Source organism: Pseudomonas syringae, from assembly GCF_000737245.1.
Lineage (GTDB): Bacteria > Pseudomonadota > Gammaproteobacteria > Pseudomonadales > Pseudomonadaceae > Aquipseudomonas > Aquipseudomonas syringae_J.
Map to the genome: position 1 here is coordinate 57,086 of NZ_JPQU01000089.1, position 56,426 is coordinate 113,511.

At 57.8% G+C, this 56,426-nt stretch carries 57 protein-coding genes, 1 tRNA gene and 1 pseudogene (2 of these 59 running past the window's edge); 21 read left to right on the forward strand and 38 right to left on the reverse strand.

Translation table 11 applies throughout. From position 1 onward, the window contains the following. From IV01_RS02300 to IV01_RS02285, 4 genes are all read right to left on the reverse strand, one after another. Window positions 1-403, reverse strand: the 5' portion of a protein-coding gene (locus tag IV01_RS02300; RefSeq protein ID WP_032631406.1) for a GNAT family N-acetyltransferase. It extends 158 nt beyond the left edge of the window; 403 of the gene's 561 nt are visible here — the first part of the coding sequence; the start codon lies at window positions 401-403; its stop codon lies off the left edge, out of view. Window positions 404-552: 149 nt separating this feature from the next. Beyond that, on the reverse strand, window positions 553-1,536 hold the full coding sequence (locus tag IV01_RS02295; protein WP_032631408.1) for a zinc-dependent alcohol dehydrogenase family protein: 984 nt from the start codon (window positions 1,534-1,536) through the stop codon (window positions 553-555). A 46-nt stretch (window positions 1,537-1,582) separates the two neighbouring features. Further along, the gene (gene glgP / locus IV01_RS02290; protein WP_050508015.1) at window positions 1,583-4,060 is read right to left on the reverse strand and encodes an alpha-glucan family phosphorylase; all 2,478 of its coding nucleotides are present in this window, start codon (window positions 4,058-4,060) and stop codon (window positions 1,583-1,585) included. A gap of 66 nt (window positions 4,061-4,126) precedes the next feature. Next, window positions 4,127-5,035, reverse strand: a complete 909-nt coding sequence (locus tag IV01_RS02285) for a universal stress protein (protein ID WP_032631412.1) — start codon at window positions 5,033-5,035, stop codon at window positions 4,127-4,129. Window positions 5,036-5,240: 205 nt separating this feature from the next. Here IV01_RS02285 and IV01_RS02280 point away from each other — a divergent pair, with 205 nt between their 5' ends. From IV01_RS02280 to IV01_RS02270, 3 genes are read left to right on the forward strand one after another with little or no spacing between them, the layout of a single operon-like run. Beyond that, window positions 5,241-6,206 (forward strand): HlyD family secretion protein, encoded by a 966-nt coding sequence (locus tag IV01_RS02280; protein ID WP_032631413.1) that lies wholly within the window; start codon window positions 5,241-5,243, stop codon window positions 6,204-6,206. Beyond that, window positions 6,203-8,935: a ribosome-associated ATPase/putative transporter RbbA gene (gene rbbA / locus IV01_RS02275; protein WP_032631414.1), complete on the forward strand. Its 2,733-nt coding sequence runs from the start codon at window positions 6,203-6,205 to the stop codon at window positions 8,933-8,935. The genes IV01_RS02280 and rbbA overlap by 4 nt, the downstream gene beginning before the upstream one ends. Then, window positions 8,935-10,053, forward strand: coding sequence for an ABC transporter permease (locus tag IV01_RS02270; protein WP_032631415.1), 1,119 nt, complete (start codon window positions 8,935-8,937; stop codon window positions 10,051-10,053). Before rbbA ends, IV01_RS02270 begins: the two co-directional genes overlap by 1 nt. A 28-nt stretch (window positions 10,054-10,081) precedes the next feature. Here the strand turns inward: IV01_RS02270 and IV01_RS0125565 are convergent, their stop codons facing one another. Continuing rightward, complete coding sequence (locus IV01_RS0125565; protein WP_080290406.1) at window positions 10,082-11,764, reverse strand: L,D-transpeptidase family protein; 1,683 nt, start codon at window positions 11,762-11,764, stop codon at window positions 10,082-10,084. 62 nt (window positions 11,765-11,826) lie between these two features. Between IV01_RS0125565 and IV01_RS02265 the strand changes: the two genes are divergently transcribed. Both IV01_RS02265 and IV01_RS02260 read left to right on the forward strand, forming a co-directional pair. Beyond that, window positions 11,827-12,525 (forward strand): murein L,D-transpeptidase catalytic domain family protein, encoded by a 699-nt coding sequence (locus IV01_RS02265; protein WP_032631416.1) that lies wholly within the window; start codon window positions 11,827-11,829, stop codon window positions 12,523-12,525. A 275-nt stretch (window positions 12,526-12,800) separates the two neighbouring features. Then, window positions 12,801-13,475, forward strand: a complete 675-nt coding sequence (locus IV01_RS02260) for a hypothetical protein (protein ID WP_154232276.1) — start codon at window positions 12,801-12,803, stop codon at window positions 13,473-13,475. A 17-nt stretch (window positions 13,476-13,492) separates the two neighbouring features. Here the strand turns inward: IV01_RS02260 and IV01_RS02255 are convergent, their stop codons facing one another. The 3 genes from IV01_RS02255 to groL form a co-directional block, all read right to left on the reverse strand. Continuing rightward, window positions 13,493-14,188, reverse strand: coding sequence for a phosphoribosyltransferase (locus tag IV01_RS02255; RefSeq protein ID WP_032631418.1), 696 nt, complete (start codon window positions 14,186-14,188; stop codon window positions 13,493-13,495). 210 nt (window positions 14,189-14,398) lie between these two features. After that, complete coding sequence (locus IV01_RS02250) at window positions 14,399-14,959, reverse strand: nitroreductase family protein (RefSeq protein WP_032631419.1); 561 nt, start codon at window positions 14,957-14,959, stop codon at window positions 14,399-14,401. 112 nt (window positions 14,960-15,071) lie between these two features. Continuing rightward, on the reverse strand, window positions 15,072-16,691 hold the full coding sequence (groL, locus tag IV01_RS02245) for a chaperonin GroEL (protein ID WP_032631421.1): 1,620 nt from the start codon (window positions 16,689-16,691) through the stop codon (window positions 15,072-15,074). Window positions 16,692-16,939: 248 nt separating this feature from the next. Between groL and IV01_RS02240 the strand changes: the two genes are divergently transcribed. From IV01_RS02240 to IV01_RS02230, 3 genes are all read left to right on the forward strand, one after another. Further along, window positions 16,940-17,596, forward strand: a complete 657-nt coding sequence (locus IV01_RS02240) for a BON domain-containing protein (protein ID WP_032631422.1) — start codon at window positions 16,940-16,942, stop codon at window positions 17,594-17,596. Window positions 17,597-17,842: 246 nt separating this feature from the next. After that, window positions 17,843-20,122, forward strand: coding sequence for a heavy metal translocating P-type ATPase (locus tag IV01_RS02235; protein ID WP_032631424.1), 2,280 nt, complete (start codon window positions 17,843-17,845; stop codon window positions 20,120-20,122). Window positions 20,123-20,291: 169 nt separating this feature from the next. Continuing rightward, complete coding sequence (locus IV01_RS02230) at window positions 20,292-21,224, forward strand: universal stress protein (protein WP_032631425.1); 933 nt, start codon at window positions 20,292-20,294, stop codon at window positions 21,222-21,224. Window positions 21,225-21,264: 40 nt separating this feature from the next. Here IV01_RS02230 and IV01_RS0125570 read toward each other — a convergent pair whose 3' ends face one another. Next, complete coding sequence (locus IV01_RS0125570) at window positions 21,265-24,198, reverse strand: cation-translocating P-type ATPase (RefSeq protein ID WP_154232277.1); 2,934 nt, start codon at window positions 24,196-24,198, stop codon at window positions 21,265-21,267. 192 nt (window positions 24,199-24,390) lie between these two features. On the opposite strand from IV01_RS0125570, the gene IV01_RS02225 reads away from it, so the two are divergent. Next, window positions 24,391-24,981 carry a GNAT family N-acetyltransferase gene (locus tag IV01_RS02225; protein WP_050507988.1) on the forward strand — a complete coding sequence of 197 codons (591 nt, stop codon included), beginning with the start codon at window positions 24,391-24,393 and terminating at the stop codon, window positions 24,979-24,981. Here IV01_RS02225 and chrA read toward each other — a convergent pair. Beyond that, window positions 24,970-26,175, reverse strand: a complete 1,206-nt coding sequence (gene chrA / locus IV01_RS02220; RefSeq protein WP_032631593.1) for a chromate efflux transporter — start codon at window positions 26,173-26,175, stop codon at window positions 24,970-24,972. The two genes, IV01_RS02225 and chrA, sit on opposite strands and share 12 nt — an antisense overlap. Before the next feature lie 169 nt (window positions 26,176-26,344). On the opposite strand from chrA, the gene IV01_RS02215 reads away from it, so the two are divergent. Beyond that, window positions 26,345-26,992 carry a BON domain-containing protein gene (locus tag IV01_RS02215; protein ID WP_032631426.1) on the forward strand — a complete coding sequence of 216 codons (648 nt, stop codon included), beginning with the start codon at window positions 26,345-26,347 and terminating at the stop codon, window positions 26,990-26,992. Between the two features lie 95 nt (window positions 26,993-27,087). Here IV01_RS02215 and IV01_RS02210 read toward each other — a convergent pair. From IV01_RS02210 to thrS, 9 genes are all read right to left on the reverse strand, one after another. Next, a tRNA-Pro gene (locus IV01_RS02210) sits at window positions 27,088-27,164 on the reverse strand. A gap of 86 nt (window positions 27,165-27,250) precedes the next feature. Next, complete coding sequence (locus IV01_RS02205) at window positions 27,251-27,607, reverse strand: MerR family transcriptional regulator (RefSeq protein ID WP_032631427.1); 357 nt, start codon at window positions 27,605-27,607, stop codon at window positions 27,251-27,253. Continuing rightward, window positions 27,588-27,890: an integration host factor subunit alpha gene (ihfA, locus tag IV01_RS02200; protein WP_002553164.1), complete on the reverse strand. Its 303-nt coding sequence runs from the start codon at window positions 27,888-27,890 to the stop codon at window positions 27,588-27,590. Before ihfA ends, IV01_RS02205 begins: the two co-directional genes overlap by 20 nt. Before the next feature lie 3 nt (window positions 27,891-27,893). Continuing rightward, window positions 27,894-30,272, reverse strand: coding sequence for a phenylalanine--tRNA ligase subunit beta (pheT, locus tag IV01_RS02195; protein WP_032631428.1), 2,379 nt, complete (start codon window positions 30,270-30,272; stop codon window positions 27,894-27,896). Window positions 30,273-30,353: 81 nt separating this feature from the next. After that, entirely contained in the window at window positions 30,354-31,370 is a 1,017-nt protein-coding gene (gene pheS / locus IV01_RS02190) for a phenylalanine--tRNA ligase subunit alpha (RefSeq protein ID WP_032631429.1), read from the reverse strand. A 107-nt stretch (window positions 31,371-31,477) separates the two neighbouring features. Further along, window positions 31,478-31,834: a 50S ribosomal protein L20 gene (gene rplT, locus IV01_RS02185; protein WP_007905879.1), complete on the reverse strand. Its 357-nt coding sequence runs from the start codon at window positions 31,832-31,834 to the stop codon at window positions 31,478-31,480. Between the two features lie 28 nt (window positions 31,835-31,862). Continuing rightward, window positions 31,863-32,057, reverse strand: a complete 195-nt coding sequence (gene rpmI / locus IV01_RS02180) for a 50S ribosomal protein L35 (RefSeq protein ID WP_002553160.1) — start codon at window positions 32,055-32,057, stop codon at window positions 31,863-31,865. Between the two features lie 60 nt (window positions 32,058-32,117). Further along, window positions 32,118-32,669 (reverse strand): translation initiation factor IF-3, encoded by a 552-nt coding sequence (gene infC, locus IV01_RS02175; protein ID WP_176469887.1) that lies wholly within the window; start codon window positions 32,667-32,669, stop codon window positions 32,118-32,120. Continuing rightward, entirely contained in the window at window positions 32,669-34,591 is a 1,923-nt protein-coding gene (thrS, locus tag IV01_RS02170; RefSeq protein WP_032631431.1) for a threonine--tRNA ligase, read from the reverse strand. Before thrS ends, infC begins: the two co-directional genes overlap by 1 nt. A gap of 356 nt (window positions 34,592-34,947) precedes the next feature. On the opposite strand from thrS, the gene IV01_RS02165 reads away from it, so the two are divergent. Both IV01_RS02165 and IV01_RS02160 read left to right on the forward strand, forming a co-directional pair. Beyond that, window positions 34,948-35,253, forward strand: coding sequence for a hypothetical protein (locus IV01_RS02165; RefSeq protein ID WP_032631432.1), 306 nt, complete (start codon window positions 34,948-34,950; stop codon window positions 35,251-35,253). Between the two features lie 283 nt (window positions 35,254-35,536). Continuing rightward, entirely contained in the window at window positions 35,537-35,749 is a 213-nt protein-coding gene (locus tag IV01_RS02160; RefSeq protein ID WP_032631434.1) for a cold-shock protein, read from the forward strand. A gap of 65 nt (window positions 35,750-35,814) precedes the next feature. On the opposite strand, the gene IV01_RS02155 is transcribed toward IV01_RS02160, so the two are convergent. Next, complete coding sequence (locus tag IV01_RS02155) at window positions 35,815-36,129, reverse strand: I78 family peptidase inhibitor (RefSeq protein WP_032631435.1); 315 nt, start codon at window positions 36,127-36,129, stop codon at window positions 35,815-35,817. A gap of 313 nt (window positions 36,130-36,442) precedes the next feature. On the opposite strand from IV01_RS02155, the gene IV01_RS02150 reads away from it, so the two are divergent. Next, the gene (locus tag IV01_RS02150; RefSeq protein WP_032631437.1) at window positions 36,443-36,649 is read left to right on the forward strand and encodes a hypothetical protein; all 207 of its coding nucleotides are present in this window, start codon (window positions 36,443-36,445) and stop codon (window positions 36,647-36,649) included. Window positions 36,650-36,672: 23 nt separating this feature from the next. Here the strand turns inward: IV01_RS02150 and IV01_RS02145 are convergent, their stop codons facing one another. The 8 genes from IV01_RS02145 to IV01_RS0125575 all read right to left on the reverse strand — a co-directional run bounded on the left by IV01_RS02145 (window position 36,673) and on the right by IV01_RS0125575 (window position 44,251). Then, on the reverse strand, window positions 36,673-37,698 hold the full coding sequence (locus tag IV01_RS02145; RefSeq protein ID WP_032631439.1) for a nucleoside hydrolase: 1,026 nt from the start codon (window positions 37,696-37,698) through the stop codon (window positions 36,673-36,675). Between the two features lie 46 nt (window positions 37,699-37,744). After that, a complete protein-coding gene (gene rbsD, locus IV01_RS02140) occupies window positions 37,745-38,149 on the reverse strand; it encodes a D-ribose pyranase (protein WP_032631441.1) in 405 nt (134 codons plus the stop codon). Then, a complete protein-coding gene (rbsK, locus tag IV01_RS02135) occupies window positions 38,146-39,066 on the reverse strand; it encodes a ribokinase (protein ID WP_032631594.1) in 921 nt (306 codons plus the stop codon). The genes rbsD and rbsK overlap by 4 nt, the downstream gene beginning before the upstream one ends. Before the next feature lie 37 nt (window positions 39,067-39,103). Then, window positions 39,104-40,126, reverse strand: a complete 1,023-nt coding sequence (locus IV01_RS02130; protein WP_032631442.1) for a LacI family DNA-binding transcriptional regulator — start codon at window positions 40,124-40,126, stop codon at window positions 39,104-39,106. A 1-nt stretch (window position 40,127) separates the two neighbouring features. Beyond that, window positions 40,128-41,120 (reverse strand): ABC transporter permease, encoded by a 993-nt coding sequence (locus IV01_RS02125; protein WP_032631443.1) that lies wholly within the window; start codon window positions 41,118-41,120, stop codon window positions 40,128-40,130. Continuing rightward, complete coding sequence (locus IV01_RS02120) at window positions 41,117-42,670, reverse strand: sugar ABC transporter ATP-binding protein (RefSeq protein ID WP_032631444.1); 1,554 nt, start codon at window positions 42,668-42,670, stop codon at window positions 41,117-41,119. Before IV01_RS02120 ends, IV01_RS02125 begins: the two co-directional genes overlap by 4 nt. 67 nt (window positions 42,671-42,737) lie before the next feature. Then, window positions 42,738-43,718, reverse strand: a complete 981-nt coding sequence (locus IV01_RS02115; protein WP_032631446.1) for a sugar ABC transporter substrate-binding protein — start codon at window positions 43,716-43,718, stop codon at window positions 42,738-42,740. 146 nt (window positions 43,719-43,864) lie between these two features. Further along, window positions 43,865-44,251, reverse strand: coding sequence for a hypothetical protein (locus IV01_RS0125575; protein WP_050507991.1), 387 nt, complete (start codon window positions 44,249-44,251; stop codon window positions 43,865-43,867). Window positions 44,252-44,453: 202 nt separating this feature from the next. On the opposite strand from IV01_RS0125575, the gene IV01_RS02110 reads away from it, so the two are divergent. The 4 genes from IV01_RS02110 (at window position 44,454) to IV01_RS02095 (ending at window position 46,798) form a co-directional block, all read left to right on the forward strand. Continuing rightward, on the forward strand, window positions 44,454-44,702 hold the full coding sequence (locus IV01_RS02110) for a DUF1654 domain-containing protein (protein WP_032631447.1): 249 nt from the start codon (window positions 44,454-44,456) through the stop codon (window positions 44,700-44,702). A gap of 209 nt (window positions 44,703-44,911) precedes the next feature. Next, entirely contained in the window at window positions 44,912-45,877 is a 966-nt protein-coding gene (locus tag IV01_RS02105; protein WP_032631448.1) for an endonuclease, read from the forward strand. 353 nt (window positions 45,878-46,230) lie between these two features. Beyond that, the gene (locus IV01_RS02100) at window positions 46,231-46,473 is read left to right on the forward strand and encodes a DUF6555 family protein (protein WP_032631596.1); all 243 of its coding nucleotides are present in this window, start codon (window positions 46,231-46,233) and stop codon (window positions 46,471-46,473) included. 67 nt (window positions 46,474-46,540) lie between these two features. Beyond that, a complete protein-coding gene (locus IV01_RS02095; protein ID WP_032631450.1) occupies window positions 46,541-46,798 on the forward strand; it encodes a hypothetical protein in 258 nt (85 codons plus the stop codon). 64 nt (window positions 46,799-46,862) lie between these two features. On the opposite strand, the gene map is transcribed toward IV01_RS02095, so the two are convergent. The 3 genes from map to IV01_RS02080 form a co-directional block, all read right to left on the reverse strand. Beyond that, window positions 46,863-47,654, reverse strand: coding sequence for a type I methionyl aminopeptidase (gene map / locus IV01_RS02090; protein ID WP_032631451.1), 792 nt, complete (start codon window positions 47,652-47,654; stop codon window positions 46,863-46,865). After that, window positions 47,651-47,905 (reverse strand): ParD-like family protein, encoded by a 255-nt coding sequence (locus IV01_RS02085; RefSeq protein WP_032631452.1) that lies wholly within the window; start codon window positions 47,903-47,905, stop codon window positions 47,651-47,653. Before IV01_RS02085 ends, map begins: the two co-directional genes overlap by 4 nt. Before the next feature lie 66 nt (window positions 47,906-47,971). After that, window positions 47,972-48,316, reverse strand: a complete 345-nt coding sequence (locus tag IV01_RS02080; RefSeq protein WP_032631598.1) for a helix-turn-helix domain-containing protein — start codon at window positions 48,314-48,316, stop codon at window positions 47,972-47,974. 217 nt (window positions 48,317-48,533) lie between these two features. Between IV01_RS02080 and IV01_RS26770 the strand changes: the two genes are divergently transcribed. Beyond that, a complete protein-coding gene (locus IV01_RS26770; protein ID WP_154232278.1) occupies window positions 48,534-48,740 on the forward strand; it encodes a hypothetical protein in 207 nt (68 codons plus the stop codon). Here IV01_RS26770 and IV01_RS27180 read toward each other — a convergent pair. From IV01_RS27180 to IV01_RS02065, 4 genes and pseudogenes are all read right to left on the reverse strand, one after another. Continuing rightward, window positions 48,685-48,882, reverse strand: a complete 198-nt coding sequence (locus IV01_RS27180) for a hypothetical protein (RefSeq protein WP_032631453.1) — start codon at window positions 48,880-48,882, stop codon at window positions 48,685-48,687. The two genes, IV01_RS26770 and IV01_RS27180, sit on opposite strands and share 56 nt — an antisense overlap. A 237-nt stretch (window positions 48,883-49,119) precedes the next feature. After that, window positions 49,120-49,271: pseudogene (locus tag IV01_RS27185) on the reverse strand (helix-turn-helix domain-containing protein); the annotation flags it as partial. A 66-nt stretch (window positions 49,272-49,337) separates the two neighbouring features. Next, window positions 49,338-50,369 carry an Ldh family oxidoreductase gene (locus IV01_RS02070; protein WP_032631454.1) on the reverse strand — a complete coding sequence of 344 codons (1,032 nt, stop codon included), beginning with the start codon at window positions 50,367-50,369 and terminating at the stop codon, window positions 49,338-49,340. Between the two features lie 59 nt (window positions 50,370-50,428). Further along, window positions 50,429-50,881 (reverse strand): GNAT family N-acetyltransferase, encoded by a 453-nt coding sequence (locus IV01_RS02065; protein ID WP_032631455.1) that lies wholly within the window; start codon window positions 50,879-50,881, stop codon window positions 50,429-50,431. 192 nt (window positions 50,882-51,073) lie between these two features. On the opposite strand from IV01_RS02065, the gene IV01_RS02060 reads away from it, so the two are divergent. Next, the gene (locus IV01_RS02060; protein ID WP_032631456.1) at window positions 51,074-52,102 is read left to right on the forward strand and encodes a FecR family protein; all 1,029 of its coding nucleotides are present in this window, start codon (window positions 51,074-51,076) and stop codon (window positions 52,100-52,102) included. A 251-nt stretch (window positions 52,103-52,353) separates the two neighbouring features. Here the strand turns inward: IV01_RS02060 and IV01_RS02055 are convergent, their stop codons facing one another. Together IV01_RS02055 and IV01_RS26780 are read right to left on the reverse strand one after the other, a co-directional pair. Next, window positions 52,354-54,687: an acylase gene (locus IV01_RS02055; RefSeq protein WP_032631458.1), complete on the reverse strand. Its 2,334-nt coding sequence runs from the start codon at window positions 54,685-54,687 to the stop codon at window positions 52,354-52,356. 173 nt (window positions 54,688-54,860) lie between these two features. Beyond that, entirely contained in the window at window positions 54,861-55,022 is a 162-nt protein-coding gene (locus tag IV01_RS26780; protein WP_154232280.1) for a hypothetical protein, read from the reverse strand. Between the two features lie 353 nt (window positions 55,023-55,375). Here IV01_RS26780 and IV01_RS02050 point away from each other — a divergent pair, with 353 nt between their 5' ends. Further along, a complete protein-coding gene (locus IV01_RS02050) occupies window positions 55,376-55,765 on the forward strand; it encodes a Fe2+/Zn2+ uptake regulation protein (protein ID WP_032631460.1) in 390 nt (129 codons plus the stop codon). Window positions 55,766-55,805: 40 nt separating this feature from the next. Here IV01_RS02050 and IV01_RS02045 read toward each other — a convergent pair whose 3' ends face one another. After that, entirely contained in the window at window positions 55,806-55,994 is a 189-nt protein-coding gene (locus tag IV01_RS02045; protein WP_032631462.1) for a hypothetical protein, read from the reverse strand. Between the two features lie 240 nt (window positions 55,995-56,234). Here IV01_RS02045 and IV01_RS02040 point away from each other — a divergent pair, with 240 nt between their 5' ends. Continuing rightward, window positions 56,235-56,426, forward strand: partial view of a monovalent cation:proton antiporter-2 (CPA2) family protein gene (locus IV01_RS02040; RefSeq protein WP_032631465.1) — the 5' portion only. The gene runs 1,617 nt beyond the window's last position; 192 of the gene's 1,809 nt are visible here — the first part of the coding sequence; the start codon lies at window positions 56,235-56,237; the stop codon falls past the right edge of the window.

Genomic DNA, 56,426 nt, shown 5'->3' on the forward strand with positions numbered 1-56,426 from the left:
GGCCTAGCAATAAACGCCCCAGTTGCTTGCGCTGCCAAGAGTCGGCTACGGCTACCGCGCACTCACAGCAGTCGTGGATGTCCACACTGGCCCTGTAGCGGGTGATGCCGATCACCTGCAGCTCGCCATAGCTATGAATCAGCGCGACGTAACCCACACCCGAGTCGCTCAGCAGCGAGTCGATGAGTCGATCGTCGATAGGTGTGACGGCACCCAGAAACCGGAAACGCAGGGACAGTGGCGATAGCTGATGGAAGAAGCGCAGCAATCGCGAATGATCGTCAGCTGAAATAGGACGAACAAGCACGTGGGTTCCATCGCGCAGTTCATCCAGCCAATGCTCCATGGGTCCTGATTTCTCCAACTCGTTGAGCAGAGCAGCGGTGTGTCGGTTGGCGTACATGGCGTGCCTCCACGCGGATTGGGTTGGATGAAACTGACGTCCTCGGGCAGATGTTTCACACTTGGCCGCCGCACCTGAAACACTGCGGGTTTGGCCGAGCGGGGTTATTGATTAAAGTCACAAAGCTGGCCTGCTACGGCCCGCCAGAATCAAGGGATCAGCACGGCGGCACCCTGAAAGGCGCCGCCGCGCAGGTCGGCCAATGCCTGGTTGGCATCTTGTAATGAATACCGGTGCGTGTGGACGACGATCTCCGTGTCGTTGGCGTGCGCAAAGAAATCCAGACCATCCTGTCGAGTCAGGTTGGCGACCGATAACAGCGACCGTTCTTCCCACAGCAACCGGTAGGCAAAACCGGGGATATCGCTCATATGGATCCCGGCGCAGACCACCTTCGCCCCTTTGCGCACTGCCTTTAACGCCAGTGGAACCAGAGCTCCCACCGGGGCAAAGATTATGGCGGCATCCAGCGGCTCTGGCGGTGCCTCGTCCGAACCGCCGGCCCATACTGCGCCGAGCTGTTTTGCGAAGGTGCAAGCTGCCTGGTCACCGGGGCGGGTAAAGGCGAAAACCTCCCTCCCCTGTCCAATCGCGATCTGGGCGATGATGTGTGCTGCCGCGCCAAAACCGTAAAGGCCCAGGCGCTTCCCGGCACCCGCCATGGACAACGCTCGCCAGCCAATCAAGCCGGCACACATCAAGGGGGCGAGGCTCTCATCGCTGCCTCTTTCACCTAGCGCAAAGACGTAACGGGCATCGGCAACAATCGCAGTAGCAAATCCACCGTCCAGGGTGTACCCGGTGAACTGCGGGTCATCACAGAGGTTTTCCCGCTGTGACGCACAGTAGCTGCAGGTGCCGCAGGTCCGCCCGAGCCAGGGAACGCCAACCCGTTCTCCCAGCCTGAAGCCACTCACACCGGGACCTAGCGCCGAAACGCGACCGACCACTTCATGGCCCGGAATGAGCGGCAGCCGAGGATGGGGTAGCTCACCGTCGACCACATGCAGATCGGTTCGACAGACGCCGCAAGCACTCACCTCAATCAGCACTTGCCCTTCTCCGGGGCTACGGTCAGGCAGTTGGCGATAGACCAGCGGCTCGCCGGGGCGGAGCAAAATCATCGCGTACATAGGCATGCTCCTGACGCTCGACGTGAGTGCAAAGCCAAGACCGCCCTCACTTTTCCCAGAAAATCAGCGGAAGCTCCAAAGGCACGAACAGTTCGGACCGGTCATTGACCATAACCCGCACTGTGTAAGCGCTTTCAGGGCAATCATTGGGCACCTGGCCCTCATACATCGCCAGGCCGTTACGAGGGGAGTCAGCCCGTTGGCTCAAACTCCAAATGCGCGAACAACGATGCTCGTTGCCGGCGCGGTAAAGCTGGACCCGCAGGCATTGGGGCGCGATACCTCCCAAAGCGATATCGAGCTGGATGTGATAAAGGGTCCCGGCACGACGCCAGGTCGAAGCCACAATGCGCAGGTCCGCCCAGCGGCGGGTGATGTCAGTGATCACGTCCACCAGTTCAATCGCCAATGCACTGTGGTGACGGGTGCGGCGCTCATAGCCACGGGCCAGTGGCAGGTAATAGCGCTCGACGTACTCGCGCACGGCCCTGTCCGCTGAATACTGCGCCACCAACTGCGACATGCTGCGGCGCATGCGATTTATCCAGCCCCTTGGCTCTCCCGACGAAGCGCGGTCATAAAAGGCTGGCACCACCTGTTCTTCGAGCAAGGAATAGAGCTGCCGGGCATCGACCTCGTCATGTTCGCTGCCGTACTCTTTACCATCGCCGACCGCCCATCCCACATCATCGGCGAAGGCCTCGGCCCACCAGCCATCGAGTTGCGACAGGTTCAAGCCGCCATTGGCCAGAATCTTCATGCCGCTGGTGCCGCAAGCCTCCCAAGGCCGTCGCGGGGTGTTGACCCAGACATCCACGCCCTGCACCAGATGACGGGCAATGCGCATGTCGTAGTCTTCGATAAAGGCCACTCGCCCTCGGGTTTCAGGGCGAGCGATGAACTCGTGCCACAGCTGGAGCATCTGCTGGCCGACCTCATCCAGGGGATGTGCCTTGCCTGCAATGAGCAACTGCACCGGACGGGTCGGATGATTGAGGATACGCAGCAGTCGTTCAGGATCCTGTAGCAGCAGATTGGGCCGTTTATAGCTCGAGAAACGCCGTGCGAAACCCAGTGTCAGCACGCCCGGATCAAGCCGTGCGCCTGCTGCTGCAACAACCGAAACCGATTCACCGCGAACCGCCTCACTGATTGCCAGTTGCTCACGCACGAACGCCAGCAGCGACGCTCTGGCCCGTTCGCGCATGCTCCAGAGCAGCGCATCGTCAACTTGAGCAAGCATTTGCGCCACGTTTTCGGTTTCCCCGCCGCGCCAGGGTGTCTGACCTCCGTGCAGCTCATGCCAATGTTCCTGGGCCTCCAATGACACCCAGGTCGGCAGATGGATGCCATTGACGACGTGCCCGATGGGCACTTCTTCCGGAGGAAAGCGCCTGAACAGCGGCTCGAAAATTCGTCGACTGGTATGACTATGAAGCTCGCTCACGGCATTGACCCCGCCGCTACCGCGCATGGCCAGATATGCCATGTTGAAAGTGGTTTCAGCGTTGTCACCGGAAGCTTTTCCCAGCGCCATGATCTGATCGAAGCTTTGCTCGAGCTCGTGTTCGATGTAATGCCCCAGATACTTACGGATCAGCTCGGGCTCGAAGCAATCGAACCCCGCACTCACCGGAGTATGGGTGGTGAACAGGTTACCCGCCCGGGTGGCGGTCAGCGCCACGCTGAACGACACATGCTGGGCGCGCATGTAGCTTCGTGCACGCTCCAGAACGGCAAACGCCGCATGGCCGTCGTTGAGGTGACAGACTCGCGGCTGATACCCCGCGGCCTCCAGCATCCGCCAACCGCCAATACCCAGCACAATCTCCTGGCGCAGGCGCATCTCCGTGTCGCCGCCATACAACTGCTCAGTGATCAGGCGCACCGGAACCGGGTTGGCGGGGTCATTGCTGTCAATCAACAACAAGCGATTACGGCCCACCGCGACTTGCCAGCCGCGTAACCAAACGGTCAGGCCCGGCAGTTCGATCGCCAGTCGCAGCAGGCTGCCATCGGGCTGCAACAGAGGCTCGACCGGCATCTGTCGCGTGTCGTTAACCGGAAACAGCGCGTGTTGCACGCCTTGGCTGTCGATCTCCTGGCGAAAATACCCGTGTTGCCACAGCACGCCCACTGCCACCACCGGCACGCCCAGATCGCTGGCCGCCTTCAGCTGGTCCCCGGCAACATTGCCCAGCCCTCCCGAGTAGATCGGCAGCGCTTCGCTGAGCATGTACTCCATGGAGAAATAGACAACCGGCCCGGCCAGTTCGGCTCCGTCCTGGGCACTGAACCAGCTCTGTGCGGCCAACTGCTGCTGATGCTCGTCGGTAATCTGCTGCACCCGAGCAAGAAACCGGACTTCAGCCAGATACTGATCGATCTTTTCCCGGGAGACCGCGTTGAGCACCAGGCAGGGATTGTGGGTCATCTCCCAGACTTCAGCATTCAACTCCCGCCAGATGTCCTCGTTCGCCTGGGACCAGCGGATGCCAAGATCGAACGCCAGACTGCGCAGCATCTCGAAGTGGTCATTGCAGTGTTCATGAGCAGGCACACTCGCCTCCACTGTCGCTGGGCGGATCGATCAAGGCTGCGTCCGGGGGTTGATAGTCAACAGGCTGCTAGACAGGTGATGGGCCACTTGCTCGGTGGTGCTGCCCATCAACTTATGCAGGGTGTTGCGATGCACCGTACCCATCACGACCACATCGATGCCGGTGTTGAGCATGAACGACTCTATGACGCGGGCCGGGTTGCCCGTGATCATGTGCCGACAATCCTTGGGCACACCGAAGCGGTCGGCCAACCGGGTGAAGGCTTCGCTCTCGGTTCGGTACAGCTCGTCCATCACCGTTGCCTCATAGCCGAAACCGCCGTCCAGCGAATAGATGTAAGACAAGTCATAGGCAAACAGCAGGTGCAACTGCGCGTCGCACTGGGTGGCGAGGATTTCAGCAGTTTTGATGATCTTGTCGTTGAACTGCTCAAACTGATCATCGGGATAGAACGGATCGACAGCCGCCAGGATCTTGCGCGGCAGACCATGCTGAATCTTCCCGACCAGATGCAGCGGCGCCGGGCAATCATGCAAGAGGCGCATATCCAGGGTGGTGAACAAGGCGCGCGTCAACCACGACTCATGCTGCAAATCCTTGATGACCATAGACGGCTTCATCTCACGGATGTGGGTCATGATCTCTTCGAAAGGCCGTTGCACCCAAATGACCTCCGTGGTCACCTCGACACCCATGTGCCTGATGCCCGCAGCCTGCTCTTCCAGCCAATCTCGATGAGACTGTAGATAGACCTCGCGCATCTCGTTGATTGCCGTCTCATTGACCAGCCCAGCCGCGGCAATACCGTCCACATAATCAAACGCCACGATATGCAGCGCGGCAGACTTGGCTTTGGCCAATGCTGCGGCGCGATCGAACGCGGGCGTGCGATTGAGTAACGGTGTGGCTATCAGGAGCAACCGCTCGGATTCGGCCATTTCACACCTCCATCAGGTTAAACGGTGCAGAGGGTCATCCCTGCTGCGATTGTGCTGATAAGTGTGGCGAACAGAGGCCTGGCAAACTTGATATAGATCAGGAAGCGGTGGGCAGACGGGATTCAGACGATGAGTTGATAAAGATCAAGGGACGTTTCCCTCAGTGCTGCAAACTGCATCTCCAGTCAGCCACGGGGATGTATACATGCCAGCACAGCGCCGCACACTGATCACCTGGGCGCTGGCGATCCTGATTCTGTCACTCGCGGGCGCCGCTTTCGGTTACTGGCACTGGCGGCAAACCCCGTTGCCAGCGGACTTTGACTGGACTAACGGGCGTCTGGAAGCAACCGAAGTGCAAATCGCCAGCAAGATGCCGGGGCGGCTGGCGCAAGTATTGGTTCAGGAAGGTGACAAGGTGCATGCTGGACAACTCTTGGCGCGCATGGACACGCGCACGCTGGAAGCGCAGTTGCATCAGGCCGAAGCCGGCGTGCTGGGCGCCCGGCAGAACGTGGCGGCGGCGCAGGCTACGGTTCAGCTGCGGCAGAGCGAACAGTTGCTGGCACAACAGGATCTGGTGCGCGTCCGGAAAATGTTCGAGCGCGGTTTCTACAGTGCCCAGGCCATGGACCAGCAACAATCCAGACTCGACACCAGCACCTCCGCAGTCAAGGCCGCCCGGGCTCAGGTCGAAGCGCTACAAGCCTCGATCGGCGCGGCCCTGGCCCAGGCTGCCAGCCTGCAAAGCGAGATCGACGACAACAGCCTGCTCGCGCCTATCGACGGCCTTGTCCAGTTGCGCATGGCCGAGCCCGGCGAAGTGTTGGCGGCTGGCGGACAGGTGTTTCTGCTGATCGACCTCAACGATCAGTACATGAATCTTTATTTCCCGGCGGCCACCGCTGGCAAAGTGACCATTGGCGATGAAGCCAGAATTGTCCTCGACGCCCTTCCCGGCCAAGGCTTACCGGCGCGAATAAGCTTCGTTGAAGACAAATCCCAGTTCACACCCAAGGAAGTCGAGACCCGGGACGAACGACAAAAACTGGTTTTCCGGGTCAAGGCGCGATTGATCAATCCACTGGATACACCCCAGGCCAAACCCGGTATGCCGGGTGTGGGCTATGTCAGAACGACGGCGGCTGATTGGCCGACAACCTTCAAATGAGTGCGCCTGCGCTCAGGATCGAAGGCCTGAATCACGGCTATGGAAAGCAACAGGCGCTGATCGATGTCAACCTTGAGCTGCCCGGCGGGATTCGCTGCGGCCTGATTGGACCGGACGGCGCAGGCAAGTCGACGCTGCTGGCACTGATTGCCGGGGTCAAAACCTTGCAGCGTGGTCAGTTGTCGGTGCTGGGGGATTCAATCGCCAATCCGGCCCACCGCGCCACCTTGTATTCACGGATCGCGTTCATGCCCCAGGGCTTGGGCAACAACCTGTATCCGGACTTGAGCATCAGTGAAAACATTCGCTACTTCGCCGCGTTATTCAGCCTGCCAGCCAAAAACACCGACCGACGGATGCACGAGCTGCTGGCGGCCACAGATCTGGAGCGTTTCAAGGACCGTCCTGCCGGCAAGCTTTCAGGCGGCATGAAGCAGAAACTGGGATTGTGTTGCGCGCTGATTCACGACCCGGACCTGCTGATCCTTGATGAGCCGACCACCGGCGTGGACCCACTTTCTCGCCGGCACTTCTGGGAACTGATTGATCAGGTCCGCCAGCAACGGCCGCAACTGAGCGTTCTGGTGGCGACCGCCTACATGGAAGAAGCCGAGCAATTCGAACATTGCCTGATGCTCGATCAGGGCAAGGTAATAGCGGCCGGCAGCAGCGCAGAACTGGCCGCCAGCACGCCCAGCGGTAAGCTCGACGAAGCCTTCACGCACTTTCAGGGCAGGGCCTCAAAGCCCTGGCAAGGGACGGCGGCGGTCGCCAAAGCAGCGGACAACCCTGCGAAGGTGGCGATAGAAGCCACCGGGCTGACGTTGCGTTTCGGCGATTTCACTGCGGTCGACAACGTCAGCTTTTCAATCGCTCAGGGCGAGATCTTCGGCTTTCTCGGCTCCAACGGCTGCGGCAAGACTTCAACGATGAAAGTCTTGACCGGCCTGATTCCCGCGACCCAAGGCACCGCCATGCTGTTGGGCAAAGCTGTGGATGCCAACGATCTGGAGACACGCAAGCGGGTGGGATTCATGTCCCAGAGCTTTTCGCTCTACGGCGAACTGACGGTGCTGCAGAACATGACCCTGCACGCCCGCCTTTACGACATGCCCAGGCAAGCCAGCGTGGCCCGGATCGACAGCCTGCTGACGCGTTTCGACCTTCATGGTGTGGCCGAACAGCCCTCCGGGGCATTGCCACTTGGCATCCGCCAGCGCCTGTCGCTGGCGGTGGCGGTGTTGCATCAGCCGGAAGTGCTGATTCTCGATGAGCCCACTTCGGGAGTCGATCCCGCCGCCCGGGATGATTTCTGGCGGCTGCTGACAGAGCTGGCAAGGGACCAGGGCGTGACGATCTTTCTGTCCACCCACTTCATGAACGAAGCCCAGCGATGCGACCGGATTTCCTTCATGCACGCAGGCAAGGTCCTCGCCTGCGGCACACCTGCACAGCTCCAGAGCCAGTACTCGGCCAGCACTCTTGAATTGACGTTTATTGCCTGCCTGGAACAGGCTCAGGGTGAGGACCACACCCTGGTTGTCAATGCTGCGGCCATGGGCACCGGGCAACCGGAACTGAACTCGCCTCGTGCGCCGCAGCGGTTTCGGGTGCGCCGCTTGCTGGCGGTGTCGAGCAAGGAGACCCGGGAGTTGCTGCGTGACCGAGTACGGATGGCCTTCGCGCTGATGGGCGCAGTGTTCATGATGATCATTTTTGGCTACGGCATTTCTCTGGACGTGGAAAATCTGGCCTTCGCCTCATTTGACCAAGACCAGTCCCCGCAAAGCCGCGCCTATCTTGAGGCGTTCAGAGGTTCGCGCTATTTCTCCGAGCATGCGCCGATTCATGATCCGGTTGAGTTGCAGCAGCGCCTGCAACGCTCGGAAATCAAGCTGGCACTGGAAATTCCCCCCGGATTTGGTCGCGACCTTTACGCCGGGCGCCAGCCGATCGTTGCCGCATGGCTGGAAGGCGGCATGCCGTTTCGTGCCGAAACCAGCCGCAACTATGTCGAGGCGGTGCACCTGTCGAATCTGCAACAACTGGTCGCGCTGAGTAGTCAGCCCCGGCAACCCGAGCCGATGGCCAACATGCAGATCCGTTTTCGCTACAACCAGGATGTGGTCAGCGTCAACGCCATCGGGCCAGGGGTGATGGCCCTGATTCTTGCGTTCATACCCGCCATGCTCACGGCCTTGGGCATCGTGCGCGAGAAGGAGCTGGGTTCTATCACCAATTTTTTCGCCACTCCCCTCACCCGCCTCGAGTTTCTGCTGGGCAAGCAAATGCCCTACGTCGTGGTCAGCCTGGTCAATCTGTGCCTGCTCACGGCGATGAATCGCTGGCTGTTCCACGTCCCCTTCAAGGGCAGCCTGCTGACTCTGGCGTTGGGCGGCGTGTTGTACTTGCTGGCGACGACAGCGCTGGGCTTGCTGATTTCTGCGTTCACCCGGACGCAGATCGCGGCCATTCTGGGGACGATGATCATCACCAGCCTGCCCACGATTCAGTTCTCGGGGCTGATCGTTCCGCGCTCGTCACTGGAAGGTGCAGCGGCGGTCATGGGCGACCTGTTTCCCGCAGGTTATTTCCTGGACATTGCAGTCGGGACTTTCACCAAGGCGCTGGGTCTTCGACAACTGTGGCCGCAATGCCTGGCGCTGGCAGGCTTTTTCCTGCTGTTCAGCAGCATCAGTCTATTGATGCTCAAAAAGCAGGAGCGCTGATGAACAAGCCTGCCCATGTGTTTTCCATGGCCCTCAAGGAACTCACCAGCCTGCGTCACGACCACGTATTGCTGTTGTTTCTGATGTACGCGTTCAGTGTGGCGATCTATATGCCTGCGGCGGGCTCGGTAATCGGCGTGCACCATGCCAGCGTCGCGGTGGTAGATGAGGACCGCAGTTACCTGTCCCGGCAGATGGTCAGCGCTCTGTTGCCACCGGAATTCAAGCCCGCCGTGGCGCTGCCCTACCATCAGCTCGACGAATCGATGGACAGCGGCCGTTTTACCTTTGTCATTGATATTCCGGCGCAATTTCAGACCGACCTGAACGCCGGTCGCCGCCCCACCATCCAGATCAACGTCGACGCCACCGCCATGAGTCAGGCGTTCATGGGCGCGGGGTATATTTCCCGGATCCTGAATCAGGAACTGTTGAACTATCGCCTGCGTGACCGGCAGGCTGATGGATCGCCGATCCGTTTGGTAACCCGCTCGCTTTTCAACCCGAATCTGGAAGGTGGTTGGTTTCTGGCAGTGATCCAGATCGTCAACAACATCACTATTCTGGCGATCATTCTGACCGGCACGGCGCTGCTGCGTGAACGTGAGCACGGCACCCTCGACCATTTACTGGTTTTGCCGCTGACGCCCTTCGAAATCATGCTGTCGAAAATCGTCGCCAACGCGCTGGTGGTGGTCGGCTGTACCTGGCTGTCACTTGAGGTCGTGGTGAAGTATGCGCTGGGGGTCCCGCTCACGGGATCGACGTTACTGTTTTTGTCGGTCACGGCGCTGTACTTGTTCGCCGCCAACTCATTGGGAATTTTCCTCGCCACCCTGGCACGCTCGACGCCGCAATTCGGGCTGCTGGCGATCCCCGTCATCATCCCCATGCTGTTGCTGTCCGGCGGCAGCACCCCGCTTGAAAGCATGCCGGTGTGGCTGCAATGGGTAATGCAGGTCTCGCCGTCGACTCAGTTCGTCAGCCTGAGCACCGCGATTCTGTTTCGTGATGCCGGTGTCAGCCTGGTCTGGCCGCAACTGCTGGCGCTCACTGTGATCGGCGTGGCATTTTTCAGCATGACGTTAGTGCGCTTTCGTTCAAGCCTGGCGTCATAGCGAATGTAAGCCCGATTATTCAGACGCTTCACCTGCCAAGCGCTTTCAAAAGTTCTTGGTCATAGCCATAGATATCCGGCTTGTAAGTCACCCGCCCATCCTCCCTCAGATCCACCGTCCAGTAGGCCAGCAGAATCGGGACCTTGACCGGCAGATTGATATGGGTTGTTTTGCCGGTGGCCAATTGCGCGGCGATGCCGGCGGTACCCCAGCGCTGTGGGTCGTTGAACAGCAACTCCACCAACTTGAGCGGATTCTCCACTCGAATACATCCAGAACTTGTCGCCCGGCGCTGACCATTGAAGAGTTCCCGGTGTGGCGTGTCGTGCAGGTACACCGAATACGGGTTGGCAAAACGGATGGCCACCTGGCCCAGCGCATTGTCTGGCCCGGCTTGTTGGCGAAGGGTCATTCCAGCGGGATGACGCCAATCGACAGTCATGGGGTCGACGCGCTGTCCAGCCTTGTCGATGACTTCAATACGATGCTCGGCCAGATACCGGGGATTGTTCAAAATTTTCGGTAATAAATCCTCGGTCAGAATTGTCGGTGGAACTGTCCAGGTGGGATTGAACGTCACGTAGTCAATATTGGATTGAAACACCGGCGTACGACGAAACGGCTTGCCCACTTGTACCCGAGATCGCCAGATGGCCCGTCCGTCGCGATACAGGGCGATTTTGTAGCCTGCGATGTCGACTATGACAAACGTGCCTTGCAGTTCCTTGAACAACCATCTGGCACGCTCCATGTTGACCCGCAACTGATCAATACGCGCCTGAATGGGCACGTTCAGCGCCGCCAGTGTCATATTGCCCACCACACCGTCCGGCTCCAGATATTGCTCGGCCTGATACTGCTTTACGGCAGTGAGTAATGCCTCGTCGTAAAACTCAGGGACATCAGTCGGTCGGTTCAGATAGCCGGCGGTATCAAGGCGTTGCCGGAGCTGGAGGACCGCCGCGTCAGCAACGCCCGGCCGCAGTGGCGCAGAGCTGGTGATCAACGGCCACCCGCCGCTGTCGCGGATTTCCAGAAGTCGGAGCATCGCCTGTCGTAACCGGCTATAGAACGGCACCTGCGGTGGCGCCTCGCGAAACCCCCGGGCTATGTCATGGGCTTGCAGCACTTCAAGAAAGCGACGCTCGTCTTCACCGGGTTCCTGGAGGGGTGGAGTGAAATTCCAGCGCAAGTCGAGAGAGGCAGGATCGACCTTGCCCTGGCGTAAATCCACCAGGGCGCTGACATAGGCCGTGGTGGCGGCCACGTCAAAGCGTGCGCGCTCCATCGGTGGCGTCGTTGCGTTCAGTTGCCGCCAGGCCGCAATCAGCTGCGAAAGGTGGTAATCGGCCGGGTTGAGGCCGTCCGCCTTAATACTGGCAACCCCCTGCGCCAGCGCTGCGATGTCGCGGTCAGTCGTCCATAAAGGCGCAAACCGGCGGGACAGATACAAATCCCGCACCCACTGTGCGCTGTTTATACGTCGGTACGCGTTATCAGGCGTCGGCTCCGAGGAAGCCACAGCTGTCCCGGACGCCAGCAGTATTCCCTGGATAGCTTGCGGAATCTGATCAACGTTCCAGGCTGCGGACGAGGTTTCTGCTAATGTATTGCCCGCTACAGGCGCAGTACCGGCGACCGCCGGTTGGCCTGGCACGACCAGAACCAGCAGGGCAAATGTGCCATTTCGCCACAGACACTTCAGTCTCATGAATATCCTCGATAGTTTTTTACCGCACCACACAGCGCTGGCCAGACAAGAGAGCGTTCCGTATGAGCTTTGATCGTATTGCCGTGCTGCTGGCGTTGCTGCTGGGAACTGCTGCGCCGCTGCAGATGGCCTGCGCCGACTCTCTGGCCTCAGCGCTGAGCCGCGCAGCACCAGACGCCGATCCCAAGGTCATCAAGCTTGCCGTGCAGGCGACCCAGTGCCGATCAGCGCAAGAAGGTGATAACGCCGCACGATTGGCAGTCATCGACTACTCGCTGCCCTCTACCAGCAAGCGCTTATGGATATTCGACCTGCGCCGACGTGCTCTGCTGTTTCATGAGTGGGTGGCCCACGGGCGCAACAGCGGCGAAAATCTTGCCCGGCACTTTTCCAATAAGCAGCAGAGCTTGGCCTCAAGCCTGGGGCTGTACGTAACACTGAACACCTACCAAGGACAAAACGGCTATTCCTTGCGAATGGAGGGCCTGGAGAACGGTTTCAATGATCAGGCTTATAACCGGGCGCTGGTCATTCATGGCGCTCCCTACGTCAGCCCCGATCTTGCCCGTGCCAACGGGCGCATCGGTAGAAGCCTGGGTTGCCCCGCCGTGCGCCCCGCTGTTGCCCATCAAGTTATTGACGCGATGAAGGACGGACAGTTGCTGTTCTCCTACTACCCCGATCCGCAATGGCTTGAGGCGTCTGCCTTCATCAACTGCTCCGCAGATCGCGTTGCCAGCGCGTCACCCAAGGGGCACTGATTCCACGCCACCCTGATGCTTAAACACTCCACAAAGCGGTTGAGAGCAAAAGTCGGCTCGGGTTGAGTTTGTGCAATTGCGAGCGGCCAGACCTGATTTAGATCAGAAGTCACGCCCGCAGATCGCTTTAGCATTAAGCATGGGTTCCCCCTAGAGGGTCCGCCAGCCTTATCTTCCAGTCCTGATTTCGCCGTTGCCTGGCGTTTGGCGGGCGATATCCCTTGGCGGATAGCAGTGAGAATGTCACTCGGCTGATGGATGCGAGGCGAAATCCGGTGGATACCATTGATAAAGCGAAACTGACAGCAAGGCTGAGGGCACCTAAAAGCAGTATCGGGATCCTCGCGGGCACCGCGTGTTTCATATTGCTGGTGTCGATCGCGGCATTGTTCGAGGACTTGTTCTCGCTGCTCAAAAGCACGCCTTTGGGGTTGCTGGGTTTCCTGGCGGTCAGCGTCTGCACGGGGATCCTTATTCAACACCGATTTACCCGCAAGATTGACCAGACAATCGTCAGTCCAACCTCGAGAAAATGGCTGCACACCGTCAGGCGACTGTTCCTGTTCGCGAGGGAGTCAAACATCCTGTTGGCAATCATGATCGTCATAGGCGTGGCTTACCCGATCACGATGTTCAGTGCCGCACGTTCCATCCAAACCATCGTTGGTGACTGCAAGCAGGATCTCGACTCCCAGATCCAGCTATATGACGATCAGCGCCCCCCTCTTTCCTTCTCGGGACCGCTCTGCAAGTGCCTGTCGGGTGTTTTCTTGAACAAGAATGGGATCGTGCGGCTTGCTCTGTTCAGGACCGAGCTACTGGATACAACTGCCTATCAGGGTGTAACCGAAGCCGATGAGCGGGCGTGCCTGAACCTGGTGCTCGGCGGCCGTGAGCAATTTCTTTCCACGACCCAAGGGATCAATATCCCGCGGCCTGGATCGCCTTGACGACCACTGCGCTGACCCTACTCAGGGGCCGGGCTGTCGGCGCTGAGCGGCCTTTGCCAGGCCCGTTGCAGCAAACTTATGACCTCTTCATCCGTCGTCTGGGAGAAATTCAGATACCAGTAGCCGATGGATATCATTCTTTCGACACTGATCAGACAGATCACCTCATTGACCACGCCGCGCAGGACTTCCGCCGTTTCCATTGCCGCTACTGGCACGGCCACGACGATTCTCGATGGAGCCTGGAGGCGGACCGACTCGATCGCGGCCATCATCGAGGCGCCGGTGACCAGACCATCATCAATGAGCACCACAATCTGATCCTTGAGCTTCACTGGCGCCCGGTTGCCCCGGTAAACGTGCTCGCGGCGTAAAAGCTCCCGTGTTTCCCGCGCGACGACCGCGTCAAAACTCTGTTTATCAATCGCCCCGCCTTGCAGTGCATCTTCATTGAGAATCTGGATACCGCCACTGGCGATAGCGCCCATGGCGAATTCCGGATGCGACGGCACGCCGAGCTTGCGCACCAATAGCAGGTCCAGACGCACCTCCAGGGCGACGGCGACTTCAAAAGCCACCGGAACACCGCCACGAGGCAAGGCGAGGATGATGACGTCGGGACGACGTGCGTATTTGAGCAATGGCTCCACCAGACTTCGGCCTGCGGCGGAGCGGTCCTGCAAGAGGGTTTGTAACGAGGGACTTTGAGTCATGGATCAGCTCCGCAGGCGATGACAGGAGATGTTCTGCTGTGCTACCCGGCAGCGTCTCCTATCGAGTCCGCGCTGACGTTGATCTTTATCAAGTGCACCCGCTAGAGGCGGATGCGGCCCTGCCAAGGGCCCTGTCAGCTGAAGGTGGACAGTCATCATGACTGCGCATTACCCGCGACAACTTAGCGGGTTGCGATGGAGGCTTGCGGGTCACCCGATCCAGCGGATCTGCGGCGCCTTGTGTACGACGGGCGCGGGTACGGACTTGGGATGACCGACGATGATCGGTGCCACGGGCATCCATTCTGCGGGCAGGCCCAACGCATGCTTGCCCTGAGGCGTATTAAGAAAGCCTTGAGCAAAACCGATCCAGCAAGACCCAAGCCCCTCGGCACAGGCGCAAAGCATCAGGTTCTCGGCAGCCAGGGCACAGTCTTCGACAATCCACTCGCCCAGAGCGTTACCTGAGATAAGCACCAATACCGGCGCGTGGTGGAAAATCTGAAAACTTGGATCGGTGAGCATTGAGTGAAAATAACTGGCGTGCTGCCCTGCGGGCATCCTGGCGAGCATATAGGCCTTCGCTTCGGTCGAGATCCGCTCCAGTAGCGCCTGATCGCGCACGACCGTAAACGTCCACGGTTGCTGGTTGACTGCGCTTGGCGCCTGAACTGCTGCATTGATCAAACGATGAATCACGCTTTCATCAACGGCTGCTGCCGTGTAATCACGTATCGAGCGTCGACCCGCAATTGCTAGATCCAGGTTCATCAGTGCACACCTCAAAAAACGTTCTTACAGCCTGTGTGGCGCATCGAATCTGACCCACCACTCCTTTTACTACACGCGCTCCCACCCCGCGCCGCAACCCTGATCACGGTGGTTATTCAGGGAACGGCGTCGCTTGCGCGGGCGATTCCTTTTCTGGAATGTCAGTAATCGTCGCTTCAGTAAGCAGCAGGATGCTGGCAACTGAAACGGCATTTTCGAGGGCGATGCGCACGACTTTGGTCGGATCAATGATGCCGGCCTCGTACATGTCGACATAACCATTTGTCGATGCGTCGAAGCCAACACTGCCCGGCTCCGCCAGCATGCGCGCGACGACGACGCCGGCATCCACCGCCGAGTTTTCCGCGATCAGCCTCGCTGGCGCTTCCAGCGCCCGGCGCAGGATCTGCAGGCCAGTCCTGAAGTCGCCCTCGTGCCTGGCCTCCTCGGCGGCGATTGTCGGTACCGCTTTGAGCAGCGCGAGACCACCTCCCGGCACGATACCTTCAGTGATCGCAGCCCGGGTTGCCGATATCGCATCATCCAGCGCGTCCTTGCGGGCCTTCATTTCGGCTTCGGACGGCGCACCGACCCGGATCACCGCGACACCGCCGGACAGCCGGGCCAATCGTTCCTGAAGTTTTTCCCGGTCGTAATCGCTAGTGGTAGCGTCCATTTGCCCACGAATCTGCTGCAGGCGCGCCTGGATGGCTTCGCGGCTACCCGCTCCGCCTATCAACGCCGTGCTGTCTTTTTGCACCACGACTCGATGAGCTCGACCCAGTTGGTTCAATTCCACTTGTTCGAGGGTGATGTCCAGTTCATTGGAGACCACCACGGCGCCGGTCAGCACAGCGATGTCCTGGAGCATTTCCTTGCGACGATCACCAAAACCCGGGGCCTTGATCGCAACAGCTCGCAGTACGCCGCGTAGCTGGTTGACGACCAACGTGGTCAGCGCCTCGCCTTCGATGTCATCGGCGATCAGCACCAGTGGCTGCCCGCTTTTGGCAACCAGCTCCAGCAACGGAAGCAAGTCTTTGAGGACAGCGATTTTATGGTCACAGAGCAGCAGATAGGCATCATTGAGTTCGACCTGCATCTTGTCGGTGTCGGTGACGAAATACGGCGAAACATAGCCCCGGTCGAACCGCATCCCTTCCATGACATCAACGACTGTTTCGGTGGTCTTGGACTCCTCGACGCTGACGACGCCTTCTACACCGACCTTCTCCAGCGCATCCGCTACCAGTTGACCGATGACGGCATCGTTATGCGCTGACAGCGTCGCGACCTGGGCTTTTTCTCTGGGCGTGCTGACGGGCCGAGACTGGGCCGCAAGTGACTCCACAACCAGGAGCAAGCCACGATCCAGGCCACGCTTGAGGTCGATGGCGCTCGCCCCGGCGACGACGTTGCGGATGCCATCCGCCAGGATTGCATGAGCCAACACCGTGGACGTACTGGTGCCATCGCCGACGGCATCGCCTGTGCGTTCCGCCGCCTGGCGCAGCATTTGCGCGCCCAGGTTCTCCTCGGGGTCGAGCAGGTCAATGCGTTTGGCGATGGTTACCCCATCGTTGCAAACCGTCGGGTTACCCCACTTGTTCTGAATCAGCACCGATTTGGATTTGGGCCCCAGCGTCACGCGCACCGCATCTGCGAGCTGTGAGGCTCCACTCAAAATTTTCTCGCGTGCAGTCGCGCGAAACACAATCTTACTGTGAGCCATCAGGTTTCACTCCTGCCAGATCTACCAAGGGACGTGCTTGCAGCTTCCGTGAAGTTGCCGAGGCGGCATTGACTTTTATCAGCAATGTCACACCGTCGCCGGCCCGTTTAAAACAGACGTGAGGCTGCGCTCTTTGACAATTCTCAATAAATCGCGGCACGGAGGGCGTAACTATTCATGAAGCGTCCCTTAGAGGGAAAGAATCCGAGGGATAGAACCCGAACACTAGCCTGAACGGAGCAATCGCCATGAGCGATCTAAGCCTGCGCAACAATATATTGGACGAGCTGGATTTCCGTCCCGATATCAACCCAGCCAACATCGGCGTCATGGTGAAGGATGGCGTGGTCACCCTGACCGGACACGTCAGCACCTACGCGGAAAAAATAGCCGCCGAGCGCGCTGTTACCTCAATCAAGGGCGTGCGCGCTATTGCACAGGAAATTGAAGTTCGCCCAGCCGGCCATCAGGGTGTGACCGACGACATGATTGCAGCGCGTGCGGCCAATATCATCAGCTGGACGGCCCACCTGCCTGACGGTGCCATAAAGATCAAAGTCCAGGCGGGTTGGGTCAACCTGGAGGGTCAGGTCGACTGGCAATACGAAAGGGATTCGATCCTGCGGGCCGTTCACAAACTGTCCGGCGTGGTAGGCGTAACCAACATGATCACCCTGCGACCACGACCCAATGCGATAGACATCAAGCAGCGGATTGAAGACGCCCTCAAACGTAGCGCCGAGGTCGATGCCAGACAAATCCGGGTCAAGGTCGAAGGCGATACCGTGAAGCTCGAAGGCAAGATCCATATGCTAGGCGAGCGCACCATCGTTGAGCGCGCCGCCTGGGCCACACCCGGTGTGCGCAGGGTCGAGGATCATTTGATGCTTGATCAGCCGCTCTGAAACTCTCTGGATCAGACTCAAGCAACGGAATGCTGAGGATGCCTGTGTGGCAAAAGGCACCGTTATAAGCCTCAGACAGGGCCTTTACGCACAGGGTCCGAACAGCAGGCACGTACCTCTTCCCTCGCGACTGACTTGTCACTGAACTGAATAGTCGCGGGGGATTTTTTAAACCAATCAAACATCGCTCGTGGCTCCCATCACGCGATCAAGCGACGATGCCTCGCTCGCCCCAGCGGAATGATTATGCACAGAGGCAAACTCGACCCCGCACTCCTGTTGATCTCCCTGGTCTTGCTGGCAGGGGGCATCCTCGCCAACACTTTCGATCACACTGAATTCGCGCACTGGCTGTGGATTTCATCGTCGCTCTTAATGGGCGCGGTGATCGGGATCGAGGTAATCGTCAGCTTGATAAAGCGCCAGATCGGGGTCGATCTGATCGCCCTTTTGTCCATCGCCGCTGCCCTGCAGTTTTCCCAGTTTCTGGTGGCTGCAGTGGTCGCCGTCATGCTCGCCTCGGGCCGCGCGCTGGAGTATTTCACCTCTCAGCGCGCTGAACGTGAACTGAAAAGGCTTATCCAGCGAGCGCCGACGTTCGCCTGGCAGATCGACGGCGACAGCCTGGTTCGTGTTGCTCTGGACGATATTGTTCCCGGCCAACAGATCCTTGTGCACTTGGGCGATGTCATTCCGCTGGACGGCAAACTGATTAAAACCGGGGCGACGATTGATGAATCGGCGCTGACTGGGGAATCGACTCCTGTCGAATATGCCAGCGGCGCGCCGATTAGAAGCGGTGCGGTAAATGTAGGGTCGCCCTTTGCGCTGCAGGTCACCCATAGCGCAAAGGAAAGTACCTACGCCGGCATCGTGAGAATGGCCGAGGCCGCCCGGCGCTCAAGAGCGCCCTTTGTCAGGGCTGCGGATCGCTTCGCACTGTTGCTCATACCGACCACCTTATTGATTGCCGGAGCGGGCTGGATGTGGTCGCAGGACCCCTTGCGAGCGCTGGCCGTGGTGGTAGTGTCCACGCCGTGCCCACTGATCCTCGCCGTACCGATCGCCATTCTTTCGGGCATTTCCCGTTGTGCTCGACGCGGCATCCTGGTCAAGGACGGCGCGACACTCGAAGCGCTGGCTAAAACACGCATCGTCATGCTGGATAAAACCGGCACGTTGACCACAGGCCACGCGTCCATCGACCGCGTGGAAACCACCGGCACCATCAGCCGCGACCAACTGCTTTTTTGGGCCGGGTCGCTGGCCCAAGGCTCGCCCCATCCAGTGTCGATGGCCATCGCTGCTGCCGCCCAACAGCGTTGCCCGGCAAAACTTGCCATCCCGACCGGGATAGTCGAACACGCAGGTGCCGGGCTTGATGGTCAAGTCGATGGACACTGGGTCAAATTGGGCAGCCTGGCATTTGTCAGTGCCGAGGTGGACGCGTGGTCGACAGCCTTGATGTCACGTATCGAATACCAGGGAGTAAGCGCAAGCTTCATTGCCGTCGACGGAAAGTTGTCTGGCGCCGTTTTATTTCGCGACCAGCTACGCAATGAGTCGGCTCAGGCGGTACGCAGTATCAAGCGCCTGGGTGTGGAAAAAGTCACGATGCTGACTGGCGACCGTCTGCAGACCGCGCAGTGGGTAGCGATGTCAGCAGGGATCGACGAGGTGCTCGCCAACCTGCAACCGCAAGACAAAGTCAGCGCTATCCAGGCCGCTTGCGCCCAGGCAACGACGATGATGGTGGGTGACGGAATCAATGACGCCCCGGCGCTGGCTGCGGCTGATATCGGGGTCGCCATGGGCGCGGCTGGGGCCAGTGCGGCCTCGGAAGCGGCCGGCGTGGTTCTACTGGTGGATCGCCTCGACCGCGTCGCCCAGGCCCTGGCCATCGCTCAGCGCTCCTGCAGCATCGCCCGGCAGAGCATGCTGATAGGGATGGGCCTGTCGGTGCTCGCCATGTTGGTGGCGGCTGCGGGCTATTTGCCGCCCTTGGCCGGAGCGGTGCTTCAAGAGGTGATCGATGTGGGCGTTATTTTCAATGCCTTGCGCGCCCTCACCCCCTCCGGTTGGCGAGCATCCCAAGCCCTGGACAATGACCAGCTCGAACTGCTCGGCGCGGATCACCTGAAATTGGTCAAGGTTCTGGAAACCCTCAATGCCCTGGCGTGCGATTTCAGCCGTCTTTCACCAAAACTGATCCCGACCGAACTGCGGTCGCTCATCGAGCTGCTTGAGCAAAAATTGCTGCCCCATGAGCGCGATGACGAAAAACGCTTGTATCCCCTTCTCCGGGCTTATTTGCGAGGGGACGATCCGCTGGCGGCGCTGAGCCATACCCATCGCGAGATATTCCGGCTGATCAGTGTTCTCAAACACCTGAGCAACAAGCTTTCCGTTGATCCGAAGACAGCGGAACTGGATGAAATCCACACCACGCTGATCCGCCTGGACACACTCGTGGCCCTGCACTTTTCCCAGGAAAGCGAGCTTTACAGTGGCCTGGACCAACGGTGACGAGGGGGCATTACGGCAAGTCGATCCAGACCACAGGTCGCAAATACCACTGCACCCCAGCCCGATCTGATCCAGATCAAGCCAATTCACGCCCTGACACCTCACGATCAAACGTACCCGACCGCTGGAACCTGCGGCCTTTCTGCGATTGCTCCATGGGAGTTTTGTCATGTCTGAACAATCACGTTACATGCTCGTCGCCCCACCACTGATGGAGACCAACCCTGCGTTTGACCGGGCAGCAGCGCTGGCCAAAGCTGAAGGGGCGGCATTGCATATCGTCGCATTCGATTACCTGGAAGGCTTGGCGACGGCCAATCTCGTCGATGAGGATGCGCTGGAAGTAATGCGCGTCGGCTACGTCGAGCGTCATCGACAATGGCTCGAAGACCAGGCTCGAATTCTGCGTCAGCAAGAAATTACCGTGACCACGGAAGTCGTCTGGATAGCTGATCCGCTGGAAGAGATATTGATCCATCTGAACGAACAACCCATGAACCTCTTGATCAAGGCGCTGGAACACCATTCGCGGCTGTCGCGGATATTCTTCACGCCGCTGGATATCCAGTTGTTGCGCCAGTGCCCAGTGCCTCTGCACTTCGTCAGGCATGCAAAACGGGCTCTGCCACGCAAAATCATCGCAGCTGTCGACCCGTTCCATGGCAGCGAGCAATACAAAGGCTTCAATGACCGCATCCTGCGCGAGGCAGTGCGATTAGCCACCGTCTGTAATGCCGACCTGGAAGTGGTTTATGCCTACGGTCTGGGATCATTCGATCCTCAGGGGTTTGATTACGACACCAGCAGTTCGTTGTTCTCGTCCGCAGCAGTGAAGACCCTGTTCGACGCTCAGGGCGAGGCGTTCAATGAATTGGCCGAGCGCAACGGCATCCCTGCGGAACAACGCCATATGATCATGGGAGACCCGGCAAAGGTGTTGTGCAGCTACGCAGAAGCTTCCGACATCGACATCATCGTGATGGGCCGGGTCGGTCATCCCGGGCCGGGGCGATTTGTCGGAAGTACCGTGGAGCAGTTGCTGTACACAATGCCCTGCAGTGCGTGGATCGTGTCCCCTCAGGTCATTGAGCTGCATGTCTGAATCCCGCGGACCTGAGCGCTTCGATAATGTCTGGCCCTGATCACACGGCGCGAGGACCGCTGGTTTTGTGTCTTGCTGCACCGACGGTCGCCCACTTGGTCAATTCGACCAGGGCGATCGGTGCAAAGGCGAAGGCAACCACCACTGCCCACTCGTAAGCGTCTAAAAGCACGGTGCCGAGAACGAAACGCATGTAGGGGACATACACAGCGGCCAGCTGCAGCACGATGCAAACTGCGATGGCCGCCCAAAGCCATGAATTGGTGAACAGCCGCCTGGTCAGCGCAGATCGGTGCTGAGAGCGCGTATTGAATGCATGCAGCGCCTGGACCAAGCCGAGGGTCACGAACGCCATCGTGACGGCGTGTTCTGTGCCCTCATGCCTCTGTAGCCCAATATAGAAAGCCCCGAGGGTTGCCAGCGCAAGCAGCAGGCCCTGCCATGCTATGAGCCACATGAGGTTCGGGCTCAACAGCGCAGCATCAGGCTCACGAGGCTTGCGCAGCATGACATCCGGTGCGGAGGGCTCCAGCGCCAGGGCCAATGCCGGAAGTACATCAGTGACCATGTTCAACCAGAGTATTTGTAACGGGAGTAGAGGCAACGGCCAGCCGAACATGAGCGCAATGAACACCGTCAGCAGTTCCGCCAGGTTACAGGACAGCAAATAGTGGACGAAGTGAATGATGTTGGCGTAGATCACCCGCCCCTGCTCGACGGCTTTTACGATGGTGGCGAAGTTATCATCCGTGAGGATCATGTCCGCAGTCTGCTTGGCGACGTCTGTACCGGTACGACCCATTGCAATACCAATATCAGCCTGTTTCAACGCGGCAGCGTCGTTAACGCCGTCGCCGGTCATCGCGACAACGTGTCCGATATCCTGCAGGGCCTCAACAATCTGCAGCTTGTGCCGGGGCTCTGCACGGGCGAACACGGCTGTCTGTGCCACCAGGATGCGCAGTTGTTCGGGGCTCGCTTCGTTCAAGGTCCTGGCGTGGATTGTCTTGAGTGATTCACCTTGCCGGCCTTGGTCGATGCCCAATCGGCGGGCAATGACTTGTGCAGTGGCAACCTGATCGCCAGTGATCATGACGGTGGCGATACCGGCCTTGCGACACAGGGCGATTGAGGAACCAGCCTCGTCCCGCAGCGGGTCGATGATCCCCACCAGCCCTAAAAAAACCCAGGGTTCTGATGTCTCCTGGGGATGTTCACCAGCGAGACTGGGCGATGGTGTTTGCCGCCAGGCCAACCCCAGCACCCGCAACGCTTTATTTGCCAGCATGGTGTTTGTGCTTTGCCACCAATCTCGGCGCTCTGACGTCATGGGCCGGTTCGCGTCGCCCCACGCTTCGAACTCGCATAACTCCAGCATTCTCGACGGGGCGCCCTTGGCGCACTCCAGCCTTGAATCATCCTGAAGACGATGCTCGGTCAGCATCCACTTGGCTTCAGTCGAAAAAGGTATTTCTGCGGTTCGACGGTATTGAGCCTGGACGGTCGCAGGATCCAGTCCGGCTTTCTCCGCCAGGACGATCAGAGCGGCCTCTGTGGGGTCACCTTGCACGCTGATCTCCCCTGCCACTCGCGACACCTTGGCGTCGTTACAGAGCACACCCACTCGCAGCAGGTTGGCGACCGGCCCCTCATCCAGAACAGCGCCAGCGCCACTTTCATCCAGAAATTCGCCGCTTGCCTCATAGCCAGTACCGGTGATGGTGTAGATCTGGTCGCCGGCGACGACAGTTTCCACTGTCATCCGGTTTTGGGTGAGCGTGCCGGTTTTATCCGTGCAAATAATCGTGGTTGAGCCCAGGGTTTCGACAGACGCCAGAGTACGAGTCAACGCCCCCATTTTGGCGATTCTCTGCATGCCGATGGCCAGCGTCATGGTCGAAACCGCCAGCAGCCCCTCAGGGACCGCCGCTATCGCCAGCGAGATGGCGACCTGAAGCATCTGCACGCCGGGCACGCCCCGAAGCCAGCCAGCGACGATCATAATCGCGCACAACACCACGACGATGATGACCAATACATTTCCCAACTGCCTGATCTTCCGAGTCATGGGACTGGGCCGTTTACTGGCCTCATCTATCAATTTCCCGAGCCTGCCCAGTTGAGTGTTGACGCCAGTCTCTGTCACCAGCATGCGGCCGTGTCCGCTGTTGACGAATGTCCCCATGAAACCCATGTTGCTCATCTCACTCAGAGTCGGTGCGATGTTTTCCAAAACACCCGAGTCCTTCTCCACCGCTGCCGATTCTCCCGTCATCGACGACTCGTCAATCTGCAATCCATAACCTTCGACGATTCGGCCGTCAGCGGGTATGCGATTGCCGGCGCACAGCCCCACCAGATCGCCCGGAACAAGGTCAATGGCAGCAAGCTGTTGCGACTTACCCTCTCGGATGACCTCACATAAGCGCGTCTCGCGCCCCTGAAGGTTCAACAAGGCCTGCCGTGCTTTCCATTCAGTGCAAAAGCCAATCACGGCATTCAAGAGCACGACGATCAGGATGAAGTTGCCCTCAACCACATCCTTCATGAGGTAGGCCAAGACAGCGGCGACCACCAGCAAGACGACGATGACGCTTTTGAACTGGTCTCGGGCGATTTTGAAGGCTGATCGCTCAGGTCTGGACGCTAAGGTGTTGGATCCGGATTCCAGCCTTCGCGCCGTCAGTTGGTCGTCACGCAAGCCTTGGCAAGGGTCGGATTTCAACAGCTGGGCAGTCTGCTGAACCGAGAGCGCCGTCCATTGAGGAGAAGAGGCGGTGTCGCGGCGCGGCTTTGCAATGCGAGGAGTCCTGGACTTCGGCGCAAACCACCTGAACATACGTGCGTCCCCCGCTGCATAACAATGATACGAACGGGTAAGCAGTACGCTCACAACGCTGTCTTCAACGCGGCGCCGTACCCCATCCCTTGGCCCGCCGCCGACAACAGCCCAGGGACCGGCTGGATAACCCACTCTCCCCGACCACAATCACTTGCGCTTGATCTTTGTCAGACAGTCACGCAAACAACGGCTGGACTTAACCGGTTATCCGCTTGAAGTTCTGGAAACAGCGACTGTTGATCTGGATCAGAAAACATCATCTGTTATGAAGGTAACTAAGCACCAATACAGCCTGTTCCCCTGCTCACTCCACAGGAGACTGAAATGGTCAGTTTGCCAGCAACGCCCGCACCGAAACTTGAACTGAACAAAGACGACATCAGCACGACCTACTGGATAGAGCCGTTGAAGACAGGCGTCCAGATCATGATCCGGCCTCTGGAATCGAAGGACCGTGAACGCGAATTTGCTTTCATCAAGGCCCTTTCTCCTGAGTCGCGGCATTTCCGCTTTCTCTGCACGATGAATGAGCCTAGCGAAGGATTGCTCAATCAGCTGTTGGACCTGGACTACGCCAAACGTATGGCGTACGTGGCGCTCACCGTGGAAGAAGGCCAACTGTGCGAGATTGGCGTCGCACGCTATGCCGCATTGGACCCCGGAAATATATGCGAGTCAGCCGTCGTGGTTGCGGATAAGTGGCAGCGCCAAGGCCTGGCAAAAAAACTCATGGGCCATTTGATTGATGCTGCAAGGGTCAATGGATTCGAGCAAATGATCTCCATCGATAGCGCAACCAACTCCCACATGCATCGTCTCGCCGAAGCGCTGGGCTTTGAATGTGAGGCCGATCCGCTGGATGCCACTCAGGTTGTCTATCGACTCAACCTGAGTGAGGGAGTGTCAGAGAAATAGGCTTAACAACCCGCCTGTAACACTGCTACCGGCCACCACCAGCCAGGGAGGAAGCTTCCAGAACATCAGGGCAATCAGTGCCAACAAGGCCATGCCGAAGTCCAATGGTGTGTGTATCGTACTCGTCCATACCGGCTGATACAGAGCCGCCAGCAGCACACCGACCACGGCCGCATTGATGCCAAACATTGCAGCTTGCATGCGCAGGTTGTGACGCAGCTGTTCCCAGAATGGCAAAGTGCCCATGACCAGCAGGAACGACGGCGCGAAGATGGCCAGCAAGCAGACCAGCCCACCCAGCCAGCCGGTCGGGGGCTGGGTCATCGAAGCTCCCAGAAACGCCGCGAACGTGAACAGCGGCCCAGGGACAGCCTGGGCCGCGCCGTACCCGGCGAGAAATACATCATTGCTGACCCATCCCGGATCCACGACCTGAGTTTGCAGCAGTGGCAAGACAACATGTCCACCGCCGAAGACCATCGAACCGACCCGGAAAAAACTGTCCACCATCGACAGGGTCTGACTTGGAACCAGCTCCGCCAACACAGGCAAGCCAATCAGCAGAGCCACCAGCAGCATCAGCCATAACAGACCAGTGCGGCGCCGGATGGCGATCGACAGTGAGTCATCCGCTGGCATCGGTTGAGGCTTGAAGATCCACAAGCCGACAATCCCTGCGAGGGCAATCGCCCCCACCTGCCCCCAGGCTGAAGGCACCAGCAACACCAGGCATGTCGCGCCAGCCATGAGAGTGATGCGGGGGCCGTCTGGACAAAGGCTGCGCGCCATTCCCCATACCGCCTGCGCGACCACCGCCACAGCAACGCATTTCAAACCCTGCAACGCGCCAGCTGATACCCCATCGTGAAAGCTGGAAAGGCCCATTGCAAAAAGCATCAGGGCGATCGCAGATGGCAATGTGAACCCCATCCACGCAGCCACTGCCCCGGCATAGCCGCAACGCGACAGGCCGAGCGCGATCCCGACCTGACTGCTCGCAGGACCTGGCAAAAACTGGCAGAGGGCGACCAGGTCGGCATAACTGCGCTCACTGAGCCACAGCCGACGCACGACAAACTCATCTCGAAAATACCCCAGATGGGCGATCGGTCCTCCGAAAGAGGTCAGACCCAGCCGCAGAAAGATCAGGAAAACAGCCCATGGGCTTCGGTCAATCGTGAGGGTATTGGCCATCGTCGTCGCAGGTCTCTCGGGATGCAGATGGGAAGTTTGAGCCAGGCGCGGCGCAAGCACCATCTCTCTTATCAAACCCTGATAAAGCTCAAGCTTGTGCCCCTGAACAAGCGTCCAATAGGGCTATTGATTCCATGCAAGCCATCAACCTAGGTATCAGGAGCCGGACATGACCGATTTAGAGCTGCGCCGCGCCATTCTCGACGAACTTGAGTTCCAACCCCATATTGATGCGCGCTCCATTGGCGTTGCCATCAAGGACGGAGTGGTCTGTCTCACCGGTCATGTCAGCACCTATGCCGAGAAATTCGCAGCCGAACGGGCCGTCAAGAACGTCAAAGGGGTAAAGGCGCTGGCAGAAGAAATTGAAGTTAGGGTGCCCGGTGAGCTGGACGTCGGAGATGAAGTGATCGCAGCTCGTTGCGTGGACGTTCTTCACTGGAATAGCGCGGTCCCTGATGAGCGTATCCAGATCGAGGTTCAGCAGGGTTGGGTAACCCTTGAGGGCGAAGTTGACTGGCAGTACCAGAAAGAAGCCGCAGAAAGCACGGTGCGAAAACTGACCGGCGTCGTGGGTATCAATAATTTTCTGGTGGTGAGACCTAAAACCAGTGCCGCAGACATCAAGGCTAAAGTCGAGGCGGCTTTCAGTCGAAATGCACAACTGAACGCTCGACAAATCCGCGTCAGCGTCGAGGGAAACCACGTCAAACTCGAAGGCCATGTTCACTTCTGGGTGGAGCGCAAGGCGGCTGAAACTGCGGCCTGGGCAGTGCCGGGTGTCAGTCGGGTCGACAACCATCTCCTCATCGCTTGAAGCACGTCGCTCATCAAGGTATCCAGAAGCCCCGAAAATCTTCCGAACATGAAAAAGCCCAACTTGCGAAAGTTGGGCTAAGTCATTGAATTAAATGGTCGGGACGGAGTGATTCGAACACTCGACCCCTTGCACCCCATGCAAGTGCGCTACCGGGCTGCGCTACGCCCCGACTAGGCGTGTATCAGCTTCGCTACATGCGAAAACTTCGAGGAATATAACCTAAGCTTTTGAATTATGGAAGTATCTGACCGACTTCTATTTGGCCAAAACTACCAGAACATCTTCAAGCTCGACGATCATTTCCCGAAGCAACTGCTTGTACTCGTGGGTTTCATCCTTGGGTTCGCCAGCCGTCATGCGCAACCGCGCGCCGCCGATGGTGAAGCCCTGTTCGTAGAGCAAGCCACGGATCTGCCGGATCATCAGTACGTCTTCACGCTGATAATACCTACGATTGCCGCGGCGCTTTACGGGGTTGAGTTGAGGAAACTCCTGCTCCCAATAGCGCAGAACGTGCGGTTTTACCGCGCAGAGCTCACTGACCTCACCAATGGTGAAGTAGCGTTTGCCAGGAATCGGCGGGAGCTCATCGTTATGACTTGGTTCCAGCATATGCCTCAACTCGGGCTTTCAACTTCTGCCCTGGACGGAACGTGACTACGCGGCGAGCCGTGATAGGAATCTCTTCCCCGGTCTTCGGGTTTCTACCTGGACGCTGGCGTTTATCTCGCAGGTCGAAATTGCCGAATCCGGACAATTTGACCTGCTCGTTATCTTCCAGAGCGTGCCTGATTTCCTCGAAGAACAGCTCCACCAATTCCTTGGCTTCTCGTTTATTCAGGCCCAGCTCTTCGTACAGACGTTCGGCCATCTCAGCTTTCGTCAGAGCCCCCATACGCTACTTCCTTAACGTGGCGTTTAACCTTTCCTCGAGTGAGGTGAGGATTTTATGCGTCGCCGCATTGACCTCATCGTCGTTAAGAGTGCGCGATGGATGCTGCCAGGTCAAGCCAACTGCAAGGCTTTTTCTATGCGGATCAATGCCTTTACCTTGATAGACGTCAAATAGCCTGAGGTCTGTGAGCCATTCGCCTGCATTTTCTCGAATAACTTCAAGCATTGCAGTGGCGGCGACGCCTTCATCTGCGATCAGCGCCAGGTCACGTCGGACTTCAGGAAAGCGCGACAACTCTTGGAATTTCGGCATTTTACCCAGTGCAACTTCAGCCAGTAACAGCTCGAAAACGAACACTGGACGGTCCAGCCCGAGAGTTTTCGACAGCTCAGGGTGAATGGCGCCAACATAGCCGACTTCCCGGCCATCGCGTTCGATGCGGGCAGTCTGACCCGGATGCAACGCGGGGTGTTTGCCCGGCACGAATGTGAAGGCATTCAGCGCGCCGGCGAAACCCAACACTGCTTCCACATCAGCTTTGACGTCGAAGAAATCGACTACATCGCGACCTTGTGCCCATCCTTCTGGCAGACGGCTACCGCATACCACACCCGCCAGCATTGGCTCTTGTTTCAGGCCGTCCAGCTGACCGACGAAACGCAAACCACTTTCGAACAGGCGAACACGATCCTGCTGACGATTGAGGTTGTGTTGCAGAGACTTGACCAGACCCGGCCACAATGAAGCACGCATAGCGGCCATGTCATTGGAGATCGGGTTTGCCAGCAGCAGCGGCTGAGCGCCAGGACTGAAAAGCTCGAACTGTTTAGGGTCAATGAAGCTATACGTAATAGCTTCCTGGTAACCGCGAGCCACCAGCAAACGGCGGAGTTCGGGCAAGTCACTGCGGGCTTCCGCCTTGGCTTGAGGGGCGAGACGCGCCTGCGGGTAACGAACCGGCAGACGGTTATAGCCATAGAGACGAGCCAGTTCTTCAATCAGATCAACTTCAAGGCTGATATCGAAACGATGGCTTGGCACTTCAACGCGCCACTGCCCTACGGCTTCGGAGGATACGATCAAGCCAAGGCCAGTCAACAACCCCTCGACTTCAGCAGGGTCCATTTTCAGACCCAGCATCTGCTCTATGCGCTCGGCACGCAGAATGACCGGGGCAATCGCAGGCAAGTCTTTTTCGCTGACCGTTTCAATCACGGGGCCTGCTTCGCCGCCGGTGATCTCCAGCAGCAGGCCAGTAGCTCGTTCCATCGCCTTGCGGGCCAACTGCCAGTCGACACCGCGCTCATAGCGATGCGAGGCGTCGGTATGCAGCCCGTAAGAGCGTGCTTTGCCAGCAACGGCGATTTGGTCGAAAAAGGCGCTTTCAAGGAATACGTCACGGGTTTCGCTGGAAACGCCGCTGTGCTCACCACCCATCACTCCGGCGATAGCCAAAGCGCGCTGGTGATCAGCAATAACCAGAGTGTCCGCCCGCAGGGTGACTTCCTGACCATCCAGCAGAACAAGTTTTTCACCCTCCTCTGCCATGCGTACTCGGATACCACCGTTGATCTCTTTCAGATCAAACGCATGCAGCGGTTGCCCCAGTTCGATCATCACATAGTTGGTGATATCGACAACGGCATCAATGCTACGAATATCGGAACGGCGCAGACGCTCAACCATCCACAGTGGCGTTGGTCGCGACAGGTCGACATTGCGAATCACGCGCCCCAGATAACGGGGGCAGGCAGCGCTGGCCAACACTTCAACTGAACGCACTTCATCGTGAGTGACTGGCACTGCGGCGACAGCCGGGACGGTCACTTCAGCTGCATACAGGGCGCCGACTTCACGGGCCAGGCCCGCCAGCGACAGGCAGTCGCCACGGTTTGGCGTCAGGTCGACTTCGATGCTGGCATCATCCAGCTCAAGGTACACACGGAAGTCCTGACCCACCGGCGCATCGGCAGGCAGTTCCATCAGGCCGTCATTGCCCTCGCCCACTTGCAGCTCAGACTGGGAGCAAAGCATGCCGTTGGATTCAACGCCACGCAGTTTGGCTTTCTTGATCTTGAAGTCGCCCGGCAGCTCGGCACCAATCATGGCGAACGGGATCTTCAGGCCTGGACGCACGTTCGGCGCACCGCAGACAACCTGGAAGGTTTCCGAGCCATTGCTGACCTGACAGACGCGCAGCTTATCGGCATCCGGATGTTGCTCGGTGCTCAGCACTTCGCCGACGATCACGCCGCTGAACTCACCAGCAGCCAAAGTGACGCTATCGACTTCAAGCCCGGCCATGGACAGACGAGCAACCAGCTCGTCCCGGGAGACTTGCGGGCTTACCCAGCCGCGCAACCATTGTTCACTGAATTTCATCCTGCTCTCCAAAAAAGTTCGTTACGGGCGACCCCGGTGCTCTGCGATAGCGGCCTCGTTGGCTGACCATCGCCAAGCGCCTCAGCGAAATTGCGCGAGGAACCGCAAGTCGTTGTCGAAGAACAGACGCAGGTCGTTCACGCCGTAACGCAGCATGGCAAGACGTTCCACGCCCATGCCGAAGGCAAAGCCCGAGAACTCTTCCGGATCGATGCCGGACATACGCAACACATTCGGGTGAACCATGCCGCAGCCCATGACTTCCAGCCATCCGGTCTGCTTGCAGACACGGCAGCCTTTACCGCTGCACATCACGCATTCCATGTCGACTTCGGCGGACGGCTCGGTGAACGGGAAGTACGAAGGACGGAAACGCACGGCCAGTTCTTTCTCGAAGAACACCCGCAGGAACTCTTCGATGGTGCCTTTGAGGTCGGCGAAGTTGATATCGCGATCAACCAGCAGGCCTTCGACCTGGTGGAACATCGGCGAGTGAGTAATATCGGAGTCGCTACGGTACACACGGCCTGGGCAGACAATGCGGATCGGCGGCCGTTGCGATTCCATGGTGCGGACCTGTACCGGAGAGGTATGGGTGCGCAACAGCATGTTCGCATTGAAATAGAAGGTGTCGTGCATCGACCGGGCCGGGTGATGGCCTGGGATGTTGAGCGCTTCAAAGTTGTGGTAGTCGTCTTCCACCTCAGGACCTTCGGCAATGCCGTAGCCAATGTGGGTGAAGAACTGTTCGATGCGTTCCAGAGTACGGGTAACCGGATGCAGGCCGCCTGAGGTCTGACCGCGACCAGGCAGGGTTACATCAATGGACTCGGCGACAAGCTTCGCGGCCAGATCTGCGCCTTCGAACAACGCTTTGCGGGCATTGAGAACCTCTGTGACACGCTCCTTGGCGACGTTGATAAGGGCGCCAACTTGTGGCCGCTCTTCTGCCGGCAAATTCCCCAGGGTCTTCATCACCTGAGTCAACTCGCCTTTCTTGCCAAGGTATTGAACCCGGATTTGCTCCAGGGCATTGATATCTTCAGCGCTCTGCACAGCCTCAAGAGCTTGCGAGACCAGCGCGTCCAGGTTTTCCATGTACAGACTCCAGATACGAAATAGGGGAAGAGCTTTAAGGCTCTTCCCCTATTTATGACGTTTAACACCGGGCTCAGAAAAACTGAGACCCGGTGATTGTCGGGGACTTAGGCCAAAGTGGCTTTAGCTTTCTCGACAATCGCAGCAAACGCCGCTTTTTCGTTCACTGCCAGATCAGCCAGAACCTTACGGTCGATCTCGATGGAAGCTTTTTTCAGGCCGGCGATGAAACGGCTGTAGGACAGACCGTTGATACGAGCACCAGCGTTGATACGAGCGATCCACAGAGCGCGGAACTGACGTTTTTTCTGACGACGGTCACGGTAGGCGTATTGGCCTGCCTTGATTACCGCTTGCTTGGCAACACGGAATACGCGTGAACGCGCGCCGTAGTAGCCTTTAGCAAGTTTCAGAATTTTTTTGTGACGCTTACGGGCAATGACGCCACGCTTTACACGAGCCATGAGTTACTTCCTCTATTCTTGATCAAAATTAACGAAGGCGCAGCATGCGCTCGACTTTTGCCACGTCAGACGGATGCAGCAAGCTGCTACCGCGCAGTTGACGCTTACGCTTAGTCGACATTTTGGTCAGAATGTGGCTCTTGAAAGCGTGTTTGTGCTTGATGCCGTTAGCGGTTTTCAAAAACCGCTTAGCTGCACCACTTTTAGTCTTCATCTTTGGCATGTTCGGATACTCCGCATTCAGTTGATAAACATAACCGCAAGGCCTGCCGTGCCCTGGTGGTCATTTCTTCTTTTTCGGGGCGATGACCATAATCAGCTGGCGTCCTTCCATCTTAGGATGCTGCTCAACGGAACCGTATTCGAGCAGGTCACCTTCAACCCGCTTCAACAGTTCCATGCCCAGCTCCTGGTGGGCCATCTCACGACCGCGGAATCTCAACGATACCTTGGCCCTGTCCCCGTCACTCAGGAAACGTACCAGGTTGCGTAGTTTTACCTGGTAATCCCCTTCCTCCGTCCCTGGACGAAACTTGATTTCTTTAACCTGGATCTGCTTCTGATTTTTCTTGGCAGCGGCAACCTGTTTCTTCTTCTCGAAGATCGATTTGCCGTAGTCCATCAGCTTGCAGACAGGGGGTACTGCATCGGCAGAAATCTCTACCAGATCCAGTTTGGCCTCTTCAGCCTTAAGAAGCGCGTCTTCAATTGACACAATCCCAAGCTGCTCACCCTCAGCTCCAATTAACCGAACCTCGCGTGCCGAGATATTCTCGTTGATCGGGGCTTTCGGTGCAGCTCGTTTATCTTGTCTCATTTCACGCTTAATAGTAATTACTCCGAATCTTGGCGACCACGCCGGGAAACCGCTTGTGCGAGGAATTCAGCGAATTGGGCGACCGGCATGGAGCCAAGGTCTGCACCTTCACGTGTACGCACAGCGACAGTTTGCATTTCAACTTCCCGATCCCCGATAACAAGGAGATAAGGGACCTTGAGCAAAGTATGCTCGCGGATTTTAAAGCCGATCTTTTCATTTCTCAAGTCGGACTTGGCACGAAACCCGCTTTCGGCGAGAATTTTTTCCACTTCAAGGGCAAAATCTGCCTGTTTATCAGTGATATTCATGATCACTGCTTGAGTGGGCGCCAGCCAGGCCGGGAATGCACCTTCGTAGTGCTCGATCAAAATTCCGATGAAACGCTCGAAGGAACCGAGAATTGCACGGTGCAACATCACCGGATGCTTACGACTGTTATCTTCAGAGACGTATTCGGCGCTCAAACGGATCGGCAGGTTGAAATCGAGCTGCAAGGTACCACACTGCCAGACACGACCCAGGCAATCTTTGAGCGAGAACTCGATTTTCGGACCGTAGAACGCGCCTTCACCCGGCTGTAGATCGTAAGGCAGACCTGCACTGTCGAGTGCAGATGCCAGTGCGCTTTCTGCACGATCCCACAATTCATCGGAACCTACGCGCTTCTCGGGACGAGTCGAAAGCTTGAGCTCGATGTCCTTGAAGCCGAAATCGGCGTAAACAGCCAGAGTGAGCTTGATGAAGGCGGCGGATTCGGCCTGCATCTGATCTTCGGTACAGAAGATATGTGCGTCATCCTGGGTGAAGCCACGCACACGCATGATGCCGTGCAGCGCACCCGATGGCTCGTTGCGATGGCAGGCACCAAACTCGGCCAGACGCATCGGCAGTTCGCGGTAGCTTTTCAGGCCCTGATTGAACACCTGCACGTGGCAAGGGCAGTTCATCGGCTTGATCGCATAATCGCGACTTTCCGATTCAGTCGTGAACATGTTGTCCGCGTAGTTGGCCCAGTGACCGGATTTCTCCCACAGGGAGCGGTCGACCACTTGCGGGGTCTTGATCTCGAGGTAGCCGTTCTCGTGCTGAACCTTGCGCATGTATTGCTCCAGCACCTGATACAGGGTCCAGCCCTGTGGATGCCAGAACACCATGCCTGGTGCTTCTTCCTGGGTATGGAACAGGCCCAGACGCTTGCCGATCTTACGGTGATCGCGCTTTTCAGCTTCTTCGATCCGCTGGATATAGGCAGCCAGTTGTTTCTTGTCGGCCCAAGCGGTGCCGTAGACACGCTGCAGCTGCTCGTTCTTGGCATCGCCACGCCAGTAGGCGCCGGAAAGCTTGGTCAGCTTGAACGATTTCAGGAAACGAGTGTTCGGCACGTGCGGGCCGCGGCACATGTCGACGTATTCTTCGTGATAGTACAGACCCATGGTCTGTTGCTCTGGCATGTCTTCAACCAGACGCAGCTTGTAGTCTTCGTTACGCGCAGTAAAGACATCGATGACCTCGGCGCGCGGGGTGACCTTCTTGATGACGTCGTAATCTTTTTCGATCAACTGCTGCATGCGCTGCTCGATCGCCGCCATATCGTCTGGCGTGAAAGGGCGCTCGTAGGCGATATCGTAATAGAAGCCATCATCGATGACCGGCCCGATAACCATTTTCGCAGTCGGGTATAACTGCTTGACGGCATGACCCACAAGGTGAGCGCACGAATGGCGGATGATCTCCAGCCCTTCCTGGTCCTTCGGGGTAATGATCTGCAGGCTTGCATCTTTTTCGATCAGATCACTGGCGTCGACCAGTTGGCCGTCTACTTTGCCAGCCACGGTCGCCTTGGCCAGACCCGCACCAATGGAAAGCGCGACCTCGGCTACGGAAACCGGATGATCGAATGAACGTTGACTGCCGTCGGGAAGAGTAATGGTGGGCATGGCGCCTCCTCTCCTAGTGGTGACCCCTACCAAAGGTCACGTGGGTTGGGATGAGCCAGTACATGATCCGGTGGCGTACCTGCCTCACAGTGGCAGGAGCCTTGCGGCCAACCTTGAACCGAACCAGATGACTGGATTGAACGAAACATTGATTCGCCCGAAGCTGGCAGATATTGACTGCCAACCACGCACGAATATAAAGGACGCGCATCCTAACACAGCTGGCCCTGTGACACGCACATTGGCGCCACTCAATTACGCGTATTTGACTGAGCACTGAACTGGTGCGACTTACAGCCGTCAGATTGTTCTGCAATCCACGGCAAAATCTGCTGCTTCCTATAAAGGAGAAAGTCATGAAGCTTCTACGTGCACTTGCACTGCTCGCCCCTGTCGCCCTGGCAGTGCCATTCAGCGCCCACGCAGCCATGAGCGAAACCAACAAAGCGAAGTTCATCACCGAATGCACCGCAACTGCTGGACAAAGCCTGAAAGCCGATGCAGCGAAAGCTCATTGCGAATGCGGCGCCGAGCAGGTGAACAAGAATTTCAGCGATAAAGAAATTGCCGAACTCAACAGCACCAACCCGCCGCCAACCACCGCGCTGACGCAAAAATTGCAAAAAGTCGTCGCTGAGCACTGTGTGCAGACAAAAAAATAACAGACTGAACCCTGTTATTCGCAGAGGGCGGAACGGCCGCCCTCTTTCCGGGGAAAGTCCGTGAAGACCTTAGATTACGTGGCCTACAGCCAGACGACCGAACCTGTGCAAGCCTGTCAAAACGGTCATCTGCGGGCGTTATAAGGATTTGAACTACACAAGATGCTCAAACTTCTTACTGAAATGGCTCTACATTCCCACATTTCGACTATGATAGGCCGGTGTGCCCAGTTGGCCTGAGCAACACGTACTACTGAAAAAATTATGTTCTTGGAGATTCACCATGTCTAATCGCCAATCCGGCACCGTAAAATGGTTCAACGATGAAAAAGGCTTCGGCTTTATCACTCCACAGGGCGGCGGTGACGACCTGTTCGTACACTTCAAAGCTATCGAAAGCGACGGTTTCAAAAGCCTGAAAGAAGGCCAGACCGTGTCGTTCGTGGCAGAGAAAGGCCAAAAGGGCATGCAAGCTGCTCAGGTTCGCCCGGAGTAATCCAAGCGAGCTAAAAAAAACCCCGTCATCGACGGGGTTTTTTTATGCACGAAAATCAGTACCACTCAGCCGCAATTAACTCGCACAACCTTGCCGTTCGCATCTGTGTTCAGATTGACCCGATCGGAACGGTACTCAAGGGTAAGCACGTCGTTCGGGCTGATGAAGCGGGCATCCTGCGCTCCAGCTTTGCTGCGCGCCTGTGCCAACAAAGCGGCCGACGCCTGCTGGCCGACAGCAAACTGTGCACCTGCGGCTTCACAGCGACCCGACATTGCCTGGGGCTGCGACTCTTGAGCCGGGGATTCAGGCGTGCTGCTGCACCCTGCCAGCAGTGACACGACGACAACAAACCCAACTGAAGATAATTTCCACGGCATATAGCCTCCTCGACCAAAAACAAAAACAGAACACTTGCGACAGCGTCAAAACCCAATCGTTGCAAAACGAGGGCTGATCACACCCGTCAGATCAGGCAGCGCAGAAGTCTGCCCTACCTCGCTTAAAGCAGGTGAGCGCAATCGTCACAAAACGTGAGTAGATGTGACCAGCCCGTAGATCACTCGGCGCGCCCGGAGTCAAAACCGCTGCGATAGTCGAGTGCCAAATGCGTCTACAAAGTGGTTTACTCGACCATACGGCTGCCGCGTCAGCCGGTAACGTGAAATTCAACTTCACAGAGACGAGACACCCATGGCAGTCGTATCCATCGATGCAGATATCAAGGCCAAATGGCACCAGGGTCATTCATCCCACAGCCCTGGAAACCCGGAAGAACTGGCGATCATCGCCGTAGACTTGCTGGTTAAGGAACTGGGCACCGAGGGCGCGCTGGTCTTTATTACGCAAGTGCTGGCCCGGTACCCGACCGACATCAAAGAAGCTCCCGCTGTCAAATGACGGCGTCGGGATGACTGCTGCGGTCATTTCAGTCGGGAAAGCCGCTCGGTCAACAGATCGAAAAAGCCCTGCGCATCGCCGCTTTCGACCCAGAACACATTCTTGGGCTGGTCGAGGGTGCCGTACCAGTCCGCGACCGTCTGTCCGAAGCCGATACCCTCTCGACTATCAATAGCCACGTTAATCTGACGGCCCGAGAACAGCTCAGGCTTGAGCATCCAGGCGATAACACTCGCATCGTGCACCGGCCCCCCAGGCAACCCGTAATGGACCATATCAAGCTTCACGTATTCATTCAGAATGCTGCCCACCAGTTTGCCCGCCTGGTTGTTCAGCGCGGCTATCTGCGCGAGACGTGGCTCACTGGTGAGTATTTTGTGAGTCACGTCCAACGGTAGATACGTTAGTTTCACACCACTGGCCAGTACCACCTGCGCTGCATGCGGGTCAGCAAACAGGTTGAATTCGGCCACCGGGGTAATATTGCCGCCATTGAAGTGCGCCCCGCCCATGACCACGACTTCCTTGATGCCCTGGATAATTCCAGGGTCTTGGGTCAGAGCCAGCGCCAGGTTGGTCTGCGGCCCGAGCATGGCGATGGTAATGCTATGGGGCTTGGCCTGGCGGAGCGTGTCAATCAGGTATTGCACCGCGTTGCCGCTGGCCAGCCCCTGTTTAGGCTCGAACACCGGGACGCCCGGCAAACCTTCTTGCCCATGGATGTTTTCAGCGTAGATCGGGGTGCGCACCAGAGGCCGGGGAGCGCCGGCATATACGGGCACGTCCTCACGCCCTGCCCACTCCCGAGCCAGCCGGGCATTGCGCGAGGTTTTGTCGATTCGCACGTTGCCTGCCACGGTAGTGATTGCCAGCACGTTGAGCTCATCTGGGGAGGCCAGTGCAAGCAACAGTGCCACCACGTCATCAGCGCCGGGATCAGTATCAATGATCAGATCACGTCGTTCGACGGCCTGTGCGGCGCTGGCGCTGATAAAGGACAAAAGCAGTAGGCTCCGAAGTAGCTGTTTGAAGAGGTTGATGCATCGCATATGAAACTCCCTGTTTCAGTCAAAAAATTCCGTGAAATAACGCCGATCAGAAGACCACACCGGCGATCAGCGCGATATTGCTGTAAGGCTCACACTCGCCGGTCCGCACAATCGCCCGAGCGTTTTTGCTCAATGCCTTCAAGGCTTCATGACTCAGCAGGCGCTGTTCGCCCAGCTCACCATCCAGGCTCAAGCCTTCGATGATGCTCAACGCAGGCGGCTTCCTGAACATCATTTCCTCCGCCAGTACATGGCTCTCGACCTGCATTTCAGTGAGCACGGTGTCCAGCACGCTGACGAAATCGGGAACGCCGCGGGTCAGTGCAAGGTCGATAAGCTCGACACCAGGTGGGATCGGCATGCCTGCGTCGACGATCATCAGAATGTCGCCGTGCCCCAGGGACGCAATGACCCGCGATAGCGCGATGTTGAGCAAAGGTGTTTTTTTCATGCCGGGTCGATGTCCTTCACTTCAGCGAGGATGGGAATTGATGGCTGCGCACCACGGCGGGTGACCGACAAGGCCGCGGCCGCCTGGGCAAAACGAATCGCCTGGATTTCACTGCGCCCCTCAGCCAGGGCAGCTGCGAATCCACCGACGAAGGTATCACCAGCAGCGGTAGTGTCCAGCGCTGTAACCTTCGGGGCCGGGAAGTGCACCACGCCTTTGGCCGAAGCAAACAATGCGCCCTGCTCACCCAGGGTAACGATGACCTTCCTGACCCCGGCTGTCAGCAAGGCCTTAGCGGCGGTTTCCGCGGAGGCCAGCGAATCAACTGCAAGCCCGGTAAGCATCGCCGCTTCGCTTTCATTGGGGATCAGGTAGTCGACCATCGAATACCACGCGCTCGGCAATGGAGCCGCTGCAGGTGCTGGATTGAGGATGACCGTCTTGCCCAGTTCGCGCGCCCTGCACAAGACATGGGCGACGCTTTCCATCGGCACCTCCAGCTGGCAGATGACCACATCGGCGCGCACCAGTAAGGCGTCAAAACGCTTCACCACCTCGGGGGTCAAGTGGCCATTGCCGCCAGCGACAATGACGATGGCGTTCTGACCATTGGCATCGACCATGATTGACGCAATGCCGGTGGAGACGCCGGCCACCGCAGTAACCCCCTGACAATCGATCTGCTCATCCAGCAAAGCCTTGCGCAATTGCTCGCCGTAGGCGTCATCCCCGACGCAACCGATCATGGCCACACCCGCCCCAAGACGTGCGGCCGCTACGGCCTGATTGGCACCCTTGCCACCAGGAACCGTGACGAACGAATCGCCGACGAGCGTTTCGCCGGGTGCGGGCATGCGTGGCGCCCGGGTCACCAGGTCCATGTTCAAACTACCGATCACTACTACGTTGGCTTGCATATCGTTGGCACTCTTGCTCGAGGTCATCTTGTGTTGCTTAGCGGGATTCATTGAATAAACGGGTCGGCGCTGCAGTGGATTCGCGCACTATGATGGCCGGAGTGATCACCACCTGCTGAGGCGCTCCTGCAAACGACCCGGCGATTCGGCGTAACAGCATTTGAGCAGCGGTTTCACCCAGCTGCAGGATTGACTGCCCTACCGTAGTCAGCGCCGGGTACACGAATCGGCTCATCTGGATATCGTCGAAACCAATCACTGAAAGCTGCTGCGGGACCAGGATATTGCGCTCCGCCGCCGCTCGCAGCACGCCGAAACCGATCATGTCATTGCCCGCAAAAATGGCGGTTGGCGGGTCGCTGGCCAGCAATTTTGCAGCGGCCTGATAACCACCGGGGCTGGTGAAGTCGGCGGCGATCACCCAATGTGGCTGAACCTCGATCTGCGCTTGCTGCATGGCACGCTGATAACCGCGAAACCGCAGCCGGGCAACGCTGGTTTGCTCCGGACCTCGAATGCAGGCGATGTGACGATGGCCCAGTTCCAGAAGATGACGGGTCGCCAGATAGGCACCCAATTCATGATCGATGCAGACCAGATCCGCCGCGACGTCTTCCAGTTCGCGATCGACCACCACCATCGGGGTCCGTACGGCAGCGAAGCCTCCCGCCTGCCCCTCATCGCCTCCGACAGACGATACGATCAAGCCGTCGACGCGCTTTTCCAGCAATACACGCAAATAGCTGCGCTGCTTCTGCGGGTTGTCGTCGGAGTTGCAAAGAATCACGCAGAAGCCGTTGCGCTCACAGTAATCCTCGATACCCCTTGCCAACTCGGCGAAATATGGATTGATCCCATTGGGAATCAGCAGGCCGATGGTCGAGGTGGATTTGGCTTTGAGTGACCGGGCCACGGCGCTAGGCACATAGTCCAGTTGCACAATGGCCGCCTCGACCTTGAGCCGGACCTCATCGCTGACCGGGCGGCTCTTGTTCAACACGTGGGAGACGGTTGTGTAGGAAATCCCTGCCAGCGCCGCTACATCTTTGATTGTTGCCATTTCAGATCTGACGCCTTGCGCGATGACTGCGGTAAGTATCCAGTACAACTGCGATGACGATCACCGCACCGGTGATAATACGTTTGGTGGGTTCGGTGGCACCGATCTGCGCAAGGCCAGCCGCCAGCACCGAAATGATCAGAACGCCAAAAAAAGTACTGATGATCGAACCACGGCCACCCATGAGGCTGGTGCCACCGATCACCACAGCGGCAATCACCTGCAACTCCAGACCCGAACCTGCGTTGGGGTCGGCGGCTTCCAGACGTGAGATCTGAAACAGCGCGGCAAGGCCCGCCAACAGCCCCATCAGGGAAAACACCAGAATCTTGTACGGCTTGGGATTGATCCCTGCCAGACGCACCGCTTCTTCATTGGTGCCAATGCCAATCAGGTAACGACCGAACACCGTGCGGGTCAACACCGCTTGAGCGACAACGATCACCACCAGGGCAATGATGAACGAAGGGGCGATACCCACGGCAATGGGGTCAGATAACCAGGCAAATGCATCACCGATATAAGCGGTGCGTGAATCAGTCATCTGATACGCCACACCACGGGCCATCTCCAGCACCCCTAGCGACACAATGAAGGACGGAATGCGCCAGGCCACTGTGATCGACCCGGTAATGGTGCCCGCCAGAGCGGCGCACGCCATGCCCAGTATCGCCGCCGGAAACACGTTCCAGCCCCAGCTGATGATCGCCACACTGACCGCCGAGGCAGCCAGCGCCAACACCGAGCCGACTGACAGGTCGATTCCACCGATAATCAGGACAAAGGTCATGCCCACCGCGAGCACCATCAGGTCCGGGATCTGGTTGGCCAGGGTGCTGAAGGTGCTGTATGACAGGAAGTGATCACTGAGCAGGGAAAAAAGCACAATCATCACCAGCAGTGCACCGGCCAGACCCAGATAGGTGCCCAGGCCTAACCAGGTGCCACTGCGTTTGCTGACTGAAGGCAAGACTTGAGGCGGGGCGGTTTTCATCGGTCGATCCTTGGCGCCGCTTCACCGAGCAGCGCGTCGCGTTTTTGATAGCCGGCAAATGCGGCAGCGAGTAATTCATCCTGGCTCCAGCTGGCGCGGTCGAAGGTGTCGATCAGACGCCCAGCCGACAGAACGCCGATCCGGTCGCAGATCAGCATCAATTCCCGCAGATCACTGGAGACCACCACCAGCGCCCTGCCCTGACGCGTCAATTCGCCGAACAGGCCATAGATATCGAATTTGGCACCGACGTCGATGCCACGGGTGGGTTCGTCGAACAACATGACCGCGCATTCACGCTCAAGCCAGCGCCCAATCACGACTTTCTGTTGATTACCACCGGACAGCTGCGAGACCAGTTGGCCCGGCCCCGAGGTGCGGATGCGCATGGCGTCGATCTGTCTCTGGGCCAGGTTCATCTCATCCCGGGCATTGACCAGACCGCCTGATGACACGCTGCCCATATTGCCTAAAGCGATGTTCGCGCCGATGGTCTGGGTCAGCAGCAGGCCTTCACCCTTGCGGTCCTCGGTGATCAATGCGATCCCTTCACGTACCGCATCCATGGGGGAGCGAATCGAGACCTGCCTGGCTGGACTTCCCAGTTCAAGGGTCCCCGTGTCAGCCGTATCCGCCCCGTATATCAAGCGCAACAGTTCAGTCCGCCCGGCACCGATAAGTCCGGAAATACCGAATATCTCGCCGCTGCGCACCTGAAACGAGACATCCCGGACTTTATCCCCTCGCCCCAGGCCTTTGACACTCAGGGCCACATCGCCAATTTGCCGAACACCGAGGTCAATCTTGTCCCCCAGCTCGCGACCGACCATCAAGGTCACCAGTTGCTCGCTGTTGTAGTTGGCGATGGCGTCGACACATACCAGCTTGCCGTCACGTAACACGGCAATGCGCTGGGCGACCCGAGCCAGCTCTTCCAGGCGATGAGAGATATAAATGATCGAAACGCCGCGCTGCTGCAGGCGTGTGATCTGCTCAAACAGCATTTCGACTTCCCGAGCGGTCAGCATCGCCGTGGGCTCATCAAGGATCAGCACATGGCAGTCACCGATAAGATTGCGGGCAATTTCCACCATCTGCTGATGGCCGATGCCCAGCTCGCTGACCGGGGTATCCGGATCGATGGCCTCGAGGCCGACCTGAGCCATCGCCTGTATGGCTTCTTCGCGCAGGCGCTTGCGATTGATCCAGCCTGCGCGTTGCGGCAGGTTGTCCAGGTAGAGGTTTTCAGCAACTGAAAGGGTTGGCAGCAGGTTGAGCTCCTGCATGACCATGCGCACGCCGAGCCTTTCAGCCTGCCTGCGGCTGCCCGGTTGATAGGCTTTACCCTGAAATTGCATCTGGCCGGTGGTGGCTTGTTCAAGGCCGCCAATGATTTTCGACAGGGTACTTTTACCCGCGCCGTTCTCGCCGGTCAGGGCCAGGACCTCACCGGGCATCAACGTCAGGTCAATGTCGCCGAGTACCGGTTGGGCGTAGGTTTTGCCAATCCCGCTGATAGACAGCACGGCAGTTTGAGCAGAAGCCGGCATAGCATTCTCCGTGCATCTGCCCCGCTCTGTTCAGAACGGGTGCAAATGCAGACATACGTCGAAGGAATTACGGATTGGTGACCGGGGTGTCCTTGGTGATCAGCGTCACCGGGGTTTCAATCACCCCGTTAACGCTATCGACGTTCTTTCCCTGGAGAAGCTTCAACGCCGCCTCAATGCCAAACGCGGCCTGCTTGGCAGCGAACTGGTCGGCAGTCGCCAGAATGCGACCGTCCTTGAGCATCGGCTTGATTGCGTTGATGTTGTCGTAGCCAACCACTTTGACCTTGCCAGCCTTGCCGGCCGCCCGTACCGCAGACACAGCGCCCAGGGCCATGCTGTCGTTGCCAGCCAGCAGCGCTTTCAGGTTCGGGTACTCATTGAGCATCGCCGAAGCCACCGCGTTACCCTTGTCGATCTCCCAGTTGCCAGACTGCGTGGAGACGATTTTCATCTTGGCCGCCTGCATGGCGTCCTTGAAACCCGCCGTACGCTGTTGCGCATTGGTGGTGGTCGACACCCCTTCGATGATGCCGACCTCGTCACCAGGATTGAGATCCCGCGCCAGGTATTCACCCACCAGGCGCGCGCCTTTACGGTTATCAGGTCCAACAAAAGGCACGCTCAGGTTCTTGCTTTTCAGTACGTCCGGGTCGAGCTGATTATCGATGTTCACCACAGTGATACCGGCATCCATGGCTTTCTTGATGACCGGAACCAGCGCCTTGGAATCAGCCGGAGCAATGACGAGCGCGTTGACCTTCGAAACGATCATCTGCTCGACAATACGTATCTGACTGGCGGTATCCGATTCATCCTTGATGCCGTTGGAAATCAGATCGAACTTGTCTGGATTGGCTTTCTGGTAATTCTCAGCACCTGTCTGCATGGTCAGGAAGAACTCGTTGGCCAAGGACTTCATGACCAGGGCGACCTTCGGTTTGGCGGGGGTATCAGCGGAGAATGCAGGTAGGGAAATCGTCGCGGCAGCGGCGGCAGCGGTGAAACAGGCGATGGCAAGAGCGCGTCCAGCAAAGGGCAGCTTCATGGGTTTCACTCCGATCTTATGATTATTGTGTGTCGGGCAACGAATACGCAGATGAATCTTACTTGTCGCGCAAACGTTTGCGAGGAACAGATCATGAGAACCGCAGGGCTGATTGTCAACCGTTCAAACCACTGGTGTCGAATATTTCACGCCGTGATATTCAGGCCCATGCTTCTATCCAGCTCCTTGAACAATGCTGCAGACATAAGCAAGACGGAGCCCGTAATCGCGGCGATCTGGCCCTGAAAACTCGCAACTACGGCGTTTTTCGCAGCAAGGTTTGAATACGCGGCGTTCTCCGCTGCCTGCAACCTGTGCCGGATGTCGCGCAACTGGTCCTGGAGCTGGGCCAGACGCTTTAGCATCTGCTTGGCAAACGGGCTGAGATTGTCTGAAATATCGCCGCTGGCCTGTTGAGCTTCGACCTGACGACTGGGTATGTCGTCATCCGTATCAACAGAGGCGTAAACGTTGGCAGCCGTTGTTTTGAGAGTCAGTCCGTAAATCGGCAAACCGAGAGAAGCAATGGTCATGGTGTCGTCCTTGAAAACGGAGTTCTGACTAAAACCATCGACCCGGGAACGGTATTCTTTAGGCGATGAAGGTGGAAGCACGATTAGCCTACACACAAGAGCGAGATGGCTGACCGCGGCAAGCATTTGATCCTACAAGTGAGTTGCGAAACTTCCGACACTGAAATACTGTATGCCCGTACAGCTAACCAGGAACCTTCCCGTGGCAAAACAATCAGCAGCTCCTGCACTCCCAAGCTCCTATGAACGCATGGGCGTTCGGGTGCAAAAGATCATCAACTCGCCCACCGCTCAAAAAGCCAAAGCGGCTTTGATATTTCGTCTGCCTGACGAAGTAGAAGATGAATGGAGCCAGTTGCTGGAAGAAATCGCGGAGAACGACAACGTCACCCTGGCCTGGCGAGACGATGGTGGCGTGCAGATATTCTGGACAGTCCCGAAAGAAGACTGACGGTATAAGGGTGCGATTTCTTGGCAGGCCGCGTATGCGTCGCGCCTTGCGCCGGGCAACTCGAACGGCGTGACGACCACGACGCTACGGTTCCTGCTTTCGCCTCGATCCAACTGGCTGATTCTGAACATGATTCCTCTCCCAACGAGAGGGGTCATGCGTACAATGCCGCCCCCGCCACTTCAGTAAAGAATTGAATACCTGCCCTCATGAAAAAACTGTTTTACGTCCTCACGCTGCTTTTCTCGATCATCAATCCCGCTTTCTCAAACCCTCCCGCCACCTTCAGCGAAGCCAAGGTCATCGCCCGGCAGAAGGTCTATCTCGACCAGGCTGGCAGCGCCCAGGGCGACCTGTATTGCGGCTGCAAATGGACATGGGTGGGGAAATCGGGCGGGCGTATCGACGCCGCGTCCTGCGGCCTGAAAGCCAGAAAGCAAGAGAACCGCGCACAGCGAACCGAGTGGGAGCACATCGTTCCAGCCTGGACATTTGGCCATCAGCGCCAATGCTGGCAAAAAGGCGGTCGCGAGTATTGTGTCGACGAAGATCCGGTGTTCCGGGCGATGGAAGCTGATCTGTTCAACCTGTATCCGTCCGTGGGCGAGGTGAATGGCGACCGCAGCAACTTCAACTATGGAATGGCTTCAGCCGTATCTCCTCAGTACGGGCAATGCAAGACCAAGGTCGATTTTGATCAGCGTACGGCCGAGCCTCGGGATGAAGTCAAAGGGCTGGTAGCGCGCACCACCTTCTATATGTTCGATCGATACAAACTGAGCATGTCACGCCAACAGCAACAGTTGCTGATGGCCTGGGACAAACAATTTCCAGTGACGCCTTGGGAAAAGGAACGCGATCGACGCATAGCCACCGTCATGGGACATTCCAACCCCTTCGTGACCCGCCAACGGACTTGGACACCAGGCTACAAGGCGACTGGGGACGGTGTAGGCAGAGTTTTACCAGACCGCGCTTCTCGATCAGCCACGCCGCCCCCCTCGGCAAGCTCTTCTTCTGCGGGAGCCATCATCGGAAACCGCAGCAGTCAGGTGTATCACCTGCCGGAAGGTTGCCCCAGTTACCTCAAGGTATCGGCCAAAAACAGGGTCGCTTTTGCCTCTGAGTCCGCCGCCCGCGCCGAAGGTTATCGCAAAGCGGGAAATTGCCGGTAAGCACCGTTACAGCGGCGTTCATACACCCTCCCCTCACGCGTCAACGGTAATGATTCTGTGGGGGGTCGGGCCGGATTCCACCCCTCAAACGACGTGCCTTTGTCGGCATTTGAATGGCACATAACCGCTCATCGGAGATGTGTTCAAATATGTCAGAATCAGTGTAATTCTCCATCTCCCTTTTTATTAAAAGGACGCTTCACGCACCCCCCGCAGCATCCAGAGCAGCAGTACGATTAACGGCCGCTTGAAGTCTTTGCAAGCCTGTATCGATCTCGAAATGAACCGGCAGTCTTAAGGTGTCGGGTACCAGGGAAGTACACATTTTCGGAACACTCACGGGCAGGGCAATGATGAACGATCAGATGGATTTTGAAATTCATTATCAATTTCGCGGTGAACCCCGACATTTCTGCCATCAGGCTCTCCAGCTATGCGAGAGCGACGCGCTGCACTTCGCGACGCTGCACGCGGGAGTCTGGCAGTTGAATGATACGGTTGCGGCACGCCCTATCAGACTGGCGATTCTGCAGGCTGAAGGCCTTGGTGTTACTCAAGTGCATTGGAAAAAGACTCCTCTGGCAGAGAAAGTCTAAACAAAACCGTTTTACGAGGGTCCCACTTACCAAGCAGCGCTCATCAAACCAGCAACGCGAGGTAAGTATGACCATCGATACCGATCTTGAAAAAGAAGTCCTGATCCGGCTACTCCACGCTCACCCCACCGGCCTCGGCAAAGAGGTCCTCGATAATTATCGAGGGGAAAATGCGGTGGCAGATACCCTGGAGCACCTGCAACAAAAAGGCCTGATTCATGCCCGGAGCGTCGATGCCGCTGCTGGCAAAACGGCCCGGTCGTTAAACTACCCTATCAAGCTCAGCTCAGCAGGTGTGGATGCAGCCAAAGGCTACGAGATGTAGACAACCTTTTCGCTATAAAAAAGCCCGACCTGTAACCAGGTCGGGCTTTTTAATAGGCTGAATATCAGATTGCCGGATACTCACCAGTACCTTCCGGCCATGGCGTCAACAATTCGAAACCGTCGTCAGTGACTGCCACCATGTGTTCCCACTGAGCCGATAGTGACAGGTCCCGGGTCAGCACCGTCCAGCCGTCTGGCAGCACTTTGGTGCCTGGTTTGCCGGCGTTGATCATCGGCTCGATGGTGAAAACCATGCCTTTTTTGAGCCGCATCCCCTTGCCCTGTGCACCGTAGTGCAGGACCTGAGGGTCCTCATGGTAATTGCGTCCGATACCGTGCCCGCAATACTCGCGCACGACACTGAAGCCTTCCCGATGCGCAACCGCCTGGATCGCATGACCGATGTCGCCCAGTGTTGCCCCCGGGCGGACAGCGTGGATACCTGCTCGCGTTGCCTCATACGTCGTGTGCACCAGACGCTTGGCCAACGGGCTGACCTCGCCTACGAAATACATGCGGCTGGTGTCGCCAAACCAGCCATCTTTGATGACGGCCACGTCAATGTTGATGATATCGCCGTCTTTGAGGATATCGGACGCTGACGGTATGCCATGACACACCACTGCGTTCGGAGAAATGCAGGTGGTTTTGGTGAAGCCGTGATAACCGACGTTGGCCGGGATCACTTTCAATTCCTTGACGATGTAATCGTTACAGATGTCGTCCAGCGCTTCAGTGCTGACGCCCGCTTTCACATGCGGTTTGATCATTGCCAGCACATCAGCGGCCAACCGTCCGGCAATCCGCAACTGGACCAGATCCTCTTCGGTCTTGAAGCTGATAGCGCCACTCATCGGGAGGCCACCTGCGCATGTAACTGAGGAGCCGAAATATCGTAGGTTTGCGCGCTGAGTATGGTGCCCCCGGCGTTTTCGGAGCGAATCAACATTTGGCAGATTTCGCTGTAATCCAGCGTGGGATGCAGTTCAGCGAGCATGCCAACGCGCATCCAGTGCTCAGCCTGCGCGTTGATCGAGCGGCTTAGGGCTGCGCTTGCGGCGCGAATATTGGCGTGCATATGTTCAGAAATCTTGACCAGACCCATGGTTCACCTCGGATGGAATATATGAAGCATATACGTTTCATATATTCACAATCAACCGCGGTTGAGCTAGTCGCAGTGAAAAGGACTGGGCAGGCACTCGGAAAGAGAAAGCGTCAGTTGGCCAATGGCCGCCTGATCGACCACCGTCAGGCTGCGCAAGCGCACGATTACTGCGCGTTCAGTTTCACTTAAAGATGCCAATTCCATAGGCGTTCTGCGGCCCGACAACAGGTAAAGCACATCTACCCCGCTACTATCCAGGGCAGTCAGATAGTTGGAGCGAGGCGTCCGTTGACCATTCTCGTATTTACCCTGCGCATTGGCCTCCACGCCGCCAATGGCGGCGAAGTCCTGCTGGGAGAGTCCGAGCGCCTTCCTCTCTTCTTTCAATCTAGAGCCGAGACCATTCATTGGGATGCGTCCGATGCTGAGCGTCATCCATAACCATACTCCCCATTCCTTTGAGCCATGGCGCTATTTCTGGGAATGTACCGACGATGTCACGCTAAGCCTGCTCAAGAGGCGGCGGCAATGATATAACGCCGGTTAACTTTGGCTTTCAAGGTCCGAGACAGCCGGTTTACCAGACCGGGCGCTGTCTCAGGCGTCGTTTGGAGATTCTGTAGTCATGAAGATTCTGCTCGGCTGGTGCCTGATCTCACTGATCGGCACGCTTGTGGCTTTACGCCTGATCCGCAACGGCAAGAACCATTGCCACCCCGATCAGCTGGAAGAAACGCAATGCTGCGACCAAAACCAGCCCGCCATTGCTCCGCACCCTATTCAGCGGCAACAGCCGAATATCGTTCACCACCAGACTGAGCATTTGCGATAGCCATGCAAACCTGAGGCTCGTACGCATTGAATTGGCGCAAAGCGGCTGCCAGGGCAAGGAAATCTTCACGCTGCATTTCATTCATGCCAGCAATTCTGGCGGTGTGATCAGACTGGAAATTTGTTACGCGCTCAAAGGACATGTGGACCGCCTTCTATTCAGATACTGTTTAAACATACAGTATTTGGATAAGGCGCTTAACGCAAGCCTGCTGACGACGAGCGGTCATCTCATGACGGGTTGTCGGCGGCGAAGCATTCCCCAACCCCGAGCCACAAAAAACCGTACCCGCGCCGAGATATGCCGATTATATGGATACAACACCGATACCGGCATGGAAGGCGGCGGATACTGGGGCAGGATGAACTGCAGAACGCCTCTTGACCCACCGAGTGCTGCGCTCGAGCAAGCGAGTCCCAGCCAGGCCGCAAGCTTGTTCAGGCTATGAGTCAACGTCGCGCGGGGCATGCCAGGATCTTCGGCCGCTTGCGTGAAGCTGCTGCGTTCGCAGATGCGCAGGAACATCTTCATGCCCCTGACTTGATCCGTAACTACATCACCCACAAGGTTCGTCGTAATCGCACCACCGGCACAACCTCAGGCACTTGCCAGCGCCTGCAACTGCTTCCAGTCCGCAATTGAGATCTCGATGCCGTTGGCCAGCGACTCTGCCCGTTGCAGATAACGCCGATCTCCCGGCATGCGCTCCTGGCCTACCCCATGCATTTGCCTGACCAGCTCTTCACTGCGTAGCGCGAAGCTCTGGCCGCTGCCTCTGTCCGGGTCGATCACAATCAATAACTGCCCTGTCCAGGGCGTTTGCGCACCGGGATGAGCTGACCAGTCGAACTCGAACGAAAAGTTACCGCCAGTCAGTCCCGCCGCCAGCAGTTCGACCATCATCGATAGGGCAGAGCCTTTGTAGCCACCAAACGGCAGCAACGCACCACCATCGAGAATCGCTTTCGGGTCTTCGGTCGGGTGGCCGGAGCGATCAACGCCCATGCCAGCCGGTAACATGCGCCCTTCTCGCGCTGCGATCTGCACGTCACCATTGGCGATGGCGCTGGTGGCAAGGTCAAACACGATAGGTTGGCCACCGGCACGCGGTGCGGCAAAAGCGATCGGGTTGGTGCCGAACAACGGCTTGCGGGCGCCGTGGGGTACGACGCACGTCATGCTGTTGACCACGCTTAATGCCACCAGACCTTGTTCGGCGAACGGCTCCACATCAGGCCATAACGCCGCAAAATGGTGGGAGCTGCGGATGGCCAAAATCGCGATACCTGCGCTTTTCACCTTTTCAATCAACAATTCCCGGGCCGCCGCCAAGGCGGGTTGCGCAAAGCCATTGGCCGCATCCACACGAATGAACGCCGGACTCACATCTTCAACCACTGGCACGGCCTTGCCGTCGACCCAGCCGCTGGCCAGCGATGAAAGATAACCGGGAATGCGAAAAATGCCGTGACTGTGAGAGCCATCCCGTTGGGCGCTGGCGCAGTTGTGCGACAAGACCTGCGCAACCTTTTCTGAAGTGCCATGACGCAGAAATATCTGGCGCAGCAGCTCAGTCAGCTCGACGAATTCAAGGGTGTGATTCTGAGTGTTGTCGCGGTTTGCAGACATCTGAACGCTCCGATCTGGCTAATGAGGAAACAACCCGGCCCTGAGATTACTGAGCGCCATCAGGCAGGTAAACCACCATCGAGGTCCTGAGCGAGACGCTTTTGAAAGAAGTGGCGCCGATGGCCTGGCGGGTAATCGTTCACTTGGCCGAACTCGCTGAAGCCCAGGCTTCGATAGAACTCAGGGGCCTGAAAGTCAAAGGTGTCGAGCCAGATCCCCACGCAGTTTTTCTCATTGGCCAGGGTTTCCGCCATGGCCATCAACCGCGAACCCAACCCTTGCCCACGAGCCTGCTCCGGCACGGCCAGCAGCTCGATGAACATCCAGCGGTAGAGCAAACTGCCATAAAGGCCGCCGAGGACCTCGTCACTATGTTCATCGCGAATCAGCAGGGCGAATTTCTCTGCGCCAGCATCACCCGCCCGGGAGACGTTGAAAGCACGCAAAGGAGTGAGAATACCCAGATAATCCTCATCTGTCGGGTTAGCTGTTGTTTCAATGCGCACGCTCATCCATAACCTCGCGAAACGTTTATAAGGACGCCAGTTTAATACTGAATGGCAATCCCAAACTCACTACGGAGGAGCGTTAACGCGAATGGACCGCTATTACAGAAAAATATCTGCCTGTATTGATATTCATTAGCCATACCTGTTCTCCCCGCCTGACGTGCGCAGTAGAATGTTCCTACAACCGGAGAGCCAATGAGCGACCCTATCCTCAGCGAAGCAGAACACGACGCCGTCACCGATGCCGCAGCACATTGGTGCATGCGCCTGCACGCCAGTGACTGCACGACTGAAGAACGCAAGGCGTTCGAACGGTGGCACAACGGACATCCCCTGCACGCTTTCGAATTCGAGGCGATGCTGGAAATCTGGGATACTGCGGAACAGATCGTTCCGGTGAACCCGGCGCCGGCGCATCACGCTGCCACCCCAGATGCCACCATCGAATACACACCGCCTTCCAGTCGTTGGCGCAGCTATGCCGCTGCGGCGGCAGTTGCGCTTCTGGCGTTCCCGATTGCGGGTTATGTGGGCTGGAACCAAGGCTGGATACCCAACAGTTATGACACTTACGAGGCCGGGGACGCCACACGCTTGGTGACCATGGCCGATGGCAGCCGCGTGGAACTCAACCTGGGTACCGCGCTGAGCTTCGCCAATTACAAAGACCGACGCAGCGTTGTTCTGAATAAAGGTGAGGCGTTCTTCGAGGTCAGCCATGACAGTCAGCATCCCTTTGTGGTGGATGCAGGCAAAGGCCAGATCAAAGTGACCGGCACCAAGTTCAACGTCTGGATGTATCAGGATCAGGTCAAAGTGATGCTGGTGGAAGGTTCTGTGAAAGTGGTCAGCGACACCGCTACGCCCAGCCGCGGCTATCGGCTGGAACCCGGCATGCAGGCCAGTTACAAGACCGGTGACGTCGAACCACAGGTCAGCGAAACCTACTCCAATGACAGCAGCCTGACCTGGCGCAACGGCAAGCTTGTGATCAATGATCTGCCGCTGACTCAGGCGTTACCGCTGATCAACCGCTACCTGCCGCAGCCGATACTGTTAGCCGATAAAGCCACCGGCGCGATGCGTCTGGGCGGCAGCTACAACACCCGGGACATGGCTGGTCTGCTTGCCTCACTACCCAAAGTGCTGCCAGTGACCGTGACCCGAAATCAGGACGGCAACCCGGTTATCAACAGACGCCCGGGTAGTGCGCCGAAGGGGTAAAAATCCTCGAGAATGATGTATAAGCTGCCGAAGGCTGAAAATCGCCACCTGCCTAACATCGCCTTCGCAACCTTCGTAACCTCGGTCAGCTCCTAGAGGATCGCGGTGTGCTTGAAGTCGTGTATTGCCTGTTGGAGCTGCCGAAGGCTGCGAATGGCGTCGTGTCCAATAAACCGCTTTCGTCGCCGCCGTCACCTCCGACAACTCCTGCAAGACCTGGGCATGTCCGGACCGGTAGATACCATAACGTGCTACTCCTGCCCCTCCCGGATCGTCTGTACCCTGTACGCCGGATCAGCCTCAATCTGTTGCTGGGTAAAAGGCAGTACCGCCCATTGCTTGGCAGAGAACGCCTGAGTCTGGTCACGGCGATAAGGCGAGCCGGGCTCCGAAGATTCCGAAGGGGCCAACAACCCCAGGGCCTGTGGACCTTGCGGTTCGAAACTCACCACTTGCAGATAGCTCGTGCCGCTCACCACTTCACGTTTGCCATCGCCCCGGGGTACCACTTGCATGGCGTTATACACGCCCAATGAGCCCGGTCCGCCATGGATGGGCGTCTGCTGGGCACCGGTGCTCGACACCTGGATATCCCCCCAGTGGGCTGATTCAGCAAGCCCGGCATTGTTCAGCTGTTCCGCCGAGACCAGCAACGCCGAGTGCAAAGCCCTGGCCACCTCAGGTTGGCGCACATTCAGCCCTCGCGGCGTATGAATGGGGTTGGCAGGGTCGAACTCTACGCGCCACGCGCCCGGGACTTTCTGCAATGCAGTGGCGATATTCTGAAAATGCACAAAGCCCAGGCCAGCATCCAGGTTGGCGGTCCTGTCCCACTGGCTCATGCTGTGGCAGACGCTTTTGATCGTCGCGGCATCGTCCCCCGAATACCCGGCGCAGTACTGCAACAGGTCATCCAGCAGGCCGCCGGCTTCAGCCAGATACACCCGGTTATCCATGACCATGGCTTGCAGGTCGGCAACTCCCGTTTTGCCCGACCGTTGCAGGCTACCAATTCGGTCCAGGGCAAACCGCGCCCGCGGACTGAGAGATAGCCCCTCACGGCTGATCAACGGCGAGAACCCGGTCAATGGTTGCGAAGGGTTGGTCATCCATGCGGAGTCATTGGAGTTCTGTATATAGTCGGTACGCGCCAGACTGGGCAAGGCAGACGCCGGGTAAATGCCCGCTTGCGCTGCTGACGTGTCAGTGTCCCACGCGCACGCCATGCGCGATCCATCGAGTACGATCAGCTCCTGTCCCGCCGCCGGATCGCTGCACTGCGCAAGTTTGGCAGTGCTGACATTCGGCACCACCGAATAATTCATATACAGAGCCTGCCCTTTGTCATCCACCGCAAGGGTGTTGACCCAAGGGATGCCCTGAACTTTCTGCAAAGCGCTTTTCAACGCAGACAGGCTCTCGGCGCGGTTCATGGAGTACCACTGCTGCCAGACCCGGTCGTTACTCAGATTCGCGTCACGCAAGCTGTAGGCGTATTCGCGACTCCAGTCCAGCTTGCCCGGCCACTGCACCACCGGGCCGAACACCGAGCTATAAACGTCGCGAGATTGCGTCTGCAATTGACCATCTTTGCCAGTAGTGGTGACCGATACTGTGGTTTTCTCAAGAGGTCGCGAGCGGCCATCAAGCAGGTAACGGGTCGGGTCCCTAGGGTCGAGCTGCAAGCGAAACAACGTGAAATGCTTCGAGGTATCGACGGTGTGGGTCCAGGCCAGGTGCTGACTGAAACCGATGTTGACCATCGGCAATCCGGGCAGCGCGGCCCCCATGACGTCGAGCTTGCCGGGGATAGTCAGGTGCATTTGATAAAAGCGCATGCCGCCCACCCATGGAAAGTGCGGGTTGGCGAGCAGCATCCCCCGACCGTTGACTGATTGATCACGACCGATGGCCACGGCATTGCTGCCGCGCTCCAGAGCGAAGCTTTCCATGCGCGCCGCCGCCATCTCGAAAGATGGCGCCTGCGAGTGATCAACAGACGAGCTCTGCATAGGCGGCCTGGCACCCGCCAGCGCTTCGGCAAACTGGCCGACGCCGCCTTCGGCCAGCAAGCGACGCGTCAACTTGATCAAATCGTCGGTGGTAATCGGCCTCAGCCACGGGGCTTGCAGGCATTGCGCTGTGCCTGGCGCCTCACGGGACTCCGTCAATGACCGGTTGAAGCCTGCCACATAGCCCTCGACCAACTGACGAACCTGTGGCGTCTGTGCCTGCCAGAATTCAGCGACAGCTTCCGGCGTGTTCAACCAACTGAAAAACAGGTCGCTGGTCAGGTTGCTGCGCTGCTCGATGGTCTTCTGCTCTGCCCCGAAATAACGTGAGCGCTGACCATTAACGGTGACGATTTCATTGGCCAGCAGGCAAAGATTATCCTGGGCATACGCAAAGCCGATGCCATAACCCAGCCCCCGCTCGTCCTGGGCGCGAATGTGCGGTACGCCAAAGGTGGTCCGCCGTATCTCAGCACTGGCCGGCTGTGACGGCGTTTGCGCATGGGCGACAACACTAAGGCCACCTAACAGCCCCGCAAAACAAAACTCCGGCACGCGCTTGAACTTGATCACTCTGACTCCTGATGGCTTGCCTGAATGGCTGTGAGGGTTTTCGCTCACCATAAGACGAAGGCCACGTCGGAAATTTAGCGATGCAGTCGCGATCCAGCCCCATCGAAAATTCTATGTTTGCTCGCATGCGGATGTGACGACGTGGGACCGGCTTTAGCCGGGAAGGCGGCATTTCAGGCAATACCTATCGGGTGGATGTACTGGCCTCTTCCCGGCTGAAGCCGGTCCCACGTCGTCACGCCAATATTGAGATCAGTCCTGTGTGAGCGAGGCTTGCCGGCGATATAGGCGACCCGGTCCGCCAGCCATACCGTGTTATCGCTGATGGCGAGCAAGCGAGCTCCTTGCCGACCACCGAACCTGTGGGAGCGGTGCTTGCCCGCGATGCAGGCGACCCGGTTTAACGTCCATCGCGAGCAAGCTCGGCTCCTACAGATGATCACCGAGCCTGTTGGAGCGAGGCTTGCCCGCGATAGAGGCGACCCGGTCCGCCAGCCATACCGTGTTATCGCTGATGGCGAGCAAGCGAGCTCCGACTGGGATGGATTCCGGTCTTGGGGTTCGGATTCCAGGGCCCCTAGACAATGCCCGATGGAAATTTTTTCGTTTAACGTTGAGGATTTCCGGCGCTCATACGTCTTAATAAGTGAGGCAAGTATTTTCAAGAGGCCTGAAAAGGAAGTTGCGCATGTTCAATCGCCAAGCCACCACTACTCGAACGATGCTGCGCCAGTCAGCCATTGCAGCTCAGGCGCAGTCTCCCGCGGCAGATACGGAGCGCCAGGGCAATGAGCCGATCCGGAAACTGCTGAAGAGTTTCGGCCTGAGGACCAGCCTGGTTCGCCTGAAAGTTCTGGATGCGCTGGTCACTGCCAGCCACGAGGGGCAACCTCTGGGTGTGCGCGGCGTACACAGCCATTTGCTCAAGCTGGACACCCCGCTATCTTTTCTCAGCGTGCGCGAAGTGCTGAAACGCCTGTGTGATGAGGGTGTAATTGCGTTGAATGCGGACAAGAGCTACAGCCTGCACCCACAGGCCATGCAAAAGCTGAACGAGCCGGACGAATCAGCAAATTGATCGCCCGGCGCCGCTCACGGGACGTCAGAGTCGCAAGCCTTTAGCGCTTGACCTTGCGTCGCATGATGCCGTTGATGATCACCACCAGAACGGCCACGGCAATGGCAATATATTGAAAAGTCTTCTCGGTGATCACGCCGCTGTTCTGCAAGTGCGACAGACCCAGCATGATCGCTAACACCGCCAAGGCAATCAGGAGCGAGTAGATCAAACGTTGTTTATTGGTCATTAAGGTTTTCCTGAATTCTTCGTCGACAGCATTCATTGCTCACAAATGCGCGCCTATCTTACGCTGATGCGCGGCAACTGACAGCCGCACGCGAATAGCGACTGGCCATACCCCTCTCTTTTTTGCCGCGCTAATTGTCCTGCGAGCACATCCAGACAACGCCCGCTAAAGCCCTCATGGTTTAATGTCAGCCTTTAAACGTCGCTGATGCGATGCTTTGCGCTTAACAAGGAGTCAGTCATGCCCGGTGAAGGCAGCCTGTTACAGGCCGCAGTCGTATTTTTGTTCGCCGCCGTTTTGGCCGTGCCATTGGCCAAGCGCCTGCAGCTGGGCGCGGTGATCGGTTATCTGATTGCCGGGGTCCTGATCGGTCCCTCGGTACTGGGGCTGATCGGCAACCCGGAAAGCGTCAGCCACATTTCCGAGCTTGGC

Coding starts and splice junctions, on each gene's coding strand:
- IV01_RS02240 (WP_032631422.1), top strand. CDS start 16,940: ATGAGCGATCTAAGCCTGCGCAACAATATATTGGACGAGCTGGATTTC.
- IV01_RS02270 (WP_032631415.1), top strand. CDS start 8,935: ATGAACAAGCCTGCCCATGTGTTTTCCATGGCCCTCAAGGAACTCACC.
- pheT (WP_032631428.1), bottom strand. CDS start 30,272: ATGAAATTCAGTGAACAATGGTTGCGCGGCTGGGTAAGCCCGCAAGTC.
- IV01_RS26770 (WP_154232278.1), top strand. CDS start 48,534: ATGAAGATTCTGCTCGGCTGGTGCCTGATCTCACTGATCGGCACGCTT.
- IV01_RS02115 (WP_032631446.1), bottom strand. CDS start 43,718: ATGAAGCTGCCCTTTGCTGGACGCGCTCTTGCCATCGCCTGTTTCACC.
- IV01_RS02235 (WP_032631424.1), top strand. CDS start 17,843: ATGCACAGAGGCAAACTCGACCCCGCACTCCTGTTGATCTCCCTGGTC.
- IV01_RS02230 (WP_032631425.1), top strand. CDS start 20,292: ATGTCTGAACAATCACGTTACATGCTCGTCGCCCCACCACTGATGGAG.
- glgP (WP_050508015.1), bottom strand. CDS start 4,060: ATGCTGCGCAGTCTGGCGTTCGATCTTGGCATCCGCTGGTCCCAGGCG.
- pheS (WP_032631429.1), bottom strand. CDS start 31,370: ATGGAAAACCTGGACGCGCTGGTCTCGCAAGCTCTTGAGGCTGTGCAG.
- IV01_RS02060 (WP_032631456.1), top strand. CDS start 51,074: ATGAGCGACCCTATCCTCAGCGAAGCAGAACACGACGCCGTCACCGAT.
- IV01_RS0125565 (WP_080290406.1), bottom strand. CDS start 11,764: ATGAGACTGAAGTGTCTGTGGCGAAATGGCACATTTGCCCTGCTGGTT.
- IV01_RS02145 (WP_032631439.1), bottom strand. CDS start 37,698: ATGCGATGCATCAACCTCTTCAAACAGCTACTTCGGAGCCTACTGCTT.
- IV01_RS02150 (WP_032631437.1), top strand. CDS start 36,443: ATGGCAGTCGTATCCATCGATGCAGATATCAAGGCCAAATGGCACCAG.
- IV01_RS0125575 (WP_050507991.1), bottom strand. CDS start 44,251: ATGACCATTGCTTCTCTCGGTTTGCCGATTTACGGACTGACTCTCAAA.
- IV01_RS02120 (WP_032631444.1), bottom strand. CDS start 42,670: ATGCCGGCTTCTGCTCAAACTGCCGTGCTGTCTATCAGCGGGATTGGC.
- IV01_RS02070 (WP_032631454.1), bottom strand. CDS start 50,369: ATGTCTGCAAACCGCGACAACACTCAGAATCACACCCTTGAATTCGTC.
- IV01_RS02125 (WP_032631443.1), bottom strand. CDS start 41,120: ATGAAAACCGCCCCGCCTCAAGTCTTGCCTTCAGTCAGCAAACGCAGT.
- IV01_RS02080 (WP_032631598.1), bottom strand. CDS start 48,316: ATGAATGGTCTCGGCTCTAGATTGAAAGAAGAGAGGAAGGCGCTCGGA.
- rbbA (WP_032631414.1), top strand. CDS start 6,203: ATGAGTGCGCCTGCGCTCAGGATCGAAGGCCTGAATCACGGCTATGGA.
- groL (WP_032631421.1), bottom strand. CDS start 16,691: ATGGCTCACAGTAAGATTGTGTTTCGCGCGACTGCACGCGAGAAAATT.
- IV01_RS02165 (WP_032631432.1), top strand. CDS start 34,948: ATGAAGCTTCTACGTGCACTTGCACTGCTCGCCCCTGTCGCCCTGGCA.
- IV01_RS02160 (WP_032631434.1), top strand. CDS start 35,537: ATGTCTAATCGCCAATCCGGCACCGTAAAATGGTTCAACGATGAAAAA.
- IV01_RS02295 (WP_032631408.1), bottom strand. CDS start 1,536: ATGTACGCGATGATTTTGCTCCGCCCCGGCGAGCCGCTGGTCTATCGC.
- IV01_RS02130 (WP_032631442.1), bottom strand. CDS start 40,126: ATGGCAACAATCAAAGATGTAGCGGCGCTGGCAGGGATTTCCTACACA.
- rplT (WP_007905879.1), bottom strand. CDS start 31,834: ATGGCTCGTGTAAAGCGTGGCGTCATTGCCCGTAAGCGTCACAAAAAA.
- IV01_RS02215 (WP_032631426.1), top strand. CDS start 26,345: ATGACCGATTTAGAGCTGCGCCGCGCCATTCTCGACGAACTTGAGTTC.
- IV01_RS02205 (WP_032631427.1), bottom strand. CDS start 27,607: ATGCTGGAACCAAGTCATAACGATGAGCTCCCGCCGATTCCTGGCAAA.
- IV01_RS02265 (WP_032631416.1), top strand. CDS start 11,827: ATGAGCTTTGATCGTATTGCCGTGCTGCTGGCGTTGCTGCTGGGAACT.
- IV01_RS02065 (WP_032631455.1), bottom strand. CDS start 50,881: ATGAGCGTGCGCATTGAAACAACAGCTAACCCGACAGATGAGGATTAT.
- rpmI (WP_002553160.1), bottom strand. CDS start 32,057: ATGCCAAAGATGAAGACTAAAAGTGGTGCAGCTAAGCGGTTTTTGAAA.
- IV01_RS02045 (WP_032631462.1), bottom strand. CDS start 55,994: ATGACCAATAAACAACGTTTGATCTACTCGCTCCTGATTGCCTTGGCG.
- IV01_RS02105 (WP_032631448.1), top strand. CDS start 44,912: ATGAAAAAACTGTTTTACGTCCTCACGCTGCTTTTCTCGATCATCAAT.
- IV01_RS02225 (WP_050507988.1), top strand. CDS start 24,391: ATGGTCAGTTTGCCAGCAACGCCCGCACCGAAACTTGAACTGAACAAA.
- IV01_RS02155 (WP_032631435.1), bottom strand. CDS start 36,129: ATGCCGTGGAAATTATCTTCAGTTGGGTTTGTTGTCGTCGTGTCACTG.
- IV01_RS02100 (WP_032631596.1), top strand. CDS start 46,231: ATGAACGATCAGATGGATTTTGAAATTCATTATCAATTTCGCGGTGAA.
- IV01_RS02255 (WP_032631418.1), bottom strand. CDS start 14,188: ATGACTCAAAGTCCCTCGTTACAAACCCTCTTGCAGGACCGCTCCGCC.
- chrA (WP_032631593.1), bottom strand. CDS start 26,175: ATGGCCAATACCCTCACGATTGACCGAAGCCCATGGGCTGTTTTCCTG.
- rbsD (WP_032631441.1), bottom strand. CDS start 38,149: ATGAAAAAAACACCTTTGCTCAACATCGCGCTATCGCGGGTCATTGCG.
- IV01_RS02285 (WP_032631412.1), bottom strand. CDS start 5,035: ATGGCCGAATCCGAGCGGTTGCTCCTGATAGCCACACCGTTACTCAAT.
- ihfA (WP_002553164.1), bottom strand. CDS start 27,890: ATGGGGGCTCTGACGAAAGCTGAGATGGCCGAACGTCTGTACGAAGAG.
- IV01_RS02095 (WP_032631450.1), top strand. CDS start 46,541: ATGACCATCGATACCGATCTTGAAAAAGAAGTCCTGATCCGGCTACTC.
- IV01_RS02250 (WP_032631419.1), bottom strand. CDS start 14,959: ATGAACCTGGATCTAGCAATTGCGGGTCGACGCTCGATACGTGATTAC.
- rbsK (WP_032631594.1), bottom strand. CDS start 39,066: ATGCAAGCCAACGTAGTAGTGATCGGTAGTTTGAACATGGACCTGGTG.
- IV01_RS27180 (WP_032631453.1), bottom strand. CDS start 48,882: ATGTCCTTTGAGCGCGTAACAAATTTCCAGTCTGATCACACCGCCAGA.
- IV01_RS02050 (WP_032631460.1), top strand. CDS start 55,376: ATGTTCAATCGCCAAGCCACCACTACTCGAACGATGCTGCGCCAGTCA.
- IV01_RS02085 (WP_032631452.1), bottom strand. CDS start 47,905: ATGGGTCTGGTCAAGATTTCTGAACATATGCACGCCAATATTCGCGCC.
- IV01_RS02280 (WP_032631413.1), top strand. CDS start 5,241: ATGCCAGCACAGCGCCGCACACTGATCACCTGGGCGCTGGCGATCCTG.
- thrS (WP_032631431.1), bottom strand. CDS start 34,591: ATGCCCACCATTACTCTTCCCGACGGCAGTCAACGTTCATTCGATCAT.
- map (WP_032631451.1), bottom strand. CDS start 47,654: ATGAGTGGCGCTATCAGCTTCAAGACCGAAGAGGATCTGGTCCAGTTG.